The 57350-nt window shown below is 63.4% G+C and carries 49 protein-coding genes and 2 pseudogenes; 23 read left to right on the top strand and 28 right to left on the bottom strand.

Annotated features, from left to right (window positions below; genetic code table 11):
- Positions 1 to 54: 54 nt before the first annotated feature.
- Genes BM222_RS32895 through rfaD form a run of 3 tightly spaced genes read right to left on the bottom strand, consistent with a single transcriptional unit; the run spans position 55 to position 3814 of the window.
- Complete coding sequence (locus BM222_RS32895; RefSeq protein WP_177243600.1) at positions 55 to 1308, bottom strand: O-antigen ligase family protein; 1254 nt, start codon at positions 1306 to 1308, stop codon at positions 55 to 57.
- A gap of 29 nt (positions 1309 to 1337) precedes the next feature.
- Entirely contained in the window at positions 1338 to 2822 is a 1485-nt protein-coding gene (rfaE1, locus tag BM222_RS32890; protein ID WP_092237904.1) for a D-glycero-beta-D-manno-heptose-7-phosphate kinase, read from the bottom strand.
- A gap of 11 nt (positions 2823 to 2833) precedes the next feature.
- A complete protein-coding gene (gene rfaD / locus BM222_RS32885; protein ID WP_092237902.1) occupies positions 2834 to 3814 on the bottom strand; it encodes an ADP-glyceromanno-heptose 6-epimerase in 981 nt (326 codons plus the stop codon).
- Positions 3815 to 3985: 171 nt separating this feature from the next.
- Between rfaD and waaF the strand changes: the two genes are divergently transcribed.
- The gene (gene waaF / locus BM222_RS32880; RefSeq protein ID WP_092237899.1) at positions 3986 to 5056 is read left to right on the top strand and encodes a lipopolysaccharide heptosyltransferase II; all 1071 of its coding nucleotides are present in this window, start codon (positions 3986 to 3988) and stop codon (positions 5054 to 5056) included.
- A 176-nt stretch (positions 5057 to 5232) separates the two neighbouring features.
- Here waaF and BM222_RS32875 read toward each other — a convergent pair whose 3' ends face one another.
- On the bottom strand, positions 5233 to 6270 hold the full coding sequence (locus tag BM222_RS32875) for a glycosyltransferase family 4 protein (RefSeq protein WP_092237898.1): 1038 nt from the start codon (positions 6268 to 6270) through the stop codon (positions 5233 to 5235).
- Between the two features lie 125 nt (positions 6271 to 6395).
- Here BM222_RS32875 and galE point away from each other — a divergent pair, with 125 nt between their 5' ends.
- From galE to BM222_RS32860, 3 genes are all read left to right on the top strand, one after another.
- Positions 6396 to 7409: a UDP-glucose 4-epimerase GalE gene (galE, locus tag BM222_RS32870; RefSeq protein ID WP_092237895.1), complete on the top strand. Its 1014-nt coding sequence runs from the start codon at positions 6396 to 6398 to the stop codon at positions 7407 to 7409.
- Between the two features lie 119 nt (positions 7410 to 7528).
- A complete protein-coding gene (locus BM222_RS32865) occupies positions 7529 to 9331 on the top strand; it encodes an ABC transporter ATP-binding protein (RefSeq protein ID WP_092237892.1) in 1803 nt (600 codons plus the stop codon).
- Between the two features lie 35 nt (positions 9332 to 9366).
- Positions 9367 to 10068, top strand: coding sequence for a fumarylacetoacetate hydrolase family protein (locus BM222_RS32860; RefSeq protein WP_092237890.1), 702 nt, complete (start codon positions 9367 to 9369; stop codon positions 10066 to 10068).
- Positions 10069 to 10131: 63 nt separating this feature from the next.
- Here BM222_RS32860 and BM222_RS32855 read toward each other — a convergent pair whose 3' ends face one another.
- From BM222_RS32855 to BM222_RS32820, 9 genes are all read right to left on the bottom strand, one after another.
- Positions 10132 to 11472, bottom strand: a complete 1341-nt coding sequence (locus BM222_RS32855; RefSeq protein ID WP_092237886.1) for an MFS transporter — start codon at positions 11470 to 11472, stop codon at positions 10132 to 10134.
- A 138-nt stretch (positions 11473 to 11610) separates the two neighbouring features.
- On the bottom strand, positions 11611 to 12069 hold the full coding sequence (locus tag BM222_RS32850) for a YybH family protein (protein WP_092237932.1): 459 nt from the start codon (positions 12067 to 12069) through the stop codon (positions 11611 to 11613).
- A 78-nt stretch (positions 12070 to 12147) separates the two neighbouring features.
- Positions 12148 to 12303, bottom strand: a complete 156-nt coding sequence (locus BM222_RS41500; protein WP_177243599.1) for a hypothetical protein — start codon at positions 12301 to 12303, stop codon at positions 12148 to 12150.
- 325 nt (positions 12304 to 12628) lie between these two features.
- Positions 12629 to 13288 carry a hypothetical protein gene (locus BM222_RS32845; protein ID WP_092237883.1) on the bottom strand — a complete coding sequence of 220 codons (660 nt, stop codon included), beginning with the start codon at positions 13286 to 13288 and terminating at the stop codon, positions 12629 to 12631.
- On the bottom strand, positions 13251 to 13913 hold the full coding sequence (locus BM222_RS32840) for a nucleotide-binding protein (RefSeq protein WP_092237879.1): 663 nt from the start codon (positions 13911 to 13913) through the stop codon (positions 13251 to 13253). Before BM222_RS32840 ends, BM222_RS32845 begins: the two co-directional genes overlap by 38 nt.
- 119 nt (positions 13914 to 14032) lie before the next feature.
- Positions 14033 to 15493, bottom strand: coding sequence for a flavin-containing monooxygenase (locus tag BM222_RS32835; RefSeq protein WP_092237875.1), 1461 nt, complete (start codon positions 15491 to 15493; stop codon positions 14033 to 14035).
- Positions 15494 to 15638: 145 nt separating this feature from the next.
- Positions 15639 to 17060, bottom strand: a complete 1422-nt coding sequence (ahcY, locus tag BM222_RS32830) for an adenosylhomocysteinase (RefSeq protein WP_092237872.1) — start codon at positions 17058 to 17060, stop codon at positions 15639 to 15641.
- 150 nt (positions 17061 to 17210) lie between these two features.
- Positions 17211 to 18407 (bottom strand): methionine adenosyltransferase, encoded by a 1197-nt coding sequence (gene metK, locus BM222_RS32825; RefSeq protein WP_092237868.1) that lies wholly within the window; start codon positions 18405 to 18407, stop codon positions 17211 to 17213.
- A 61-nt stretch (positions 18408 to 18468) separates the two neighbouring features.
- Complete coding sequence (locus BM222_RS32820; RefSeq protein WP_092237865.1) at positions 18469 to 19824, bottom strand: hypothetical protein; 1356 nt, start codon at positions 19822 to 19824, stop codon at positions 18469 to 18471.
- Between the two features lie 164 nt (positions 19825 to 19988).
- On the opposite strand from BM222_RS32820, the gene BM222_RS32815 reads away from it, so the two are divergent.
- Together BM222_RS32815 and BM222_RS32810 are read left to right on the top strand one after the other, a co-directional pair.
- Positions 19989 to 21719 carry a caspase family protein gene (locus BM222_RS32815; RefSeq protein ID WP_092237858.1) on the top strand — a complete coding sequence of 577 codons (1731 nt, stop codon included), beginning with the start codon at positions 19989 to 19991 and terminating at the stop codon, positions 21717 to 21719.
- A gap of 274 nt (positions 21720 to 21993) precedes the next feature.
- Positions 21994 to 23460 carry a sodium:solute symporter family protein gene (locus BM222_RS32810; protein ID WP_092237855.1) on the top strand — a complete coding sequence of 489 codons (1467 nt, stop codon included), beginning with the start codon at positions 21994 to 21996 and terminating at the stop codon, positions 23458 to 23460.
- 178 nt (positions 23461 to 23638) lie between these two features.
- On the opposite strand, the gene BM222_RS32805 is transcribed toward BM222_RS32810, so the two are convergent.
- The 6 genes from BM222_RS32805 to BM222_RS32780 all read right to left on the bottom strand — a co-directional run bounded on the left by BM222_RS32805 (position 23639) and on the right by BM222_RS32780 (position 29453).
- Positions 23639 to 24757 carry a cobalamin-independent methionine synthase II family protein gene (locus BM222_RS32805; RefSeq protein ID WP_092237852.1) on the bottom strand — a complete coding sequence of 373 codons (1119 nt, stop codon included), beginning with the start codon at positions 24755 to 24757 and terminating at the stop codon, positions 23639 to 23641.
- A 22-nt stretch (positions 24758 to 24779) separates the two neighbouring features.
- Positions 24780 to 25496, bottom strand: coding sequence for an ABC transporter ATP-binding protein (locus tag BM222_RS32800; protein WP_092237849.1), 717 nt, complete (start codon positions 25494 to 25496; stop codon positions 24780 to 24782).
- Entirely contained in the window at positions 25489 to 26244 is a 756-nt protein-coding gene (locus tag BM222_RS32795; RefSeq protein ID WP_092237846.1) for an ABC transporter ATP-binding protein, read from the bottom strand. Before BM222_RS32795 ends, BM222_RS32800 begins: the two co-directional genes overlap by 8 nt.
- The gene (locus tag BM222_RS32790) at positions 26241 to 27269 is read right to left on the bottom strand and encodes a branched-chain amino acid ABC transporter permease (protein WP_092237843.1); all 1029 of its coding nucleotides are present in this window, start codon (positions 27267 to 27269) and stop codon (positions 26241 to 26243) included. Before BM222_RS32790 ends, BM222_RS32795 begins: the two co-directional genes overlap by 4 nt.
- An 8-nt stretch (positions 27270 to 27277) precedes the next feature.
- The gene (locus BM222_RS32785; RefSeq protein WP_092237840.1) at positions 27278 to 28147 is read right to left on the bottom strand and encodes a branched-chain amino acid ABC transporter permease; all 870 of its coding nucleotides are present in this window, start codon (positions 28145 to 28147) and stop codon (positions 27278 to 27280) included.
- A gap of 127 nt (positions 28148 to 28274) precedes the next feature.
- Entirely contained in the window at positions 28275 to 29453 is a 1179-nt protein-coding gene (locus tag BM222_RS32780) for an ABC transporter substrate-binding protein (RefSeq protein ID WP_092237837.1), read from the bottom strand.
- 616 nt (positions 29454 to 30069) lie between these two features.
- Between BM222_RS32780 and BM222_RS32775 the strand changes: the two genes are divergently transcribed.
- Positions 30070 to 30363 (top strand): hypothetical protein, encoded by a 294-nt coding sequence (locus BM222_RS32775; RefSeq protein WP_092237929.1) that lies wholly within the window; start codon positions 30070 to 30072, stop codon positions 30361 to 30363.
- A 73-nt stretch (positions 30364 to 30436) separates the two neighbouring features.
- Here the strand turns inward: BM222_RS32775 and purU are convergent, their stop codons facing one another.
- A complete protein-coding gene (gene purU / locus BM222_RS32770; protein WP_092237833.1) occupies positions 30437 to 31300 on the bottom strand; it encodes a formyltetrahydrofolate deformylase in 864 nt (287 codons plus the stop codon).
- Positions 31301 to 31463: 163 nt separating this feature from the next.
- On the opposite strand from purU, the gene BM222_RS32765 reads away from it, so the two are divergent.
- Positions 31464 to 32300, top strand: a complete 837-nt coding sequence (locus tag BM222_RS32765; RefSeq protein ID WP_092237831.1) for a uroporphyrinogen-III synthase — start codon at positions 31464 to 31466, stop codon at positions 32298 to 32300.
- Between the two features lie 206 nt (positions 32301 to 32506).
- Here the strand turns inward: BM222_RS32765 and BM222_RS32760 are convergent, their stop codons facing one another.
- Together BM222_RS32760 and BM222_RS32755 are read right to left on the bottom strand one after the other, a co-directional pair.
- Complete coding sequence (locus tag BM222_RS32760) at positions 32507 to 33187, bottom strand: peroxiredoxin-like family protein (protein WP_092237828.1); 681 nt, start codon at positions 33185 to 33187, stop codon at positions 32507 to 32509.
- Between the two features lie 21 nt (positions 33188 to 33208).
- A complete protein-coding gene (locus tag BM222_RS32755; protein ID WP_092237825.1) occupies positions 33209 to 36532 on the bottom strand; it encodes an adenylate/guanylate cyclase domain-containing protein in 3324 nt (1107 codons plus the stop codon).
- A gap of 284 nt (positions 36533 to 36816) precedes the next feature.
- Here BM222_RS32755 and BM222_RS32750 point away from each other — a divergent pair, with 284 nt between their 5' ends.
- Entirely contained in the window at positions 36817 to 38073 is a 1257-nt protein-coding gene (locus BM222_RS32750; RefSeq protein ID WP_092237823.1) for an MFS transporter, read from the top strand.
- Here the strand turns inward: BM222_RS32750 and BM222_RS32745 are convergent.
- On the bottom strand, positions 38070 to 38744 hold the full coding sequence (locus BM222_RS32745) for a Crp/Fnr family transcriptional regulator (protein ID WP_092237821.1): 675 nt from the start codon (positions 38742 to 38744) through the stop codon (positions 38070 to 38072). The two genes, BM222_RS32750 and BM222_RS32745, sit on opposite strands and share 4 nt — an antisense overlap.
- Before the next feature lie 335 nt (positions 38745 to 39079).
- Between BM222_RS32745 and BM222_RS32740 the strand changes: the two genes are divergently transcribed.
- From BM222_RS32740 to BM222_RS32715, 6 genes are all read left to right on the top strand, one after another.
- Positions 39080 to 39901, top strand: a complete 822-nt coding sequence (locus BM222_RS32740) for an ABC transporter ATP-binding protein (RefSeq protein ID WP_092237926.1) — start codon at positions 39080 to 39082, stop codon at positions 39899 to 39901.
- Positions 39898 to 41829: a long-chain fatty acid--CoA ligase gene (locus BM222_RS32735; RefSeq protein ID WP_092237818.1), complete on the top strand. Its 1932-nt coding sequence runs from the start codon at positions 39898 to 39900 to the stop codon at positions 41827 to 41829. The genes BM222_RS32740 and BM222_RS32735 overlap by 4 nt, the downstream gene beginning before the upstream one ends.
- A gap of 178 nt (positions 41830 to 42007) precedes the next feature.
- Positions 42008 to 42901 carry a branched-chain amino acid ABC transporter permease gene (locus BM222_RS32730; protein WP_092237815.1) on the top strand — a complete coding sequence of 298 codons (894 nt, stop codon included), beginning with the start codon at positions 42008 to 42010 and terminating at the stop codon, positions 42899 to 42901.
- A gap of 3 nt (positions 42902 to 42904) precedes the next feature.
- Entirely contained in the window at positions 42905 to 43978 is a 1074-nt protein-coding gene (locus tag BM222_RS32725; RefSeq protein ID WP_092237812.1) for a branched-chain amino acid ABC transporter permease, read from the top strand.
- Positions 43979 to 44024: 46 nt separating this feature from the next.
- Positions 44025 to 45308 carry an ABC transporter substrate-binding protein gene (locus BM222_RS32720; protein WP_092237809.1) on the top strand — a complete coding sequence of 428 codons (1284 nt, stop codon included), beginning with the start codon at positions 44025 to 44027 and terminating at the stop codon, positions 45306 to 45308.
- A 145-nt stretch (positions 45309 to 45453) separates the two neighbouring features.
- A complete protein-coding gene (locus BM222_RS32715) occupies positions 45454 to 46290 on the top strand; it encodes an ABC transporter ATP-binding protein (protein ID WP_092237806.1) in 837 nt (278 codons plus the stop codon).
- Between the two features lie 65 nt (positions 46291 to 46355).
- On the opposite strand, the gene BM222_RS32710 is transcribed toward BM222_RS32715, so the two are convergent.
- The gene (locus BM222_RS32710) at positions 46356 to 47507 is read right to left on the bottom strand and encodes an AGE family epimerase/isomerase (RefSeq protein WP_177243598.1); all 1152 of its coding nucleotides are present in this window, start codon (positions 47505 to 47507) and stop codon (positions 46356 to 46358) included.
- Between the two features lie 86 nt (positions 47508 to 47593).
- On the opposite strand from BM222_RS32710, the gene BM222_RS32705 reads away from it, so the two are divergent.
- Positions 47594 to 48817: a phenylacetate--CoA ligase family protein gene (locus BM222_RS32705; RefSeq protein ID WP_092237800.1), complete on the top strand. Its 1224-nt coding sequence runs from the start codon at positions 47594 to 47596 to the stop codon at positions 48815 to 48817.
- A 272-nt stretch (positions 48818 to 49089) separates the two neighbouring features.
- On the opposite strand, the gene BM222_RS32700 is transcribed toward BM222_RS32705, so the two are convergent.
- The 3 genes from BM222_RS32700 to BM222_RS32695 all read right to left on the bottom strand — a co-directional run bounded on the left by BM222_RS32700 (position 49090) and on the right by BM222_RS32695 (position 50415).
- Positions 49090 to 49530 carry a DUF5681 domain-containing protein gene (locus tag BM222_RS32700; protein WP_143106136.1) on the bottom strand — a complete coding sequence of 147 codons (441 nt, stop codon included), beginning with the start codon at positions 49528 to 49530 and terminating at the stop codon, positions 49090 to 49092.
- On the bottom strand, positions 49514 to 49891 hold the full coding sequence (locus BM222_RS40525; protein WP_143106135.1) for a hypothetical protein: 378 nt from the start codon (positions 49889 to 49891) through the stop codon (positions 49514 to 49516). Before BM222_RS40525 ends, BM222_RS32700 begins: the two co-directional genes overlap by 17 nt.
- 248 nt (positions 49892 to 50139) lie before the next feature.
- On the bottom strand, positions 50140 to 50415 hold the full coding sequence (locus tag BM222_RS32695) for a helix-turn-helix domain-containing protein (RefSeq protein WP_092237796.1): 276 nt from the start codon (positions 50413 to 50415) through the stop codon (positions 50140 to 50142).
- Positions 50416 to 50470: 55 nt separating this feature from the next.
- Here BM222_RS32695 and BM222_RS32690 point away from each other — a divergent pair, with 55 nt between their 5' ends.
- The 5 genes and pseudogenes from BM222_RS32690 (at position 50471) to BM222_RS32665 (ending at position 54298) form a co-directional block, all read left to right on the top strand.
- On the top strand, positions 50471 to 51277 hold the full coding sequence (locus BM222_RS32690; RefSeq protein WP_092237793.1) for a YqaJ viral recombinase family protein: 807 nt from the start codon (positions 50471 to 50473) through the stop codon (positions 51275 to 51277).
- A gap of 317 nt (positions 51278 to 51594) precedes the next feature.
- Positions 51595 to 52551 carry an ERF family protein gene (locus tag BM222_RS32680; RefSeq protein WP_349509893.1) on the top strand — a complete coding sequence of 319 codons (957 nt, stop codon included), beginning with the start codon at positions 51595 to 51597 and terminating at the stop codon, positions 52549 to 52551.
- Positions 52448 to 52726 carry a DUF968 domain-containing protein gene (locus BM222_RS43515; protein ID WP_502690975.1) on the top strand — a complete coding sequence of 93 codons (279 nt, stop codon included), beginning with the start codon at positions 52448 to 52450 and terminating at the stop codon, positions 52724 to 52726. Before BM222_RS32680 ends, BM222_RS43515 begins: the two co-directional genes overlap by 104 nt.
- Positions 52727 to 53271: 545 nt before the next feature.
- Positions 53272 to 53681 (top strand): annotated as a pseudogene (locus tag BM222_RS32670) (YqaJ viral recombinase family protein); the annotation flags it as partial.
- Between the two features lie 119 nt (positions 53682 to 53800).
- Positions 53801 to 54298 (top strand): hypothetical protein, encoded by a 498-nt coding sequence (locus tag BM222_RS32665; RefSeq protein ID WP_244547353.1) that lies wholly within the window; start codon positions 53801 to 53803, stop codon positions 54296 to 54298.
- A 346-nt stretch (positions 54299 to 54644) separates the two neighbouring features.
- Here BM222_RS32665 and BM222_RS32660 read toward each other — a convergent pair whose 3' ends face one another.
- The gene (locus BM222_RS32660) at positions 54645 to 55427 is read right to left on the bottom strand and encodes an outer membrane protein (RefSeq protein ID WP_092237787.1); all 783 of its coding nucleotides are present in this window, start codon (positions 55425 to 55427) and stop codon (positions 54645 to 54647) included.
- Between the two features lie 102 nt (positions 55428 to 55529).
- On the opposite strand from BM222_RS32660, the gene BM222_RS32655 reads away from it, so the two are divergent.
- Entirely contained in the window at positions 55530 to 56156 is a 627-nt protein-coding gene (locus BM222_RS32655; RefSeq protein ID WP_092237784.1) for a helix-turn-helix domain-containing transcriptional regulator, read from the top strand.
- Between the two features lie 737 nt (positions 56157 to 56893).
- Positions 56894 to 57350: pseudogene (locus BM222_RS32645) on the top strand (phosphomannomutase/phosphoglucomutase); the annotation flags it as partial.

The raw sequence follows: 57350 nt of genomic DNA, 5'->3' as shown, positions 1-57350 counted from the left end.
GATAGCCCATCTCGGCAAGAGTTGCCAGTCGGAGGTTGCCAGCCGCGCGACCGTTCAGGAACCGGCTTGCCCCACCTTCGCCGCCTTCCCTTGTGCCCGGATCACCATGCCGCCGGCGACGCCGACGCCGATGACGTACATCCAGCCCTCGTGGAAATCGAACAGATGGGAGTTGAACAGCGAGGTGAAGATGTTCTGCACCACGACCAGCAGCCCGATCCAATAGGCCAGCCCGTCGCCGCGGAACAACAACAAATGCAGGATCCAGATCGCGTAGAGAACGACGATGCCGATCACGCCCCATTGCACGGCGACGTTCAGCGTCTGGTTATGCGGATTCCCGATCACCTCGGCGGACGCCAGGTATTGGCCGCTCGGCGTGGCGACCTGCTCGAACAGGCCGCGCGTCGACCCGGTCCCGTGCCCCTTGATCGGGGCCTCCGCGAAGAAGCCGAGGGATTTTCGCCAGAATTCGAGCCTCAGGCCCATCGAGGTCGGCTCGCCCTTCTCCTTGTAGCGGGTGTAGTCGCTGACAAAGGTGTCGGCGGTCTTGCGCAATTGCGGCGAGGCCTGCCAGGCGACCGCCGCCCCGGCGACCAGGGCGACCGAGATCAGCGCGATGCTGCGCGACCTCAAATGAAGCAGCGCGAACACGCCGAACATGATCGGAATGGTGACCAGTGCGGTGCGCGATACCACCACGAAGGCCATGTTGACGAAGAAGCTCAGGGCCAGCGCCGTCAGCAATCCGGCCAGCCAGTGGCGCTTCTCACGCAGCAGCAGCACGATCGGATAAGCAAGCGCGACCGCGCAAAGCGTGAATTCCTGGCTCTGGTCGATGTAGTTCTTGACGAAGATGCCGCGCTCGAGCTGGTCGTGCCTGAGCGTCAAATTGGGATAGAAGGCGACCAGCCACGACATCACCGACAGCAGGGCACAGGAGACCAGGAAGGCGATGAAGATCCAGCGCCCGCGCGGCGAACGCTCGAAATGATAGAGCAGCACCGGCAGCACCAGCAGCTTGACCGTCGGATTGACCGCATAGAGACGCGCCCCCCAGGCCGCGTCCGACCACAGCGTTCCCACCAGCGCCAGCAGAACCAGCGCGATCGGCGCCGCGCAGATCGGGCGCGTCAGCGATCGCAGGAATGCCTTCCAGTCGAGGAACGGCACCAGGCACAGCAGGAACAGGACGTTGAAGATCGCCGTGAGCGACGTCGACCACGGCAGCGAGACCACCGTGAGAATCGCGAACAGGTCGGCCGTCTCGCTCCACGCGGCCGGACTGCGCAGACGCCGCCACAGCATGGGGGCGCTCGTCTTTTCCGCCAGCGTGATCACTTGGCGCCTCCACGCGCACGATGCACCAGCGCGGTGGTGCTGAAACCCTGGAGGATGTCGACCAGCACGACCATTCCGCCGGCGGCCTCGACCACGTCGTGGCCGACCACCTGCTCGCGGGTGTAGTCGCCGCCCTTCACCAGCACGCTTGGTGTGATCCGCCTGATCAGGTCGATCGGCGTGTCCTCTTCGAAGATGACCACGAGATCGACCGCTTCGAGCGCGGCCAGCACCTCCGCGCGCGCCCGTTCGTCCTGCACCGGACGCTCCTCGCCCTTGAGCCGCCGCACCGAGGCGTCGCTGTTCAGCCCGACGATCAGGCGGTCGCAGGCGGCGCGCGCCGCCGTCAGCACCTTGACGTGGCCGGGATGCAGGATGTCGAAGCAGCCATTGGTGAAACCGACGCGCAGCCCCTGCCCCTTCCATTCGGCGAGCCGGGCCTCGAGCGTGTCGGGCGCGCTCACCACCTTCTCCTCGGCTGCGAGCGTGGCATGCGGCAGGATCTTTCGGCGCAGCTCGTCGGCGCTCACGCTGGCGGTGCCCTGCTTGCCGACCGCGACCGCGGCCGCCGCACTCGCCATGCGCAGCGCCGTGTCCCAGTCCGCATCCGCCGCGAGCGAAACCGCGAGCGCGGCGGCCACGGTGTCTCCGGCGCCGGAGACGTCGCGCACCTTCACGGGGAAAGCCGGCACGTGAACGGCCTCGCGGCTGCGCGGCACCAAAGTCATGCCGTGCTCGCCCTGCGTCACCAGGATCGCCTCGCAATCGGCAAGCCGCATCACGTCCTCGCTGGCATCGACGATGCTCTGCGGCGTGTCGGCGCGGCTGCGGGTGGCCTCCGAGAATTCCTTGCGGTTGGGCGTGAGCAGCGTGGCCCCGCGATAGATCGCCCAGTTCAGGCTCTTGGGATCGACAATCACGCGCTTGCCGAGTTTGCGCGCGGCGTCGATGGTGTGGCGGATCACGCGTGCGGTGAGCACGCCCTTGGCATAGTCGGAGAGCAGCACGATATCGGCGCGCGCGATCCGCGGCAGGATCGCTTCGATCAGCCTGGTCTCGACCTCTTCGGATGCGGCGACCGCCTGCTCCCAATCCGCGCGCAGCATATGCGTGGAAAAATGCTCGGAGACGAAACGGACTTTTCGCGTGGTCGGCCGCGACGGATCGCACACCAGCGCGCTTTCGATGCCGGCATGGTCTGCCAGCGCGGAGGCGAGCCGCTTGCCGGCCTCATCCTCGCCGACGAGGCCGACGAAGATACAGCGCGCGCCAAGCGCAGCGACATTGCGCGCGACATTGCCGGCGCCGCCGATATGGATCTCGCTGCGCTGGGCGGCGATGACGGGTGTCGGCGCTTCCGGCGAGATCCGCGACACCTCGCCATAGACGAACTCGTCCAGCATGATGTCGCCGATGCACAGCACCGTGCGGCGCGCGATGTCGTGCGAGAGAGCATCAAAATCGAGGATGGGCGTCGGCATGGCGATGGGCCTCAGCGGAAACGGTCGGGCCGGTCGAGATAATCCCCGACATAGGCCTTCACCGCGTCTTCGAGCGGCGTGAAGCCGCCGTTATAGCCGGCACGGCAGAGCCGATCGACCTTGCTCTCGGTGAAATACTGGTAGCTGCCGCGAATCTGCTCGGGCATGTCGACATATTCGATGTTCGGCCTGGTCCCGAGCGCAGCGTAGGCCGCGAGCATCAGATCCCTGAAGCTGCGCGCTTTGCCGGTGCCGACGTTGAACAGCCCCGACACCGCGGGCGTCGCGAGCAGCCACATGATGACGCGCACGACATCGTCGACATAGATGAAATCGCGGCGCTGATCGCCGTCGGCGATGCCGTCGCGATGCGACTTGAACAGCTGCACGACGCGGCCCGCCTTGACGTCATCGAAGCGGCGCGCCAGCACGCTCATCATCGTGCCCTTGTGGTATTCGTTCGGGCCGAACACGTTGAAGAATTTCAGCCCGGCCCATTGCGGCGGCAGGGAAACGCCGTGCGCGACGCGCTCCGCGACCGCGAGATCGAACAGCTGCTTGCTCCAGCCGTACAGATTCATCGGCCGCAGCCTCTTCAGCGCCGGTAGCGATGCATCGTCGTCGAACCCCTCGGTGCCGTCGCCATAAGTCGCAGCCGACGAGGCGTAGATCAGCGGCACACCATTCGCCGTGCACCAGTCGAGCAGGCGCGTCGAAAAGCGAAAATTGGTCTCGATCACGAGATCGCCGTCGGTCGCGGTGGTCTCGGAAATCGCCCCGAGATGGACAACGGCGTCGAGCTTGCGGCCTTTCAACCAGTCCGGCAGTTCCGCCGGCGGCACGATATCCACAAGCTGGCGCTTGGCGAGATTGCGCCATTTGCCGTCGCTGCCCAGGAGATCGCAGACCACGACATCGCTGCGCCCCGCCTGGTTCAGCGCGGCGACGACATTCGATCCGATAAAACCGGCCCCGCCGGTCACCAGCAACATTCCAACATCCCTGCCTGATTTTGACGGCGCGATACCTGCCGTAGCGCATCATCCGCCAAAGTGTAAGCATTTTGGGCAGGCGCTTTGGGACCCGCCTCTGCCGGCTTTACCTGCCGGCCCGGAGCGGCTAACCGAACCACCACATCAGCCAGTTTTCGGCCCCATTAACAAATGAATGAAGATTCGCAATTCATCGGATATGAAGATCGGAGCGACACCCGCCCGATTCTGATCGTCCCCTATATGTGGATCGGCGATTTCGTCCGGAATCACACCGTCGTCCGGGTCCTGAAGCAGCGCTGGCCCAACCGCCCGGTCGATCTCCTCACCACCACCCTTTGCGCGCCGCTGGTCGACTACATGCCCGGCGTGCGCGCCGGGATCGTGTGGGACCTGCCGCGCAGCCGCCTGGCGGTACGCCGCCAGTTCGGCTTGGCAAAGCTCCTGCGCGAGCGGCACTATGGTACAGCCCTGGTGCTGCCCCGCACCTGGAAGGCAGCCATCGCGCCGACGCTTGCCGGTATCCCTGAACGGGTCGGCTGGGTCGGCGAGATCAGGTTCGGGCTGATCAACCAATGGCGCTGGGGCGAGAGCAAGCTTCCTCGATTCATCGACGAGAATGCCGCCTTGGCCCTGCCGGATGGCGCCCCGCTGCCGCCGGAATGGCCGGTGCCGCAATTGCGGGTCTCGCCCGAGGAGGTCACCCGCTGGCGCCATGCCAACGGCCTCAATGCGGGCGCCGCCGTGGCGCTGGCCCCCGGCTCGGTCGGGGTCTCCAAACGCTGGACTTCGTATCCGGAGGCCGCCCGCCTGCTGATCGAGCGCGGACTGGAGGTCTGGGTGGTCGGCGGCCCCGCCGAAAAGGGCCTCGCGCAGGAAATCGTCGCAACCGGCGGCCCTCAGGTGCGGGACCTCACCGGCAATGATTTGCGCAACGGCGTGCTGGCCATGGCCGCGGCCGGCGTCGCGATCTCGAACGACTCAGGCCTGATGCACATCGCGGCCGCGCTGGGCACGCCCACCATGGGCATCTTCGGCCCGACCAGCCCCTACCTCTGGGCCCCCCTCAACGGCCTCGCCGCGACCGTGGTGCAGGACAAGAGCGTGCTCTCCTGCCAGCCCTGTCAGAGCACGACCTGCAAAATGAACGACCACCGCTGCATGCGCGATATCGCGGCGAGCGAGGTGGTGGCGATTGCGGAAAGGGTGCTGGGTGAGGTTGGAAAGCGGGTTGAGACCTGAGCCGCCAATCCGTGCCGATGATGACATCGTGCCAGTGTTTTGCCCGACGCGTCAAGAAAAATTCGTAAAATCCGCAGGCGCGTCAGGTGCGCGTCATCGAACGATCGATTCCGCGGCCACCGCTACTGTGCATGGGGTTGTTTTCGAGATTCGTGTTTGCGATCGGCACGCGCCGCTCAGAGCAGCGGGCGATAGACCTCCCCGATCCGCGCCGCCTCGGCATCGAGGCTGAACTTCGCGAGCACGCGCGCCCGCCCGCGCTCACCCATCGCGGTCGCGGCAGCCACGTCACGCATCAGCGGCTCCAGGGCGGCGACGAGCGCATCGGCGTCGCCGGTCGGGATCAGCACGCCGCTCACGCCCTCCTCGACCACGAGCTCGGCAGCACCGGCACGCGCAGCGACCAGCGCGCTGCCGGCCGCCATCGCCTCGATCAAGGTCAGGCCAAATCCTTCGTTGCGCGAGGTGAAGGCGTAGATCGTCAGCCGCTGATACCAGCGCTGCACGTCTTCGATCGCAAGCTCGCCGGTGATGACGATGCGCGATTGCAGGCCAGCCGCTTCGATGCGCTTCTTCAGGTCGTTCGCAAAGGGCGTCTGTTCGGCCGTGACCTGGCCGACGATCACGGCGGTGAAATCAGGATGGCGCGGCAGGAGGCGGCACATCGCCTCGACGAACACATCGGTGCCCTTCTGGGCGCGCACGCGGCCGAAACAGCCGATGGCGTAACGGCCGGGCAAGCCGCTTTCCGCGAAGGCGGCTGCGCGATCGGGCGGCGGCGCATAGACGTCGGTGTCGACGCCATGCGGGATCACCGTCGCTGCGACTTTGAGGAACGAGGCCGAGACGTCCGATGTCGCAATGATCGCGTCCATGCGGCGGATCAGCCAGCGCGTGATCCAGGTGTGATGCCGCTGCCCTGCCGAGGTGAAGACCAGTTTCAGCGGCCAGCCCAGGGTGCGCAGCAGGACGCCCGCGATCATCTCGTTGTTGCGGCGCGCGTGCCAGATCAACGGCATCTTGCGGCCCCATAGTTTCAGGACATCGGCGACGCTCAATCGCGCAATCCCCTCCGGAGCGTCCGAGCCAAACCAGGCCGAGCGGTAGAGTTTCGCCAGCCGCGGCGCCACCATCCGGTTGGTCGCAGTGACCCCGGAATAGCGCCTGTGCAGATTTGGCACGATCACTTGCAGATCGGCTGGGAAATTCGCCACGTCATGCTCCGTTCGGTGAGCCCCTATACGCAACATTAAGCATAGTGACCAGTTCAGCGGCGCCGAAACCCCCTCTTCACCGCGCAAACGTTAACTTGGCGCGTTGATCGACGACGGGTGAGATCATGACTGTGCTAGTCACCGGCGGCGCCGGCTATATCGGAAGTCACACGGTCCTTGCGCTGGCGGAAGCCGGCGAGGACGTCGTCGTGATCGACGATCTCTCCACGGGTTTCTCCGCGTATTTGCCGGAAGGCGTGCCGCTGTTCATCGGCGATGCCGGCGACGAGAACCTGGTCGAAGGGGTGATCGCCCAGCACAACATCGAGAGCATCATTCATTTCGCCGGCTCCGTGGTCGTGCCGGATTCGATGCGCAATCCGCTCGGCTACTACCACAACAATTTCACGACCGCGCGCAACCTGCTCAACGTCGCCGTCAAGCGCGGCATCAGCCGCTTCATCTTCTCCTCGACCGCCGCCGTCTACGGCAATCCGGACCAGGTGCCGGTGCCCGAGCACGCGCCGACCCGGCCGCTCTCGCCCTATGGTTCGTCCAAGCTGATGACCGAGATCATGCTGCACGACGTCGCCGCCGCCTACGGCATGCAGTACGTGACGCTGCGCTATTTCAACGTCGCAGGTGCCGACCCGCAGGCGCGTATAGGCCTCGCCACCGTCGGCGCCACGCATCTGCTCAAGATCGCAGTGGAGGCCGCGACCGGCCAGCGCGCCAAGATCGACGTGTTCGGCACCGACTATCCGACCCTGGATGGCAGCTGCATTCGCGACTTCATCCACGTCACGGACCTGTCGCAGGCGCATCGCTCGGCGCTGGCTTATTTGCGCAATGGCGGCGCCTCGACCACGCTGAATTGCGGCTATGGCCGCGGCTATTCCGTGCTCGAAACCATCGACGCCGTCCGCAGGGTGTCCGGCCGCAGCTTCGCCGTGCAATACGCCCCGCGCCGGCCCGGCGACATCATGACCATGATCGCCGACACCAGCCGCATCCGCGGCCTGCTCGACTGGAGGCCGCAATACGAGGACCTCGAGACCATCGCGGCCCACGCCCTGGCCTGGGAGGACAAGCTGTTCCGCGAGCGCCACGGCGAGCTCCGCCACGCCGCCTCCGCCTAGAATCGCCCCAAGCGCAAGCCCTTAATTGGGCTTGAAAACCGGAGCTTTAGCGGGCACAGAGGCCCTTCGATCCCTGACGCGCGGGCAGGCTTTTCGCCCTGGCCGTCAATGGACCCCGGATGGCCCAGTTTCCAAAGAAGATCACCGACGATCCCTATGCGGCAGCGATTCTGATTCGCCGCCTGGTCATGGAACAGGGGGTCGTCTACTGGCGGCGCTACCTCGTTGCCTTTGCGCTGATGGCGGCTGCCGCAGGCTCAACCGCCGGCGCGACCTACGTGCTCGGCCAGGTCATCAACCAGGCCTATGTCGACAAGAACATCCCGGGGATCGCGATGTTCTCGGGCATCACGGTGATCCTGCTCTTCATCAAGGGCGTGGCGACCTACGGCCACATGGTGATCATGACCAAGATCAGCAACGCCATCCTCGCCACCAACCAGCGCCAGCTGTTCGCCAAGCTGATGCGCGAGAGCGTCGGCTTCTTCTCCGAGCGGCATTCGTCCGAATTTCTGGCGCGGCTGACTGCTGGTGCGAAATCCATCACCGACGTCCTCAATATGCTGGTCAACGCCGTCGGGCGCGACCTCATGATGCTGCTCGCCATGATCGGCGTCATGGTGTGGCAGGATCCGCTGATGTCGCTGATCGGCCTCGTCGCGGTGCCGCCGGCGATGCTGGTGCTGCGCAAGCTGGTCAAGCGCATCAAGGGTCTCGCCCACAATCAGTTCACCGGTACCGCCGACATCCTGGAGACGATGCAGGAATCCCTGCAGGGTATCCGTACGGTGAAGGCGTTCACGCTCGAAGACGCCATGCAGAGCCGCATCGACGAGAACATCGCGATCGTCGAGCGCAACGCCAACAAGATGGCCCGTGTCGCCAACCGCTCCAACCCGCTGATGGAGATGCTCGGCGGCTTCGCCGTTGCCGGCTGCCTGCTCTATGGCGGCTACAGCGTTGTCGCGCTCAACGCCACGCCCGGCGCGTTCTTCTCCTTCATGACCGCCTTCCTGATGGCGACCGAGCCGGCCAAGCGGCTGGCGCGGCTCAACATCGATCTCAACAGCCAGCTGGTCGGCGCGCGCATGCTGCTCGAAGTCGTCGACAGCCCCGCGAGCGAGCGATCCGACGACGACAGGCCCGCACTGAAGCTGTCCGACGCGCGGATCGAGTTCCGCGACGTGAGCTTCGCCTACCGCACCAACGAGACCGTGCTCAACCGCATGAGCTTCGTTGCCGAACCCGGCAAGGTCACGGCGCTGGTCGGCCCCTCCGGCGGCGGCAAGTCGACCGTGCTGGCGCTGCTCTTGCGCTTCTACGAGCTGACGCAAGGCGACATCGTGATCGACGGCCAGTCGATCGGCACGATCTCGCGCAAATCGCTGCGGGCACAGACCGCCTATGTCGGCCAGGACGTCTATCTGTTCCGCGACACCATCCGCAACAACATCGCCTTCGGCAAGCCGGGCGCGAGTGAGGGCGAGATCATCGAGGCGGCGAAGGCCGCTTGCGCGCATGATTTCATCATGGGCTTCCCGCTCGGCTACGATACGCCGGTCGGCGAGCACGGCACGCAGCTCTCCGGCGGCCAGCGCCAGCGCATTGCTGTCGCCCGCGCGCTGATCAAGAACGCACCCATCATCCTGCTGGACGAAGCCACCGCCGCGCTCGACTCGGAGTCCGAGCGGCAGGTGCAGGAGGCGATCGAGCATCTCTGCCACAACCGCACAACCCTCGTGATCGCGCACCGCCTGCACACCATCATGCACGCCGACGCTATCGTGGTGGTCGAGGGCGGCGAGATTGTCGAGCAGGGTCGGCACGACGAGTTGCTGCGCCGCGGCGGCCGCTACGCGTCGTTCTTCCGCCTGCAGCATTACGATGCCGGGGCGCTGGCGCCGATCAGCGCAACCGCATAGAATTCCCTCCACCCCAAGAGCAGCGAGACTTCTTCATGAACGCCGCCTCCTACGTCATCCCGCTTCCCCCTCAGGCTTCGCTCCCCGTCGTCGGCGAGAGTGGCCGTTATCCGGTACGCCGCATCTGGTGCGTCGGTCGCAATTATCTCGAACATATCCGCGAGATGGGCAATGACGAGCGCGCGCCGCCGTTCTTCTTCGCCAAGCACGCCGACATGCTGGTGCCTGACGGCGCGACCATCCCCTATCCGCCGCTGACCAAGGATCTGCATCATGAGGTCGAGCTGATCGTGGCGATGAAGAGCGGCGGGCTGAACATCCCCGCCGACAAGGCGCTCGACCACGTCTACGGCTATGCCGTCGGCATCGACCTGACCCGCCGCGACCTCCAGATCGCCTCGCGCAAGAAGGAGCGTCCCTGGGAGGTCGGCAAGTCGTTCGACGGCTCAGCGCCCTGCTCTGCCGTGCAGCCCGCTTCGAAGATCGGCCATCCCGCCAAGGGCAAGATCTGGCTCACGGTCAACGGCAAGGAAGCTCAGAAGGGCGATCTGACGGAGCTGATCTGGAACGTGCCCGAGATCATCTGGCAGCTCTCGCAACAGGTGAAGCTTGCCGCCGGCGACATCATCATGACGGGCACGCCGGCTGGCGTGTCGCAGCTCCAGCCCGGCGACCAGCTCGAATGCGGCGTCGACGGCGTCGGCACGCTGAAGGTCTCGATCGGGCAGCCGGAGTAAGGCTGATCTCGAGATCACGGGACAAGCAAAGCCCCGGACATCGCGTCCGGGGCTTTTGTGCTCTCAACTTCGCCGCTCGTGCGCGCCCGCTGTGTTGATGTCCTTCCCGGTGTAGTCGGTCATCATGGCGGTCGCGACCAGCGTCATGACTGCGCAAATCGCGATGTAGACGGCAATGGCGGTCGCCGACTGGAACTTGCCGAACAGCCAGGTGGCGATCAGCGGCGCGGGACCGCCGGCGATCACCGATGCGAGTTGATAGCCGAGCGAGGAGCCGCTGTAGCGAAGGCGTCCGGTAAAGCTCTCGGCGATCAAGGCGGCTTGCGGCCCGTACTGCATGTCGTGCGGAATCAGCGACAGAACGATTGCCAGGAAGATGATGCTCAGCGAGCCGGTATTGAGCATCGCGAAATAGATGAAGCCGAAGATGCCCGTCGCGGCAGCGCCGAGCATATACATGTTCTTGCGGCCGATCTGATCGGAGATGTGCCCGCACAGCGGGATCGATACGAACGACAGTACCGAGGCCGAGAGCACCGCGGTCAGCAGGAAGTCGCGCGAAACGTGCAGGGTACCGATGCCATAGGAGAACACGAAGGCGGTGAAGATGTAGAACGGCGCCTGCTCAGACATGCGGGCGAAGGCCGACAGAAGAATCTCCTTCGGGTATTCCCGGATCACGGTCAGCATCGGCGTGCGGTCGACCTGACGTTCAGCCACGAGCTTTGAGAACACAGGCGTTTCGAGAATGCCGAGCCGGATGTACAGGCCGACACCGACCAGGATGATGCTGAGCGCAAACGGAATGCGCCAGCCCCACGCCAGGAACTGATCGCCCGCCATCTGGCTGAACGCCAGCACGGCGAGATTGGCCAGAAACAGGCCGCAGGGCACGCCGAATTGCGGCCATGATGCGACCAATCCTCGGGATTGGTCGTTGCGGGCCCATTCCATCGACATCAGCACCGAGCCACCCCACTCGCCGCCGACGCCGACGCCCTGAATGAATCGGAGCACGGTCAGGATCACCGCGCCCCAGATGCCGATGCTGGCATAGGTCGGCACCACGGCCACTGCGGCGGTTGCCAGTCCCATCAGGAGCAGCGTCGCGATCAGCGTCGATTTCCGTCCGATGCGGTCGCCATAGTGCCCAAAGATTGCCGCGCCGATTGGGCGCGCGACGAAGCCGACCGCATAGATCGCAAACGCCTCTAGCGTGCCGACCCAGGGATCGGAGTGCGGAAAGAACAGCTTTGCGAAAACCAGGCCCGTGACGGTGCTATAGAGAAAAAAATCGTACCACTCGATCGCAGTCCCGATCGTGGAGGCGATCACGGCGCGACGAAGCTGGAGCTGATGCTCGGATGCCGTGAGTCGGGTGACGTCGAAGCCGAGTGTTGCCATGGGAATGTCTCCCGGACAGGCCCCCGGTTGCGCGTTTTTCATCGGTTATTCGTTGCGGAACCAACGATATCGGGTTCCAAGGGTTCCAGGGAGCGGCTAACACTTTAGTCGGCCGGCAGAGCCGGCGTGGCCGCAGTACTACCGGGCCTTCACCGGCCGATTGGCGTGGCTCGCCTGCGGCACACCGCGATTGAGCGACATGTGCGAGTGCACGCACAGCCAACCAACGGCATTCCTCGAAAAGATCATGGTCGCCCGGCCCGGGCGAGGAAATGCGCTGCCGTCGGGGTGATAGCCAGTGCTCGTCCAGGGGGCGATCACGGCCGCCATCGCGCCGTCAGGCGATCCCAGAACCGAGATCTGATCAAGCAGGAAGCGGAAGTCGGTCGTCTTGGGCCAGACGTTGTCCCATTGCGTGGTGACCCATTGGTCCAGGCCCGGGATGACGTCGTTATGCGTGCCGAAGGCCAGCACATCCGGATGGAAGAGCGGCCGCGCCGAAGCATAATCGACCTCGCGGACATAGCCAGCAAAGGCATCCAACCACTCGCGGAAGAATTGGACAATCTCGGTGTTCGCAATTGGCAACGGGCCCATTGCCTGCTCCAGGTTTGGCGGCTGGTGTGTGTCGCTCACTTCAGCGCCGAAAACACGATAACACCCGCGTGTGTTCAGTCAGGCCCGGGACAGTGCCTGGAGACCCTTGAAAGTCAGGCGCTTGGGGTCCGTAACGCCAGCGAGATAGAGTTGGCGAATGAAGGCTATGACGGCGTCGCGATCGCAATCGGTCAGCGCGACGACGGCGTCGACCGCAATCTTCTGGGCTTCCATTGGGCTCACCTCGGCCTTGCGAGTAACCCGGCCGAAACAGGCTAGGACACATCCGTTAATCAGGCGTTAACCGTTCCGCGAGGATGTCCGATTCAGCCCGGTGGCCGTATACGCAAAACAGCGCATTGGCGGTCGCGACACCGCCGCGACGTTCAGCGCACTCCGAGACCCGGCTTCTCCAGGATTCACGCGCAGACCGGCGGCGACTATCTCGTCTTGTTCGCCCTCGGTGGCGGCGCCGTGGTGCTGGCGCTCGCGATCGATCTTGGCCTCGCCCTGGTTGTCCCGCGCAGATCCCGAGCGCGATGACGGCAGTGGCGCGGTGCTATCTGGTCCCGGGCTTCGTCATGTTCTGAGCAACCGATTTCAGCAACTCGGTTTGCTTCAGGACCAACTCACATTGCTTTCGCGCATGCGTACTCGACAGCTCGACCAACTCCGCCAGCGTTCTCGCACGGCCCAATTCCCAGGCATATTCCAAGGTGGCGCCCGCATTGATTTTCATCAGTTCGAGCACGACTATGCGACACTCAGCTGCCGTTCCCATCGCCCCTATCAGGTGGCTTTCCGTGGCGCTGGGTCCACTGGCATCCGATGTCGTACCATCAAGCCGCCGCTTGGCGAGGTCCTTCGCGAGGTCATTGGCGAAATCCAGCGCAGCGTGAGCACCAGTTTTCATGCCATCCAGAGCGCGGGCCTGGCACTCCTTGGCCAAGTTCACGATGAGATCAGTGGTGGTGCTGTCCGGAGGTTCCGATCCTGCAGCGATAACGCTGGCCGCTTCTTGTGCCGGAACAGGCATCGGAGCGGGGATTACCTGCGCGATCCGCGGCGCATCTTGAAGGGTGGCGTTGATCGAGCCCGGCGTCATGGCCAAGGCCTCGTCGACGGCGCGGCTCACTTCGGCCGCCAGCTCCAGCAGTGAGCGGCGTCCGGCGCGTGCAATGTCAGCAGGCTGTCTTGAGCGCGGCTTGCCCATGATCATTCGACTCCACGATAAGACGCTCCGAGATCCACCCCCACAGCGCCAGAATTTCCTCCGAGGCTTTTCCCTCCGGCGCGAACTCGGTCACGCCCAGCCCAGCCCCGAGCGCATCCTGGTGGTCGTTACGCTGCCCGATGAAAGGGAGCGCAAGCACGCCGAGCGAGCTGAGCGAGGCAGCCGCTTCGCTCAGCCGAGCCCCCCGTGTGGGCGTTTGATTGAGGACGAAGGCAAACCGGCGATCGAGCCTGCGAATTGCGATTAGCGTAGGTATTGCGGCTTCGATATCGGCCGCACTCGGACGCGCCGGGATGAGACAAAGATCGGCACAGGCGATGGCGCGCGTCGCCAAGACATTGTTCGTGGCAGCGGTGTCGATGATTGCGAGCCAAATCCCGTCACCCTGGAGACGAGATATCACCAGCTCGATATCGGCGGGATCCGCAACGCGCTCGACGCGAGGATAGGGATTCTCGCGGCGTTCTCTCCATTTCGAGATCGTACCTTGCGCGTCCGCCTCGATGAGAGCGACGCGCTCAGAGCGCTGCATCGCTGCCATCGCCAGACCAACGGACAGCGTACTCTTACCGCTTCCGCCTTTTTGCGTGACCACAGCAACGACGTGCATGCCGCGCGCTCTCCCTAAGACGGCAACGACGCGGAACTCATGCGTTGTCGGAAATAAATTGCATTGCGACGCAGCAATACTACCGGAGGTCGCGATTCGTCTCAAGAGATCGGGCGAGATCAGGAATACTGCATCACGCCGTCGTCGATCCGGCCGAAGCGCAAGGAGACGATGTCGAGGGCGTAGTTCTGGTACAGCCGCCACGGCTGCTTCGAGCCCTGCTTCGGCATCTTCGCGACCGAACGCTGCACATAGCCCGAGGTAAAATCGAGCGACGGCTGCGCGGTGATATCTGGGTCGGCATTGTGCGGCATGCACTGGCGGAAATTATGCCGGTCCATGTAGTTGATGAGCCGGCAGACATATTCGCAGGTGAGATCGCATTTCAGCGTCCAGGAGGCGTTGGTGTAGCCGAAGGCGGACGCGATGTTCGGCACGTCGGCATACATCATGCCCTTGTAGGTCAGTGTGTTGGCGAAATCGACGGCGCGGCCGTCGACGCTCACCTCGAGGCCGCCGACGACCTGAAGCACCAGGCCCGTCGCCGTCACGATGATGTCGGCGGGGAGCTCGCTGCCGTCCTTCAGACGGATGCCGTCGTGCGTAAAAGTGTCGATCTCGCTGGTGACGACGGCGGCGCGCTTTTCTCGGATCGCCTTGAACAGGTCGCCGTCGGGCACGAGACAGAGCCGCTGGTCCCAGGGGTTGTAGCGCGGCGTGAAATGCGTGGCGATGTCGTAATCCGGCCCGAGCGCAGCGCGCACCCCGCCGAGGATCAGGTTCTTCACCTTGTCCGGTCGCCGCCGGCTGAGCTGGAAGAAGAACATCCCCCACATGACGTTGCGCCAGCGGATGACATGATAGGCAAGCCGCATCGGCAGGTTGCGGCGCAATTTGTTGGCGAGCGGATCCTGCGCGGGGCGCGACACGACGTAAGTGGGCGAACGCTGGAGCATGGTGACCTGCGCGGCTTTCTTGGCGAGCTCCGGCACCAGCGTCACCGCGGTCGCACCCGAGCCGATCACGACGACGCGCTTTCCGGCGTAGTCGATATCCTCCGTCCATTTCTGCGGATGCACGATGCGGCCGGCGAAATCCGCAACGCCCGCGAACTCCGGTGTGTAACCTGCCTCGTATTTGTAGTAGCCCGCACACAGAAATAAGAAATTGCAGGTGAAGCGCACGAGCTCTATCGCTCCCTCGCCTGCCGTGCGCTCGACCTCGACGGTCCATCGCGCCTCAGGCGTGGACCATGCCGCACGCTTCACGCGATGGCGGAAGCGAACGTGCTGCTCGATGCCGTTCTCCACTGCCGTCTCGCGGACATAGTTCAGGATCTGCGGTCCGTCGGCGATCGCCTTCGGATCGGTCCACGGCTTGAAGGAATAGCCGAGCGTGAACATGTCGCTGTCGGAGCGGATGCCGGGATAGCGAAACAGGTCCCACGTGCCGCCGATGCAGTCGCGCCCCTCCAGGATGAGGTAACTCTTGCCCGGGCACCTGGTCTGGAGATGATAGCCCGCGCCGATACCTGATAGCCCGGCACCGACGATGAGCACGTCGAAATGTTCTTGCTGCATGGTCTCCTCCGCCGGAGGTGGATTGTCAGACCATCACTGGCGCCCGTCAATCGGCAATCGGCCGCCGGCACAACCGGGGGGCAGCCCCCACAAACAGAAAAGCCCCGGATCGCTCCGGGGCTTCTGATGTCCTGAGGCAATCGGCTCAGTAGCGATAGTGATCGCTCTTGTAGGGGCCTTCCTGCTTGACGCCGATGTAGTCGGCCTGGTCCTTGCGCAGCTCGGTCAGCTTGACGCCGATCTTGGCGAGATGCAGGCGCGCGACCTTCTCGTCCAGCGTCTTCGGCAGCACATAGACTTCCTTCTTGTACTTGCCGTCCTTGTTGTTTGCGAACAGCTCGATCTGCGCCAGAGTCTGGTTGGTGAAGGAGGCCGACATCACGAAGGACGGATGGCCCATCGCATTGCCGAGGTTCACGAGACGGCCCTCCGACAGCAGGATGATGCGGTGCTTGTCGGGGAATTCGATCTCGTCGACCTGCGGCTTGATGTTGGTCCACTTCAGATTGCGCAGACCCGCGATCTGGATCTCGTTGTCGAAGTGACCGATGTTGCAGACTATGGCGCGATCCTTCATCGCGCGCATGTGCTCGATGGTGATGATGTCCTTGTTGCCGGTGGCGGTGACGAAGATGTCGGCGCGGGGCGCGGCGTCTTCCATGGTCGTGACCTCATAGCCTTCCATCGCGGCCTGCAGCGCGCAGATCGGATCGACTTCCGACACCATGACGCGGCAGCCGGCCTGGCGCAGCGAAGCCGCCGAGCCCTTGCCGACGTCGCCGAAGCCCGCGACCATCGCGACCTTGCCCGACATCATCACGTCGGTGCCGCGGCGGATGCCGTCGACAAGCGACTCACGGCAGCCATAGAGATTGTCGAACTTCGACTTGGTGACGCTGTCGTTGACGTTGATCGCCGGCCACAGCAGCGTCCCGGCCTTCTGCATGTCATAGAGCCGATGCACGCCCGTGGTGGTCTCTTCGGAAACGCCCTTGATGCTCTCGGCGATTCCCGCGAAGTAGCCCTTCGGCTTTTCCTTGAGCTGCTTCTTCAGCAGCGCGAAGAAGACTTCCTCTTCTTCCGAGCCCGGCTTGTCCAGGAACGCGGTGTCGCCTTTCTCGGCGCGCAGACCGAGATGGACGTACATGGTGGCGTCGCCGCCGTCGTCGAGGATCATGTTCGGGTGACCGCCGCCGTGCCAGTCGAACAGCTTGGCGGTGTAGTCCCAGTAATCCTTCAGCGTCTCACCCTTGACGGCGAACACCGGAATGCCGGCGGCCGCGATCGCGGCAGCAGCGTGGTCCTGTGTCGAATAGATGTTGCAGGAGACCCAGCGGATGTCGGCGCCGAGCGCTGCCAGGGTCTCGATCAGCACGCCGGTCTGAATCGTCATGTGCAGGGAGCCTGCGATACGCGCGCCCTTCAGCGGCTGCTTCGGACCGTACTCCTCGCGGGTGGCCATCAGGCCGGGCATCTCGGTCTCGGCAAGCGAGAGTTCCTTGCGGCCGAAATCGGCGAGCGTAATGTCCTTGACGATGTAATCGGTAAAGCCGGGCTTCGCGTTCATTGCGAGTGTCCTGTTGTTGTATTGGTCATTCCGGGCGCCTCGACGAGGCGAACTATGGTACGCAGTTGCGCACCTGAGAATCTCGATTTGGTGGGTGGGAATCCCGGGTTCGGCTGCTTGTCGCGAGCGAACCCGGGATGACGCACAAAATCAGACAGCGCGCTTGAGCGCTTCGACGAGATCAGTCTTCTCCCAGGAGAAGCCACCCTCGTTGTCGGGCGTGCGGCCGAAATGGCCATAAGCCGACGTGCGCGCGTAGATCGGGCGGTTGAGATCGAGATGGCTGCGGATGCCGCGCGGGGTGAGGTCCATCGCCTTCGCAGCGGCCTTCTCGAGCTGATCCTCGGACACTTTACCGGTGCCGTGGGTGTCGATGTAGATCGACAGCGGACGCGCCACGCCGATGGCATAAGCCAGCTGCAGCGTGCAGCGGTCGGCGAGACCAGCCGCGACGATGTTCTTGGCGACGTAGCGCGCAGCATAGGCCGCCGAACGGTCGACCTTGGTCGGATCCTTGCCGGAGAACGCGCCGCCGCCGTGCGGAGCCGCGCCACCGTAAGTGTCGACGATGATCTTGCGGCCGGTCAGGCCGGAGTCGCCGTCGGGGCCGCCGATGAAGAACTTGCCGGTCGGGTTGATGTGCCAGATGGTCTTCGGCGTGATCCAGTCCTTCGGCAGCGCCTCCCGCACATAGGGCTCGACGATGTCGCGGATCTGCTTGGACGAGATGTCCTCGACCAGATGCTGGTGCGACACCACGATCTCGCGCACGCCGACCGGCTTGCCGTTCTCGTACTGCACGGTGACCTGGCTCTTGGAATCTGGACCGAGCACCTTCTCCCTGCCGGAGTGACGGGCTTCGGAGATGAGGCGGAGGATCTTGTGGGCGTAGAAGATCGGCGCCGGCATCAGATCGGGTGTCTCGTTGGTGGCGTAACCGAACATGATGCCCTGGTCGCCAGCGCCCTCTTCCTTGACTTCGCCCGGCTGGAGCGCGTCGACGCCCTGGGCAATATCAGCTGACTGCGGATGCAGCAGGATTTCGATGTCGGCCTTTTCCCAGTGGAAGCCGTCCTGCTCGTAGCCGATGTCCTTGATGGCGTCGCGCACGACGCTCTCGATCTGCTCATTGGTGACCGACTTCGGGCCACGGGTCTCGCCAGCGATCACGACCTTGTTGGTGGTCGCCAGCGTCTCGCAGGCGGCGCGGATCTGCCACGGGTCGATGCCGGCTTTCGGCCCTTCGCGGTAGAACAGGTCGACGATTTCGTCGGAAATCCGGTCGCAGACCTTGTCCGGATGGCCCTCGGACACGGACTCGCTGGTGAAGAGATAGGACGCGCGCATCAGTAACCCCTTGTCCCGCCGCTCTCGGCGGTTCGTTTGCGATGTTTACCGTTGGATTATGTCAATCACGCCGGCGCGAGATGACGTAGGATTCGTCGAGAAACCAGAGCCCGTTGTACTTTCGCAGCACATCCCTGGCGGCATCCAGAGTGCGGCCGTTTTGAGTCATATCTGTCAACCGGTCGTCCTCTATCTGAGCGACATACACCGCCGCATTCCACGCTGCAAAGGCTGTCGAGGTCCCGATAGTACCCGTTACCTCGTTGGGCAGCGCTTCCATATCATACCTGAAGATCGAACGGTTATCCGCGTAGGCATTAAAATTTAAGTCGCGGCCCAACGACCCAAGCTCATACTTAACGGCGCGCAATAGCTCATGGCGGCTCACCGAGAAAGGATTTTCTCCGGGCCAGATCGCCTGGATCATTTCCATTCCGGGATCGTGACCATGGGAGTGAATACCGATCAGGCGGCCACCAGGCCGCAACGCCTTGGCGAGTGGTGCAATGATCCGCTTGGCCCGGAAATTGACGGATGAAAGAGCCCGGTATGGCTGGGATGCGATGACCAGGTCGAAATTGGCCTCGGTCTGGCCCGGCCGCGGAATCGTCGAATCGAGCAGGAATCTGTGGTCGTCGCGGTAGAGCACGAGGACGACCGGCCGCTCATAGAGCGGCATGGCCGTGCGCGGGCTGATGGCTGCGCGCCAGTTCTGCTCCAGGAACGGCCTGAGCTCGGCGATCTGCTGCTCGAATTCGCCCGATGAAGCGCCGCGCAGCGGGACCTCGTGCCAGACGGTGGCAGCAGCTGCTGCCGGCGATGCCGGCGTCAGCCAGGGCGCCTCCGAGTAGAACATGTTCGTGAAGACGAAAACCGACGCCGGATGCTCGAAAATGCGGTCCGGGACCTTCTCCAGCGTCAGGCGCAAATCCTCGAGACTGAGCTCCTTGCCGGCGACATAGAACGGCATGTGCGGGTAACGCTGATGCGTGGCGCGCAGCACCCGCGCCAGCACCGTGCCGTCTCCGACGCCCGCGTCGAAAATGCGCAGCGCCGGCGGGCGCGGATGGATGGTGGCCAGCTCGAGTGCCACCCGGTCGGCGATCACCCGCTTTTCGCTGCAGGTGTGGACGAACAGCAGGTATTTCTGTCGGTTCTCGAAGAAGCGGAAATTGCCACGTGGATCGCGCTTTTCCGGGGGCACCTGCAGTCCTCGCGGCGGCGGCATGCCGCCGGTCATGGATGCCGCCATATAGGCCTGGATCCGCTCCAGCGTATCGATCGTGATGCGCTTGCCCTCCCGCAGCCGGTGCACGAGCTTCCCATCGTTCACCGCACGCCGGCCAAACGTCGATTCCGCCATGTCCGCCTTGCGGCAGAACTCGGTGATTTGGCTCAGGATTTCGTCATTCTTCATGGATGGGACAGGAGTGGGCAGAAGAGTTGGGACCCGCTTTCTAGCAGCTTCTGCCCACCCAGGAAATACCGCTGCCTGCTTTACCCCAAGTCCGATGATGCGGGCGTGAACCCTCGTGGGTCACCGGGCAACAAACATGCACTTCTCCTCGGGAATCACCGCCCATGCGCCGCCTGCTCATCGCGCTCGCCCTGCTCGCCGCAACCCTTTGGTCCGCACCCGCATCAGCTCAATCGCGAGGCCAGCTGGGCCCGCTCTGCACCACCGAGACCACGCCAGCCGACCAGATGGTTCATGCCTGCAGCAAAATCATCGCGCTGAAGGTCTTCAAGGGCGCGCAGCTCGCGACCGTCTATTTCTGGCGCGCCGTGGCCTGGAACAAGAAAGGCGACTACGCCAAGGTCATTGCCGACACCACGGAAGCGATCCGGCTTCAGCCGGGCCAGGCGGTCTACAATCTCAGGGGCTCGGCCTATTACGACAAGGGCGACTACGACATCGCGATCGCGGATTTCGACGATGCGCTGAAGATCGGGCCGCCAAGCGGCATCATCTTCCACAACCGCGGTAATGCCTGGCGCGGCAAGGGCGACTACGCCAAGGCGATCGCCGATTACGATATGTCGATCAAATCAGATCCGAGATCGGCGTTCTCGTTCCAGAACCGTGGCATCGCAAAGGAGGCGCTCGGCGACCTGGACGGAGCGCTCACCGACATCAACCAGGCGATCCGGCTCGATCCGACGCTGCCGCAGCCGCTGATCAACCGTACTGCGATCTGGCGCGCCAGAGGCGATCTCGATCGCGCCATTGCCGACGGCAGCGCTGCGATCCGGCTCGCCAAGGACAAGCCGCCGGTCAACGTCATGACGCCGCCGAACAGCGTGCTGATCTCCGCCCTAACAAATCGCGCCCTGGCCTACGAAGCCAAGGGCGACTACGCGCATGCAAAAGACGACTACAACGCCACGCTTGCGATCGCGGCCTCCGACGCCGGCAGCAAGGCTAACCAGGCCACCGCAAAAGTGAGACTGTCGCTGGTGACCGACGCCGCCGCGCCCATCCCGCACGAGGCGCCCTCGCCGACGGCGGCTCCTCCCCCACGGCAGACGGAGGCAACGCCTCCACCCTCTCCTGCACCCTCTCCTGCGCCCTCGCCTTCACCTGCCGCTCGCGGCATCCGCATGGCACTTGTCATCGGCAACGGCGCCTACGCCCATGTGAAGGCGTTGCACAATCCGCCCAACGACGCACGCGCTGTTGCGAAAAGCCTGCGCGAGGTCGGCTTCACCGTCTCGGAGGGCATCGACCTCGACCGCGCAGCGATGCAGAAGATGACGCGCGACTTCTTGCGAGAGGCGTCGCGGGCGCAAATAGCCCTGGTCTATTATGCCGGCCATGGCGTGCAGGTCGATGCCCGCAACTATCTCATTCCCGTCGACGTCGAGCTGAAGCCCGGCACGAGCATGACGGATGCGATGATCGACATGGACACGATCCTGGCCGGCCTCGACGATCAGGTCCGCACCAACATCCTGATCTTCGATGCCTGCCGCAACAATCCAATGGCGCAGCAGAGGGCAAGCGCCGGCAGCAGCCGCGGCCTCGAAGGCGCACCTGGCCTTGCCGCGCCGTCGAGCCTCGGCTCCGGCGCGACGTTGGGGGCCGGCACGCTGATCGCATTCGCAACGGCGCCAGGCCAGGTGGCGCTCGACGGCGAAGGCGCGAATTCACCGTTCTCCGCGGCGCTCTCCCGCCATCTCGGCACGCCCGGCCTCGAAGTCCAGCAGATGCTGACGCGGGTGCGGGCGGAGGTGGTTTCGGCCACGAAGAGCAAGCAGGTGCCGTGGTCGAATTCGTCGCTGCTGGGAGAGGTCTATCTGGCGGAGAAGTGAGCGTGCACGTAGCGTCTACTTTCCTGGTCAGGGCAACCAAGGAGGCACTAGCAATTCGGCGCGATACTGGTCGAGAGCCGCCCGGTCGCTTTCTTAGCCATTGGTAGCGGGCAGGAACTTTCACAAAAGGCATCTGTTCTCACCCGGAACAAGAGTCTTTTGTCCATGCGCAACATCCGCTGGAGCTGGCCTGGATCGTGGTGTGGATCCTGATCACGTCAGCCATCATGGCCGTGATCTACGCCGCTGATCCCGCCAACCGCGGGGATGAGACGTGAACGGCGCGCTACCCTTCATCGCCGCCGCCGCGCTGTTGGCGCTCGCGCTGGGCTTTCTCGCCCGTCGCGGCAAGAACATGAACCTGGAACAGTGGACCGTGGGCGGGCGCGGCTTCGGCGCGATTTTCGTGTTCCTGCTGCTCGCCGGAGAGATCTACACCACCTTCACCTTCCTCGGGGGCAGCGGCTATGCCTATGGCAAGGGTGCGCCAGCCTATTACATTCTCGCTTACGGCACGCTGGCCTACGTGCTGTCCTATTTCATGCTGCCGCCGATCTGGCGCTATGCAAAGGAGCACCGGCTCTACTCCCAGTCGGACTTCTTCGTGCGCAAATATGATAGCCCGACTCTGGGTGTCATCGTCGCGATCGTCGATATCGTGGCGCTGATCCCCTACCTTGTTCTTCAGTTCAAGGGGCTCGGTATCATCGTCGAGGTCGCGGGCTATGGGGCGATCTCCTCCACCGTCGCAATCTGGACCGGCGCGATAGTCGTGGCCGCCTATGTGATGGTCTCGGGCGTGCACGGATCGGCCTGGACTGCCGTCGCCAAGGATCTCTTGATCCTCGTCGTCGTCATCTTCCTTGGGATTTACCTGCCTCATCACTACTACGGCGGGCTCGCGTCGATGTTCTCGGCGATCGAGCAGGCGAAGCCAGGATTCACCGTGCTGCCGCCGCACGGCGAAAGCCTGTGGTGGTTCTCCTCGACCGTGCTGCTCACGGCGCTCGGGTTCTACATGTGGCCGCACAGCTTCGGCTCGATCTATACGGCGAGGAGCGCCAGGGTCATTCGCAAGAACGCGATCGTGCTGCCGCTCTATCAGCTCATCCTGCTGTTCGTGTTCTTCGTCGGTTTCGCAGCGATCCTTCAGGTTCCGGGGCTCACTGGCCCGAACATCGATTTGGCGCTGTTCAAGCTCTCGGTGAAGACCTTCGATCCCTGGTTTGTCGGGTTGATCGGCGCGACCGGTGTGCTCACTGCGCTGGTACCTGGATCGATGATCCTGATGACTGCAGCGACCTTGATCGCCAACAATCTTTACCGCGCCGTCGACCCGTCGGCTGACGATCGAAGAGTGTCTCTGCTCGCAAAACTCCTGGTTCCGGTGATGGCGCTGGTTGCGGTGTTCTTCACGTTGAAGGGCGGAGAGACCATCGTGGCGTTGCTGCTGATGGGCTACAGCCTGGTCTCCCAGCTCTTTCCATCGCTGGTGCTCAGCCTCGCGCAACGCAACGTCGCGACGCGCGAAGGCGCGATGGCGGGCATCATCGCCGGCGTTGCCACGGTCGCCATCGTCAGCTTGACTGGCGTGAACTTCCACAAGCTGCCGTGGCTGCCGCCGGAGATCCAGGACCTCAACATCGGCATTGTCGCGCTGATCGTGAATTTCTTCGTGCTGATCGTGGTGAGCGCCGTGACCCGACATGTCGCCGAGCCCGCGCGCGCTGCCGCGGAATAACGCGACGCGGCGGCCTACCAATCAATGGTGGAGAATGACCGCCATCAGCTGTTCGCACCGAATTGTGCTGCCGCACGGCAATAGAGCAAAGCGGGCGTCGTTCGCATCACGCCGCCCGTATAGGTGCACGGCGGTGATGCCCCGCCTTTCGCGGGACATGACGGCCGCACGAGGCAGCTTAATTGCCCCAAACTTCCTTCGCGATTTCGACCGCGAGGCTTAGCTTGGCCCACTGCTCTTCCTCGGAGAGGATATTGCCCTCTTCCGTCGAGGCAAAGCCGCACTGTGGCGACAGCGCGAGCTGCTCCAGGGGCGCGAACTTGGAAGCTTCTTCGAGACGACGCTTGATGTCGTCCTTCTTCTCGAGCTCGCCGAATTTCGAGGTAATGACGCCGACCACGACGACCTTGTTGCCCTTGGGCAGGAAGCGCAGCGGCTCGAAGCCGCCGGCGCGGTCGCTGTCGTATTCGAGGAAGTAGCCGTCGTAATTGGTGCCGGCGAGCATGGTCTCAGCCACCGGCTCGTAGCCGCCCGAGGAAATCCAGGTCGAACGGAAATTGCCGCGGCAGACATGCGTCGTCACCACCATGTCGGCGGGCTTCTCGGCCAGCGCGTAATTGATGATGCGGGCGTAGATCTGCTGGAGACCGTCCGGATTGTCGCCGCGCTCGCGCGCCTTCTGCAACTCGTCCGGCGAGCACAGATATGCCCATACGGTGTCGTCGAACTGCAGATAGCGGCAGCCGGCGTCGTAGAACGCCTTGACCGCCTTGCGGTAGGTCTTGCCGAGGTCTTCGTAAAAGGCCTCGAGATCCGGATAGACATCCTTGGAGATCGACTTGCGGCCGCCACGGAAGTGCAGCACCGCCGGCGACGGGATCGTCATCTTGGCGGTGACGTGGGCCTGGTCGGCGACCTTCTTCAAGAAGCGGAAGTGGTCGAGCATCGGGTGATTGTCGGGGAAATCGAGCTTGTCGATCACCCGCACCGCGTCGTGACGCGTCTGCACGCCCGCGAACTGGATGCCCGTGTCGGGATGGAATAGCTCGCAGCCGGTGAGCTTGGCCAGGAAGTCGAAATGCCACCAGGAGCGGCGGAATTCGCCGTCGGTCGCGAGCTTCAGGCCCACCGAGGCCTGCTTGTGCACGACCTTCTCGATCTCCATGTCCTCGATCTTGCGCAGATCGTCGGCCGAGATCTCGCCCTTCTCGAGCCGGCTACGGGCTTCCTTGATCTTGGCGGGACGCAGCAGGCTGCCGACTTCGTCGGCGCGGAAGGGGGCTTTGGTTCGCAGCATTTCTTAACTCCCAAGATGCTTCTTAATGGGCCGCCGCTCCTGCAACGCCGAGATGGCGCTCCAGGACCGACGGGTCGGTTTTCAGCGCGGCGCTCGGGGCGTCGTGGACGATCGTTCCGCGCTCCAATATCACAACACGGTCGGCGAGCCCCAGAATCTTTTGCGCGTTCTGCTCGACGATGATCGAGCAAATGCCGCCCGCCCGTGTGATGCTCCCGATCGCCTTCAGTAGCTCCTCGACGATGATGGGGGCGAGGCCCTCGGTCGGCTCGTCCAGCAGCAGGACCTTCGGATTGAGGGTGAGCGCGCGGCCGATCGCCAGCATCTGCTGCTCGCCGCCGGAGAGCTGGTTGCCGAAATTGCTGCGGCGTTCCTTCAGCCGAGGGAACATCTCATAAACCTTTTCGACGGTCCAGGGACCGGGCTGCGCGACCGCGGTCATGTTCTCTTCTACCGTCAGCGACCTGAAAATGTTGCGCTCCTGCGGGACCCAGCCGATGCCGGCACGCGCCCGCTGGTCGGGCCGCAAGCTCGTGACGTCAGTGCCGGCGAGCGTGACCGAGCCCGAGAAACGGCGGGTGACGCCGACGATGGAGTTGATCAGCGTGGTCTTGCCGGTGCCGTTGCGTCCCAGCAGCGCCAGTACCTGTCCTTGGGCAAGGCGCAAGGACATGTTGGGCAGCACCACGGCCTCTCCGTAGCCGGCACGCAGGGAATCGATCGCGAGCAAGTCAGACATTCACTGCCTCCTCGCCGAGATAGACCGCCTTCACTTGCGGATCACGCGCGACCTGGTCGGGCGGCCCCTCCGTCAGCAGGGCGCCGGAGACCAGTACCGAAATGCGATCGGCAAACGAGAACACGAGATCCATGTCGTGCTCGATCAGCAACACCGTGACGTCGCGCGGCAGGCTGCCCACCACCGCGAGAATGTCGTGGCGCTCGCTCTCGGGCACGCCGGCGGCGGGCTCGTCGAGCAGCAGCACGCGCGGCTTGGCGGCGATCGCGACCGCGATCTCGAGCAGGCGCTGCTTGCCGTAGGGCAACGTCACGGTCTGCTCGTTCATGACGTCGAGCAGGTGGAAGCGCGTCAGGAGGTCGGCGATCTCGCCGTTGACATCGCTGCGCGTTCCCATCCGCCGCCACCAGTCGCCGCCGTGACCCAGGCGTTCGGAGACGGCAAGACCGATGGTCTCGAGCGGGGTCAAATCAGCATAGAGCTGGTTGATCTGGAAGGTGCGGGACAGACCGCGCAGCACGCGCCTGTGCACAGGCAGATCGGTGATGTCCTGGCCTTCGAGCAGGATGCGGCCCGAATTAGGCTTGAGTACGCCGGTGAGCTGGTTGATGACGGTGGTCTTGCCGGCGCCGTTCGGTCCGATCAGCGCATGGCGGGCGCCCTGCGCGATCCTGAGCGACAAGTCACGGGTGACGCGCAGGCCGCCAAAGGTCTTTTCAAGATTTCGGGTTTCGAGCGCAATCGTCATGCGTCGCTCTCCGGCACGGTCACGATCGCCTTGCGGCCCCCAATCTGCTTGATCAGGAGATTAGGCAGGTACAACACGCCATAATGCAGGCGCTGGCGACCGACCAGCACGATCACGACCAGCACGAGGCCGATCCAGAATTGCCAATATTGCGGGGTGATGGTGGAGAACACCTCCTGAAGGATGCGGAAGATCACCGCGCCGATCAGCCCGCCATAGAGATAGCCGGTGCCGCCGATGACGAGCACCAGCATCAGATCAGCCGAGCGCTCGAAGGCGAACACGTCGAGCGAGGCGATGGCCGTGGTCTGGGTGAACAGCGCGCCCGCGATGCCGGCATAGAACGCGGCCACCGTATAGATCGCGATCAGGCGGCGGTTGACGGGGATGCCGATGGCGGCGGCACGCAGCGGATTGTTCTTGATCGCGCGCAGCGACAGGCCGAACGGCGAGTGCACGATGCGGCGGGCGAGCAGGAACAGCACGAACAGCACCGCGAGCGAATAGAAGAAGCCCGCCTTGCCGAACATGTCGAACGGAATCTGGCCGAGGATCGGCTGCATGTCGATGCCCTGCAGGCCATCGGTGCCGCCGGTGATGTTGGAGAACCGTTCAGCGAGCGCCTCCAGCAGCAGCGCGATACCGAGCGTCACCATCAGCCGGGTCAGGTCCACGCCGCGAATCACCAGGAAGCTGGCCGCGAATCCGAGCACCATTGCGGCGAGGCCCGCGGCGATCAGCGCCAGCACAGGCTCATTGATGATGCCGTGCAACGCCAGCAATCCCGCCGCATAGGCGCCGACGCCGAAGAAGGCGGCGTGCCCGAGCGAAACGATGCCGGCATAGCCGAGGATGAGATCGAGCGACATCGCAAACAGCGCCAGCCGGAGGATGTCGGTCATGATCAGATAGCGCGAGGGAAACAGAAAACCGCAGGCGAGCACGACAAGCCAGAAGGCGGCCTCGCCATAGTGCCAGCGCGCCTGCCGCTGGGCGTGGAAACCGACGTCGGACGAAGCGCTCATCGGCGGACTCAACGCGCGGCCGTGCGGCCGAACAGGCCGTTCGGGCGCCAGATCAGGATCACGATCATCATGGTGTAGATCACGAAGGGCCCCATCTTGGGCACGTAATATTTGCCGGCGACGTCGCCGATGCCGAGCAGGAGCGAGGCCAAAAATGGTCCAGTGATCGAGGAAGAGCCGCCGACCGTGACCACGATCAGGAAGTAGATCATGAACTTCAGCGGGAAATACGGATCGAGGCCGAGGATTTCGGCGCTGAGCGCCCCGCCGAGACCAGCAAGGCCGCAGCCGAAAGCAAAGGTGAAAGCGAACACCTGCGGCACGTTGATGCCGAGGCCGCTCGCGGCACGGGGATCATCGACCGCGGCGCGAAGGCGGCTGCCGAAGCGGGTCTTGGCCAGTACCATCTGGAGGCCGACGGTGAGCAGGCCGCAGATCACGATGATCATCAGCCTGTAGCGACCGATGCCGACGCCGAACACGTCGAACTGCCCCTGCAGCGCGTCCGGCAGGTTGATGAACACGCGCGATGAACCCTGGATGTAGTCCACGGCCGCGACCGACATGAACGTCAACCCGATGGTGAACAGCACCTGGTCGAGATGGCTGCGCGCGTAGAGGTGCCGGTAGAGCGTGCGCTCGAGCACGATCCCGATCGCCGCGGCCGAGACGAAGGCAAGCGGCAAGGCCGCGAAGAACGGCCAGCCGTGCTGATTCACCAGCAGCATGCAGACATACCCCCCGGCCATGGCGAAGGCGCCGTGGGCGAGATTGACGAAGTTCATCAGGCCGAGCGTGACCGCAAGCCCGCAAGCGAGCACGAACAGCAGCATGCCGTAGGCAACGCCATCGAACAGGTTGGTGAGGATTGAGGTCATCGGTAGCGGGTGAACCCTGATAATCGCTCGTCATTCCGGGGCCGCGCTGAACCCGGAATTCATTTCAATCATTTCGAGATCCTGGGTTCGCGCAAATGCGCGCCCCGGGATGACGCGCTTTCGCGCGTCACTTCTTGGTCTTGCCGAGATCCTTGACGGCTTCGAAGGTCTGGAACTCGACATTGTAGAGTTCGCCGTCGACCTTCTCGACCTTGCGGATGTAGACGTTCTGGACGATGTCGCGCGTCTCCGGATCGATCGAGATCGGACCGCGCGGGCTCTCCCACTTCTGACCCTTCATGGCTTCGACCAGCTTGGTGCCGTCCGTGTCGCCATTGGTCTTTTTCAGCGCCGCGTAGATCAGGTGGATGCCGTCATAGCCGCTCACCGCCATGAAGCCCGGACGGCTGCCGAACGCCTTCTTGTAGGCGGCGACGAAGTCCTTGTTCATCTGCGAGGGATGCGCGGCCGAGTAGATATGGGCGGTCACGGTGCCGAGCACGGCATCGCCCATGTTGTTGAGCAGGTCGTCGTCGGTGACGTCGCCGGGGCCAATCACCTTGATGCCGGCCTTGTCGAGGCCACGCTCAGCATATTGCTTCATGAAGTTGCCGCCCTGGCCCGCCGGCACGAACACGAAGATCGCGTCAGGCTTGGCATCCTTCATGCGCTGCAGGAACGGCGCGAAGTCGGGATTGGCAAGCGGCGTCTTGACCTCTTCGACCACTTCGCCGCCACCGGCGGTGAAATGCTCCTTGAAGAAGTTGAGCGCGTCGTTACCCGGCGCGTAGTCCGAGGTCAGCGTCGCCACCTTCTTGATGCCGTTCTTCACTGCCCAGTCGCCGATGATGGTCGAGGACTGCGCCAGCGTGAAACTCGTGCGAACGATATAGGGCGAGCGCTCGGTGATGATGGAGGTACCGGCCGCCATCACGACTTCCGGAATCTTGGCCTGCGTCGCGAGGGGCGCGGCGGCGAGCGCCGCGGGCGTCACGCCGAAACCGCCGATGAAATTGACCTTGTCGTTGACGATCAGTTCCTGCGCCGCGGTCTTGGTCTTGTCCGGGATCGCCGCATCGTCCTTGACGATGATCTCGATCTTCTTGCCGGCGACGGTGTCGCCGTTCTGCTGCATGTAAAGCTTGATCGCGTTCTCGATCTGCTTGCCGGTCGAGGCCTGACCGCCGGTCATCGGCAGGATCATGCCGACCTTGACGGTGTCTTCCGCCTTGGCCGGCGCGACGGCCGCGAGGCTCGCGATGGCGGCCGCTGCTGCGGTCCGTGAGAAAATCCTGCGTTCGAACATCAGATGTCCCTCCCCTTTTTCTTTCGCCTCGAACCGAGTGCCCGGCTCTTGCCTCACCCTAGCTCACAACCAAGCCATGTAGCGCGGCCACATGGCGTCCTCTGCAACCCCGCTGTCAATCGGACGTTCGGCGAGCATTCGGCGCAAGCGCGTCGCTGGACCGACGACAGCAGAGGGGAGAGGATTTGCGGTATTGAGCTACCGATCTTTATTCTCTCGCAGAGATTTGTACGCTTGTACAAATGAGATGGACCTGTCAACGAAAAACCATTTGCGTGCGCAAACCGGCCGATCAAAAAGTATTGGCACCCTGGGAATTCCCATGGCAGTGGATGGTGAATCCAGCCTCTCCCTTCGAGAATTTGAACACGCAAGAGACTTGGGCGCTCCTGCGTCCGAGAGACCACCTCCCCAATTCCGGACCTGAATACGAAATGTATACTAGACTCCGTTCATAGAGGGTCTCAAGGGCAAAATATCCTATTATAATACCTCTGCTGTATACACGTGAACACATCTCGAAATAAGCCAATTTTACCCCTTGAACGGCTACAGTCCGCGCCGCGGGCTCTGTCCCGCGTCTCATCACCTGCGCCCGACCGGCGAACTCCAGAAAATGCTCATGCGCTTCCGTCTGTTTTCGATAGCTGCCACGGTCGTCCTGCTGGGCCTGAGCCTCGCGGGCTGTGGCACCGTCAACGAGAAGCTCTCGGCCGGCATGGGCGACTACGTCCCGCAATGGGCGGGCGGCCTGCCGGCGGACGCCCCGCCGCGCCCGGGCACGCCGCAATACGATGCCTACATGAAGGAACGCGAGCGCAAGCGGCTGATGCCCGCGGCGGATCGCGAAAAGGAAGAGCAGGCGCAGAAGGGGACCACGAGCACCACTTCGAAAGACGCGGTGCGCTGAGCTGGCGAATGGCGAATAGCGAGTGGCGAAAATCCCTCGCTTGTCTATTCGCTACTCGCCACTTCCCTATTCGCTAATCCACGAACACCACAGTCTTGCGGCCGTTGAGGATGACGCGGTCGTCGAGGTGATAGCGGATCGCACGCGCCAGCACTCGGCGCTCGATGTCGCGGCCCTTGCGGACGAGGTCTTCCGGCGTGTCGCGATGGCTGATGCGCTCGACGTCCTGGTCGATGATCGGGCCCTCGTCGAGATCGCGGGTCACGTAATGGGCTGTCGCGCCGATCAGCTTCACGCCGCGCTCATGAGCCTGGTGATAGGGCTTTGCGCCCTTGAAGCCCGGCAGGAACGAGTGATGGATGTTGATGCAGCGGCCGGACAGATGGGCCGACAGATCATCCGACAGGATCTGCATGTAGCGGGCGAGCACGACGAGATCGGTCCCGGTGCTGGTGACGAGATCGAGGATCTGCGCCTCCTGGTCGCGCTTGGTCTCCTTCGTGACAGGCAGATAATGGAACGGGATACCGCCGAAATCGAGCCCTTCATAGACTTCGCGCGGATGGTTGGAGACGATCGCGGCCAATGTCATCGGCAATTCGCCGGTGCGCCAGCGATAGAGGATGTCGACCAGGCAGTGGTCGGACTTCGACACCAGCAGCATCACCTTGCGATGCGCGGCACGGTCACGCATCTGCCACTCCATGCCGAAGCGTTCGGCGATCGCAGCGAAGCCGGTCTGCAGCGCGGACAATTCCACCGCGAGATCGGCCGCGGTGAACACCACGCGCATGAAGAACTTCCCGGTCTCGATGTCGTCGAACTGCTGGGCATCGAGAATGTTCTGTCCGGAATTCGCCAGGAAGGTCGACACCGCCGAGACGATGCCGGGACGATCCGGACAGGACAGGGTCAGAACGTATTGATGATCGGTCATGACTGTTGAAGAAGCGGCTCGTGATGACGGTTTGGGCAGACTTCGCGGAACAACCCGCGATTTGCGCCCTGCTCTAGCACCGGGGCGACCCTTGCGCCAATCCCGAAGACGGAGTCAGGATGAATCGACGATTGCAATTTGTTTGACTGACCGGAGCACGCCCATGGCCGACCGTTTGAACGGCACCCGCATCCTGATCCTGGAAAGCCGAGAGGAGGCGCAGTTCTCAAAGCTCCTGGCCGAGCAAGGCGCCGAGGTCGTGCAATGTCCGATGTTCACCATCCGGGATGCGCCGGACCCGGCTCCGGTCGAAGCCTGGATTCGCCGCGCCATCGATAAGCCATTCGACGACCTCGTGCTGATGACCGGCGAAGGCCTGCGGCGGATCATGAAGCTCGCGCGCGCCCGCGCCCTCGACCAGGCCTTGATCGCGGCGCTCGCCAAGTCGCGAAAATTCACCCGCGGCCCGAAACCTGGAAAGGCGCTGCGCGAAGTCGGTCTCGATGCGCAGCAGACCACGGAGAAGCCGACCACCGAAGGCGTGATCGAGATGCTGGGCAAGCTCGATCTCAACGGGCGTCGGCTCGGCCTGCAGCTTTATCCCGACAAGGACCACAGCGCGCTGACCGGCGCGATCGCCGCGCAAGGTGCAGAAGTCGATACCGTGTTGCCTTATGCCTATGACTCCAAGGCTGCGGACGCCAACATCATCACGGCCATCGACGAGATGGCGGAGGGACGGATCGATTGCATCGCTCTGACCAATCTCGGCCAGGTCCGCCGCCTGATCGATGCCGCGAAGGGGGGTGGCAGCGAGGCGAAGTTGCGCACCGGCTTCGAGCGGACGCTGGTCGCGTCGGTGGGACCCGCAGTTTCGGGCGAGCTCGCCGCGCACGGCCTGCGCACGGACGTCTCGCCGGTGGAAGACCACTACTTCATGCGCCCGTTGATCTCGGCGATGGCGGCCGCGCTCGCGAAGAAGCAGGTCGAAGGGACGTAAGTGCCCTACCGGCGCGTGACGCGATACACGCTGGCGTTTCCTTCAACGCCGCGGAGAGGCGCATCGAACAGCGCGATTGCGTGCCCGGCAAGGAGATCGCTGGGACATTCGACATCTGCAGTCCTGGTCGGGACAACGGCGGCTCAGCTCAAGCGAAAAGGCTCGAGCCTTCTGTAGCCAAGGGCAGCGCGCCAACCAGGCGACGCCTAGCCTGCCACCTGCGAAGCAGCCGACATCAATTCCTGCGGGTTCGGCATCCCGAACATGCGCTGGCCGCCTTCGGGTACCTCGGTAAAGGTCCAGCGCACGACTCCTTCCCGATCGAGCAGGAACTGGCCGAACAGCTGGCCGTGGCCGGTCGCCAGCATGCGCTGATCAGCCTCCGTTATTTCGTAGCCGTCCTTGTTGTTGAGGACGTCAGACGCCGCAACCGGATTCATCGGCTCCGGCAATTCGCCCGGCAGCTCCATCCGCATGCCCATCACGACGTTCATGCCCACCTTGCGCGGCCATTCAGTCTCGCTCTCGGTAAACTCGAGATTGGGCAGTCCGAACGTTCGGTGCGACACCCGCTCGGGATCGGACGCAGCGAGCAGATTGGGCAATGGATGATATCTGAAGTAGAGCCGCGCGCGCTCGATCGGCGTATTGACCACAGTGAGACTTTCAACGCCCTTGTCGCGCAAGGCCGTGTCAAGCTGCGCCTGTGCCGCGATATGGCGGCGGCAGAACGGGCAATGCAGGCCTCGAAACAGGCCGACCAATATCGGACTTTGCCCGCGGAAATCATCAAGCGCGATTTTTCCTTCGCGCGTAATTGCGTCCAGCACGATGTTGGGTGCGCGATCGCCCGGTTGAAGCGGTCCATCGAAACGACGTTCTGACATTGCTGAACTCCCTCACATGACCTAGTCTAGAAATGGCAGTACAATCAGTCCGGCGGGATCAAGCCCGTGCCTGGTGCAGACATCATCGGCCAGCGCGAAATAGCGCTCGGCTTCGGGCATGTCGCCGCGATCAAGGTTCAGTGTCGCAAGACCATCATAGCATGGAAAGAGCTGCTGCGGCTCGCCGGTTTCGCTCGCGACCTCGATCGCTTCATTGTAGCAGCGGGCAGCCTGATCGGGCCGGAAATGGCACTGATGGATTTGCCCGAGTACGATCAGAGGTACGGGAAGATGCTCGCGTTGATCGAGCGCCCGGTCGATCTCGATCGCCTTTTCGGCAGCCGGCACACCTTCATCGGTGCACTTATCCGTAAAAGTGCAACAGGCGACGGCAAAATTGGCAAGAAGGCGCGCCTGGAACCCGAGATCGCCAATGCGATGCGCGACATCGAGCCCGCGCCGACAAACCTTCATGGCCTGCGCCGGGTCGACAATCGTGTAGAGCACCGCGAGATTGGTGTAGCCGCGGCAGGCCACGTTGAGAAGGCCGGCGGCCTCGGCTGCTGCGACACTTTGCTCCACCTCGCGCACCGCATCCTGGTGTCGCCCAAGCCGCGCCAGCGCAACCGCCTTGGTGTTGAGGGCCTCGGCAACGGCGCGCGCCGCCTCGAGTCCACCCTGTTCGTCCGCGGCCGCAGGCGCGGATCGAGCGTAGCCAAGCGCCTCGTCCGCCCATCTCGCGGCGGCCACATGATCGCCCATACGAAAGGCGAGACGGCCGCGCTCTTGGGACAGGTGTGCCCATTCGATGGGCGCTTCTGTTCCGCCAAGCCGTTCAGCCGCCTCGGCGTAATGCGACTCTGCCTTGATCCGCTTGCCGGCGTCCCACAGCAGCCGGCCAAGCTTGCGAAGAATGCGGGCTTCGCCGATGCGATCCGCTGCAGCGCGGTTCCCTTCCAGCGCCCGCTGGTAGTGCTCCTCGGCCGTGCTGCGACGACCGGTCGCGCCACAGAGATCCGCGATCCGCTCGTACAGGACAACCCGCTCCGGATCGCATTCGCCGTTGCTCAACAGCACTGACAAGGCCTGTTGGTAGAGACGGATGGCATCGTCATTGGCGTAGGTTGCACGTGCTCGATCGCCGGCAGCGCGCAAATAACGCGCGCCTTTTGCCTTGCGCGCGCTGAGGCTGAAGTGATGTCCGAGCAGAATGAGGTCTTCGAGCCGCTCGGGTTCGTCGCCGTAGAGCTGCTCCAGCGCGGCACCAATGCGTCCATGAAGCTCGATCCGCCGCTGCAACAACAGGTTTTGATAGATCACGTCCTGAAGCATGGTCTGCGTGAAACGGTAGCACCGCAGCGAAATCGAATTGGCGCCCGCGACTTCCTCGACAATCTCGGCGTCGCACAGAAGCTCTACTCCCATTTCGACCTTCGCCTGCCCTGTCGCTACTGCGTCGAGCAGAGTCACATCGAAGCGCGGGCCGATCACCGCAGCCTCCTGCGCCAGCCGGCGCACCTCATGCGGCAGCCGATCGAGCCGCGCCAATAACAGTGCCTGAATGCTCGCCGGAATATCGGCGGCGGCTTCATCCGACTTGATCCGCCACTGCGAACCCTCGCGTTCCAGCGCGCCGGCTTCGATAAGACCGCGGATGATCTCCTCGAGGAAAAGCGGATTGCCGCTCGCGCGCTCCAGGATGCGACCAAACAGATTTCCCGGCGGCTCCCGCCAACCGTGACTGAAAAAAGCCGCGAGTAGCTTTTGTCCGTCGGCATCACCGAGCGGAGGCAATCGGATGGTTGTTTGGCTGATCCGGCCCGAACTGAACTGATCCAGCTCCGGCATTGGCCGATGCGTAAACAACAGCATCAGCCGCGTGCGCTCCAACCGGTCCATCAGGAACCGGAGCGCTTCGAGCGACACGGCATCGGCCCAGTGCAGATCCTCGACAATGATCAGAAGCGGCGACAACGCCAGACGCCGCTCGAAGACGGTCCGGATCGCGAAGAATATCTGCCGCCGGAGCTGTTCGGGCTCGACATGCTGCAATACGATGTCGGCACCACCGAGACCGAGAACATGGACATAGAGCGGCATCAATCGCTCTGCTTCCGCAGGCGCAAGGCCAAGCTCGGACAGCGCTTCGGCCAGCCTCGCCTCAGCCTCGGCGGCGCTGGCCTTCTGCGCGATGCCGTAGGCGCTGCGGAGCACGGCTGCGAGGGTACCGTAGGACTGCTCGCCGAGCGGCGAGCAGACGGCCTGCCGGATCGCCACAGCCTCGAAGCGCTCTTCGTCGCGAATACGGGCGACGAACTCGTTCACGAGGCGCGTTTTGCCGATGCCCGCTTCGCCGACCAACCGCACCAGTTGCGCCGCCCCGCCGCAGGCGCGATCGAGGCTGCCGATCACGCGCGCAAGCTCGGCATCGCGGCCGATCAAGGGCGCACTGAGACCCAGCATGTCCAGGCCTCGTGCCGCGCGCGGCATCTCGAGCAGCCCCTTGAGACGATGCACGAGGACGCTGCCCATCTTGCCCTTGAGCGAGACCTCGCCGAGCGATTCATACGCAAATGCATGCCGGGTCAGACGATAGGTCAACGGCCCGACCAGCACCTGGTCCGGCGGCGCCATCGACTGTAATCGCTGAGCGGTATTCACGGTGTCCCCGGTCACCGAGTAGGATTTGGCAACGCCAACACCCAATCCACCCGCAACCACGTGTCCGGTATTGATACCGACATGAAGCAACAGCGGTGAACCGGCGAACGCCCTCACCCGTTCGCTGAGCCGCTCGGTCCGTTTGATCATGTCGATGGCAGCCCGGACCGCCCGCTCCGGATCGTCCTCGTGCGCGGCCGGCGCACCGAACAGCGCCAACAGCGCATCGCCGATGAACTTGTCCACGAAGCCGCCAAAGTCTTGCACGGCCGCCGTCAGCTCCGCGAACAATTCGTTCTGAAGCGTCTGCATGACCTCGGGGTCGAGGCGTTCGCTCATCGCAGTGAAGCCGCTAAGGTCGGCAAACAGCACGGTGATGGTGCGGCGATTGGCTTCGCTGTCGATCCGGTCCGGCTGCGGTCGAAATAGCTGTTGAGGGTCTGTTGCCCGCACCAGCGGCGGTGAGGACGCCCTGATCGGCGCTATCGGCCGGTTCGCCCCCGCGTGGCCCCCGCCCCCCGATTGAAGGGCCTCGCTGACGAGGGCGCCACATTTCGGGCAATACGCGAAATCCGGTGCGCAGTCATAGCCGCAGCCGGGACATGCCTTCGGCTGCTTCGTGCCGCACTTTGGGCAGAAGGCAAAGCCGCTCTGAACCTCAGAACCGCAACCCGCGCACGCCATGCCCAAGACCTTTCGTGGCCCGAGACCGGATCAGCATGGGCTTGAGGCGCCAGAAGAGCAAGCGCGCGTCCGGCGTAACCCCTCCCCGACCCGGGCTCGGCGGGCAGCAATGCTGCGGGTGCACTGACGACTCATGGACGGCCGCGGCGCGCCGACCCGCACGCAAGCCGCCGCATATCGGCATGCGACAGCGTCAATTGACACGAGCACCATCACCGCTACGCTGCCGAACAGAAGAATAAAGAATAAGGGCCGGGAGTCGTCGTGAAACCCGTCAACGCATCTTGAGCATACCCACGAGACCTTCCGCGCTCGCGCCGTTCCGCATCCGCAATTACCGTTTCCAATGGCCCTCGGACCTGCTCACCTCCTGGGCGTTCGAGATCGAGACTCTGGTGCTCGGTTGGTACATCCTGGTCCAGACCGGCTCGGTGCTGCTGCTCACAATTCTCGCGTCGCTGCAATATATCGGGACGCTGATCGCTCCGGTGCTCGGGATGGTCGGCGATCGCATGGGGCACCGCGATCTTCTCGTCGTGCTGCGCCTCGCCTATACGGTGCTCGCCTCGACCATCATGGTGCTGGCGCTGACCGGTCACCTGGCGCCGCTCAAGGTGATGATCATCGTGACGATCATGGGCCTGATCCGCTCCTCGGATCTCGGCCTTCGCAGCGCTCTTCTCGCCGACATCATGCCGGCCGAGTTGCTGGTCGGTGCGATCAGCCTGTCACGCACGACCCAGGACAGCGCGCGCATCGCCGGGGCGCTCACGGGAGCCGGACTGTTCGCGACTTTCGGCATGGGCAAAGTCTATATGGTGATCGCCTGCCTGTATTTCGTCGCCGCGATCTTGATGCTGTGTCTGGCCCGACCGGCGAAGCCCGCCGAGCATCGCGCGGTCAAGAGCCATTCGGGCTCGCGGCTGCTGCGCGATCTCAAGGAAGGCATCGTCTATTCCTGGAACGGGCCGGCCATGCTGGCCGCGCTTTGCGTCGCCTTCCTTGTCAATCTCACCGCGTTTCCGCTGACGAATGGATTGCTGCCCTACATCGCACGCGACATCTTTCATACCGACCAGACCGGTCTCGGCTATCTCTCGGCGAGCTTCGCCTTGGGTTCGCTGATTGGCTCCGTCACGCTCAGTCTGGTCAGCGGCCTGCGCATCGCCCGGCTCCTGATCGGCGCCACGCTGGCCTGGTACACGCTGCTGCTGGTGTTCGTCGAAATCAGGACCATGCCGGTCGCCATGGCTTGCCTCGTGCTTGCGGGCATCGCCCAGAGCATCTCGATGATTTCTGCCGCCGTGATACTGATGCGGACGGCCAGCGCGCATCTGCGCGGTCGTGTGATGGGGGTGCGGATGATGGTGATCTACGGCCTGCCGATCGGATTGCTCGCGGCCGGCAGCCTGATCGACATCATCGGCTATTCCGCGACGGGATCGCTCTACGCCGCCGCCGGCTTCATCGCAATGCTGACCATCGCCGTGCGCTGGCGCGCCGACCTGTGGCCGGTGCACGCCCCCGCCAACGCGCGCTAGTCGCCATATCCGCGCAGCCGCTCGACATTGAGGATGGTGACGCCGCCGTACTCCAGCCGCAGCAGCCCCTCCTTCTCCAGCCGGTTCAGCGCCCGGTTGGCGTTCTGCCTGGACATGCCGGAGAGCGCCCCGATCTCCTCCTGGGTGATCTCCAGATGTGCGGTCGAGTCCGGATAGAGGATCGGATTGAACAGCGAGGCGATGCTCCGGGCAAGCCGCGAGGTCGCATCGAGCGTGCGGTTGACCTCGAGCATGCCGATGAACTGGCCGAGCCGCTCGTTGAGCTGGCGCACCAGGAAGCGGTTGAAGCCGACGCTGTTCTCGAACAGCCACATGAAGGCGGGGCGCTCCATCAGGGCGACACGGCTGACGCGCAGCGCGACCACGTCGTAGCGGCGCGGCTCGTTCTTGAGCACGCTCCCCTCGCCGAACCAGGCGCCCGCCGTCAGCCCCGCAAGGCTGGTCTCCTTGCCGTCTCGTGAAACGCCGCCCATGCGGGCCAAGCCGCTCACCATACCGGCCCAATAGTCGAATTTATCGCCGCGCATGAACACGGTCTCGCCGGTGCCGTAGGATCGCTCCGTCATGCCGGCGCGGGCCACCTCGATCTCCGCCGGCGTCAGTTCGCGCGACCAGGCGGCGACGCGCTTCAGTTGATCCTCTGAAATCATGATCGAGAGGCCAGCCGCACCGTTTCGTCACTCCATCCATTATTGCATTGCAGCATGATCGCCCCCGGCCACCATCGGACGAAAGATGGGCCGCGGCCGCCCGAAAAAACTTTGTCGCAGAATTGTCAGGCCGGAGACATTTCAAAATAGCGCTTTCCCCTATTGAGAGCCATCTCGGGTGATGCGGCTTTTGATCCCAAACGGGGACAAAAGTGGCGCGGCTCCGGCCGGGACCATGTGCTGCATGGCCTCAGCGGCACGGCCGTACTAGGATCGCCCGGGAGCAACGGACGAAGAGCGCCGCTGAACGCGCCATCACCGGAGGGATTTGCTTGGTGGCTACCAGTCTCGAAGTGCGCGGCGTGTCCTTGCGATTCGGCGGCGTTCGCGCGCTGACCGACGTCAGCTTCGCCATCAACGAGGGCGAGCTGTTCTCGATCATCGGCCCTAACGGTGCCGGCAAGACCTCGATCGTCAACTGTATTTCCGGCCGCTACAAGCCGACCGAAGGCCAGCTGTTCTATCAGGGCCGGGACATCACGGGCCTGACGCCGAATGCGCGTCCCAAGCTCGGCATCGGCCGCACCTTCCAGAACCTGGCGCTGTTCCACCATATGAGCGTGCTCGACAACATCATGGTGGGCCGCCATCACCTGCTGAAGAACAACTTCCTCACCGGCTCGCTGTACTGGCTCACCGGCGCACGCAAGGAAGAACTCGTGCACCGCCGCAAGGTCGAGGAGATCATCGACTTCCTCGATCTCCAGTCGGTGCGCAAAGCGCAAGCCGGCACCCTGTCCTACGGCCTGCGCAAGCGTGTCGAACTCGCCCGCGCCATGGCGCTGGAGCCGCGCCTCATTCTCCTCGACGAGCCGATGGCCGGCATGAATTTCGAAGAGAAGGAGGACATGGCCCGCTACATCGTCGACCTCAACGAGGAGTTCGGCATGACGGTCGTCATGATCGAGCACGACATGGGCGTGGTGATGGACATCTCCCACCGCGTCATGGTGCTGGATTTTGGCCGCAAGATCGCCGATGGCGATCCCGCCGCCGTGCTCGCCGATCCCCACGTCCGACGCGCTTATCTCGGCGAGGAGGACGAGGCGCTGGTCGATCCTGATGATGCGCCCTCGGTGCAGGAGAGCGCCGCATGATGGATTACGCTGCCCGCGTCGCCCGGGCCGACACCTATCCGAAGATGCTCCGGCTCAATGCCAAAGAGCATGGCAACGAGATCGCGCTGCGCGAAAAGGACCTCGGCCTCTGGCGTCCCTTCACATGGAATGATTACCAGACCCGTGTGCGCGATTTCGCGCTCGGCCTGATCGAGCTCGGCCTCGGTCGCGGCGACGTCATCGGCATCATCGGCGACAACAGGCCCGACTGGGTCGCTGCGGAAATCGCCAGCCATGCGATCGGCGGACTGAGCCTCGGGCTCTATCGCGACGTGCTGGACGAAGAGGCCTCCTATCTGCTCAATTACGGCGAAGCCCAGCTCGTCTTCGCCGAGGACGAGGAGCAGGTCGATAAGCTGCTGGCGCTGGCCGGGCGCGTGCCGAAGCTCAAGCAGATCGTCTATTCCGATCCGCGCGGCATGCGGAAATATGACGACCCCAGACTGATGTCGGCGGAGACACTCGCCGCGCTCGGCCGCGCCCGCGCCGCCCGCGAGGGGGAGCTCTACGACCGCCTCGTCGACGCAACCAAGGGCGAGGACGTCGCGATCCTCTGCACCACGTCGGGCACCACCTCGCATCCAAAGCTTGCGATGCTCGCCGCCGGCCGCGTGCTCGGCCATTGCGCGACCTACCTCGCTTTCGACCCCAAAGGTCCTGATGACGAGTACGTCTCGGTGCTGCCGCTGCCGTGGATCATGGAGCAGGTCTACGTCCTGGGCAAAGGCCTGCTCTGCCGGATGAAGATCAACTTCGTCGAAGAGCCCGACACGATGATGAACGATCTGCGCGAGATCGCGCCGACCTTCGTGCTCTTTGCCCCACGCGTCTGGGAATCGATCGCCGCCGACGTCCGCGCCAAGGTGATGGACGCAACGCCATTGAAGCAGCGCCTGTTCGACGTCGGCATGAAGTCGGGGCTTGCTGCACTCGACCAAGGCAAGCGCTCCGGCTTTGCCGATGCGATCCTGTTCCGCGCGTTGCGCGACCGTCTCGGCTTCACCCGGCTGCGATCGGCCGCCACCGGCGGTGCGGCGCTCGGGCCTGACACCTTCAAGTTCTTTCAGGCCATGGGCGTGCCGCTGCGCACACTCTATGGCCAGACGGAGCTGTTGGGCGCCTACACGCTGCATCCCGAGGGCAAGGTCGATCCTGATACGACAGGCGTGCCGATGGCCGACAGCGTCGAGATCCGCATCGACAATGCCGACGTCCACGGCGTCGGCGAGATCGTGGTGCGACACCCCAACATGTTCCTCGGCTATTACAAGAACCCGGAGGCGAGCGTCGCCGATATCAGGGACGGCTGGATGCTGTCGGGCGACGCCGGCTATTTCAACGCCGACCGCCAGCTCGTCGTCATCGACCGCATCAAGGATCTCGCCGAGACCTCGCGCGGCGAACGCTTCTCGCCGCAATTCATCGAGAACAAGCTGAAATTCTCGCCCTATATCGCCGAAGCCGTGGTTCTCGGCGCGGGCCGCGACGCGCTCGCGGCGATGATCTGCATCCGCTACTCCATCATCTCGAAATGGGCGGAGAAGAACCGGCTCTCGTTCACGACCTACAGCGATCTCGCCTCGCGGCCCGAGGTCTACGCGCTGCTCCGGAAAGAAGTCGAGACCGTCAACGCCACGCTGCCGCCGGCCCAGCGCATCTCGCGCTTCCTGCTGCTCTACAAGGAGTTGGATGCCGACGACGGCGAGCTCACCCGCACGCGAAAAGTGCGCCGCGGCGTCATCAACGAGAAGTACGCTGAAATCATCGACGCCATCTACCGGGGCGCCGCCGCCATCCCCGTCGACACCGTGATCCGCTTCCAGGACGGCACCACGCAACGGGTGCGCACGACGCTGCGCGTGGTAGATCTGGGTGGGCATGGCGCCATCGCGGAGGCTGCGGAGTGATCCAGGTATTCGTCGCGGATGACGCTGCCCTTCGCCTCTCCCCGCCTGCGGCAGCCGTATCTCATACGCACTCCGTCATTGCGAGCGGAGCGAAGCAATCCAGACCGTCTCCGCGGAAAGATGCTGGATTGCTTCGCTCCGCTCGCAATGACCCTACGGGTGCATCAGGAAACCATACATGAACACCGCCTTCCTCATCCAGCTCCTGGTCAACGGCCTCGTGGTCGGCACGCTCTACGGCGTGGTCGCGATGTCGTTCGTGCTGATCTACAAGGCGACGCAGGTCGTCAATTTCGCGCAAGGTGAGTTGCTGCTGGTCGGCGCCTGGGTGTGCTGGGCCTTGCTCGCGAAGTACCAGGTGCCGTTCTGGATCGGCATGCCGATGACGCTGGTGTTCATGTTCGTGTTCGGCATCGCGATCCAGGTCCTGATCCTCAGGCCGATGATCGGCGAGCCCATCATCTCTGTCATCATGGTGACGATCGGCCTCTCCACCGTGCTGCAGGCCACGCTGAAATGGATGTTCGGCGTCAACCCTCAGCCGTTCCCGCGCGTGTTCGAGAGCCAGTCGGTCGGCCTGTTCGGGCTTCAGATCCAGACCGTTTACGTCATGAGCCTGGTCGTGTCGGTCGCAATGATGATCGGCATGGCCTGGTTCTTCCGTGCCTCGAAGTATGGCCTTGCGATGCGCGCCACCGCGTTCAACCAGCAGGTGGCGCAGTCACTCGGCATTTCCGTGAAGAGCGTGTTCGCGATGGCCTGGGCGATCTCGGCGACCGTGTCGGCGGTCGCAGGTGTCGTCGTCGCCGTGGTCAACGGCGTATCCTCGGGCCTTGCCGCCTACGGCATCAAGGTGTTTCCCGCGGCAATTCTCGGCGGACTCGATTCGGTCGGCGGCGCCGTGCTCGGCGGCATCATCATCGGCCTGCTCGAGAACGTCGCGCAATATGTCGACAGCCAATACCTGCACTGGGGCAATCTCTACGAGATCGCGCCGTTCTACGTCCTCATCATCGTGCTGATGATCAAGCCCTACGGCCTGTTCGGCACCCACGACATCGAGCGGATCTGATCCATGGCCGGCCCTGCCCTCATCCCCGCTGGTGATTTCCGCACCTCCTACGCGGCCGACACCACGATCTTCCCGACCAAGACCAGCCGCAACTTTGCGATTGCCGGCGTGCTGCTGCTCTGCCTCGTACCGCAATTCCTCGGCGGATACTGGCTCAGCATGCTGATCCAGATCGGCATCTTCTCGATCGCCGCGCTGGGGCTGAACATCCTGGTCGGATTCACCGGGCAGATCTCGATCGGGCACGCGGCCTTCTTCCTGCTCGGCGCGTTCACGTCCGCCTATATATCCAACAATGCGCCGGTCCCGGTGTTCTTCGCGATCCCAGTCGCCGGCGTGGTCACCGCGCTGGTGGGACTGATCTTCGGCATTCCGGCGGCGCGGCTGAAGGGCCTCTATCTCGTCATCGCGACGCTTGCGGCGCAATACATCCTGCTCGACTTCTTCTCTCGCGCCGAGTGGTTTTCGGGCGGCTCCGTGCCGGCAAGCGCCGAGCCGTTCTCGATCTTCGGCTACACATTGCGCGGCGACCGGCAATATTTCTACGTAGTGCTGGCCTATGTGCTGGCAAGCTACGTCCTCGTCACCAATCTGATGCGAACGCGCGACGGCCGCGCGCTGGTGGCGATACGCGACCATTATCTCTCCGCCGAGATCATGGGCATCAACCTCACCAAATACCGCACCCTGTCGTTCGGCCTCGCCGCTTTTTTCGCCGGCATCGCCGGCGCGCTCTATGCGCACTACCAGCTCGTGGTGTCGCAGGAGGGTTTCGGCATCGAGCGCTCGATCCTGTTCCTGGCCATGATCATCATCGGAGGCACCGGATCGATCATGGGCACGCTGATGGGCACCGCCTTCGTGGTGCTTCTGCCCGAGACGATGGAGCTGATCAGCCTTTATCTGAAGGGCGGAGCGATCGACAAGGCGCTGTCACTCAACAACAACATCACCTTCCTGCGCGAGATCGCGATCGGTGTGATCATCATCGTGTTCCTGATGTTCGAGCCCGACGGCCTCGCGCATCGCTGGCGGCAGATCAAGGCATACTGGAAACTCTACCCGTTCTCGCATTGAGCTCGGGCAACGCTCTAACCAACGAATAAACAGGAGGAGGCGACCAATGAAGACAAAATCCCTTTTGAGCACCGCATCGCTCGCGCTGGTGATCGCGGCTTTCTCGGCCGGCGCACAGGCGCAGATCGCGATCGGCCATCTCGCCGATTACTCCGGCGGCACCTCCGACGTCGGCACGCCCTATGGCCAGGCCGTCGCCGACACCTTCGCCTGGGTCAACAAGAACGGCGGCGTCGCCGGCAAGCAGCTCACCGTCGACACCAACGATTACGGCTACCAGGTGCCGAAGGCGATCGCGCTCTACAAGAAGTGGTCGGCGCCGGACAGCAAGGTCGCCGCGATCATGGGCTGGGGCACCGCGGACACCGAAGCGCTGACCGGCTTCCTCGCCCAGGACAAGATTCCAGACCTCTCCGGCTCCTACGCCGCCGCTCTCACCGACCCCGAAGGCACCAGCGGCAAGGCCAAGCCCGCTCCTTACAATTTCTTCTACGGCCCGAGCTATTCGGATTCGCTCCGCGCGATGCTGATCTGGGCGGCCGAGGACTGGAAGGCCAGGGGAAAACCAGGCAAGCCGAAATTCGTGCACATGGGCGCCAATCACCCCTACCCGAACGCGCCGAAGGCGGCCGGCGAAGCCATGGCGCAGGAGCTCGGCTTCGAGGTGCTGCCGCCGCTGGTGTTCGCGCTGGCGCCGGGTGACTACAGCGCACAGTGCCTGAGCCTGAAATCCTCGGGCGCCAACTACGCCTATCTCGGCAACACTGCGGCCTCCAACATCTCGGTGATGAAGGCGTGCAAGACCGCCGGCGTCGAGATCCAGTTCCTCGGCAATGTCTGGGGCATGGACGAGAACGCCGCCAAGACGGCCGGAGATGCCGCCAACGGCGTGATCTTCCCGCTGCGCACCGCGGTGAGCTGGGGCGGCGATGCGCCCGGCATGAAGACGGTGATGGAGATCTCCAAAATGTCCGACCCGTCAGGCAAGGTTTATCGTCCGGTCCATTACATCGCCGCCGTCTGCTCGGCGCTGTACATGAAGGAGGCGCTCGACTGGGCCGCCAAGAACGGCGGCGCCACCGGCGACAACGTCGCGAAGGGCTTTTACCAGAAGAAGGACTGGGTCCCGGCAGGCATGGAAGGCGTCTGCAATCCCTCGACCTGGACCGACAAGGACCATCGCGGCACGCTGAAGGTCGATCTCTATCGCACCAGCATCACAGGCGCGACCGATGGCGATCTCAACGACCTCATGGCCAAGGGCACGATCAAGCTCGAGAAGGTCAAGACCGTCGAGCTGCCGCGCAAGCCTGAACTGCTAGGCTGGTGAGCGCGGCTTTGTCCATACCCACAAATGTCATCCCCCGCGAAGGCGGGGGATCCAGCACGCCGCGGCTTCTCCGTGAATCTCAGGCGTCTCTGGAATACTGGATCGCCCGGTCAAGCCGGGCGATGACGGCGGAGAATGACGACGCATGACCCAGACCGCAGAAGCTGTTCGCCCGTCCCCCGCTGTGGCCCCCGCTCCCCTCCTCGCCGTGCGCAACATCGAGGTCGTCTATGACGACGTCATCCTGGTGCTGCGCGGTCTCAGCCTCGACGTGCCCAAGGGCGCGATCGTGGCGCTGCTGGGCGCCAACGGTGCCGGCAAGTCGACGACGCTGAAGGCGATCTCGGGGCTGCTCAAGACCGAGGACGGCGAGGTCACCCGCGGCGAGATCCTGTTTCAGGGCGAGCCGATCGCCGGAATCGATCCCGACAAGATCGTCCGCCGCGGCATCTTCCAGGTGATGGAGGGTCGGCGCATCGTCGCCGACATGACGTCGCTAGAAAATCTCAAGCTCGGCGCTTTCACCCGCAACGATCGCGAGATCGACGCCGATCTCGACATGGTCTTCAACTATTTCCCGCGCCTGAAGGAGCGCACGGGCCTCGCCGGCTATCTCTCGGGTGGCGAGCAACAAATGCTCGCGATCGGTCGGGCACTGATGGCGCGTCCGAAGATGATCCTGATGGACGAGCCGTCGATGGGCCTGTCGCCGCTGCTGGTGAAAGAGGTGTTCGCAATCATCCAGAAGATCAACCGCGACCTCGGCGTCACCATCCTGCTGGTCGAGCAGAACGCGCGCGCCGCGCTGTCGGTGGCGAGCCACGGCTACATCATGGAGCAGGGCAAGGTCGTGCTCGACGGCAGCGCCGACGAGCTGCGCGACAACGAGGACGTCAAGGAGTTCTACCTCGGCGGCGCCGGCGACCAGCGCAAGAGCTTCAAGAACCTCAAGAGTTTCAAGCGGCGCAAAAGGTGGCTTTGACAAAGCGCTTTCAAGCGAAGTGGCAACCGGTTCGCGTGAAGAAAACGCGTCAAAACACAAGCGTCCTATTCAAGCACCTGCTCCGCTTCCGCGACGGCGCAGAGAACATGATAGAAGGAGGACGCAGGAATGGTGTCGATCAGAGATGTGCCGTCGCTGTCGAACTGGTCGTACCAGCCGCCTCGCACGGGATGGCTGAGGTAATGCCGTTCGAGCCGCACCAGCGCCGCACGCGCTTGCTCAGCCGCACCCGCCTCGCCGGACTCGGCCTGCGCCATCCAGGCCTTCGCGATCTCGGTCTGCGGCCACAGCCGGCGCGTCGAGCGGCGGATGTTGCCGGCGTCGTCGCCCTCGTCGACGAGACAGCCGGTGGCCGCGTCGCGATAGCGCTGCGCGGTCGCAAGCAGCTCGGCGCGCCGCTGGGCGGTCGGACAGCCCGTGATGCGTTCAAATCCCTTCAGCAGCCAGACCCATTCCGCCTGGTGGCCGGCCTCGACGCTGACAGGCTCGATTTTCGACCAATCCTCCTCGAAATACTCCCCGAGCGCACATGTCCGCTTGTCGTAGAGATTGGCGAGGAACAGCGCGAAGAACTCGCCGGCGCGATTCTGGAACGACAGATCGTGGGTCGCGTCGAAACACGCGATCATCGCCTCGAACAAATGCATCTGCGGGTTCTGCCGGCGCGGCAGCGACAGCGGCAGGCCTTCATGGACGCCGCCATGGGGCGAGCGCAGATGGCCGTCGAGAAAGGCGAGCAGCGCATCGATCTCGGCGCGGATTTGTGCGTCCTGGTCGAGCGAGTAGACGGTGGCGAGCGCAAACAGGATGAACGCATGGTCGTAGGCGTCGCGCCGCGCATCCAGCACGGCGCCATCAGGCGTCAGCCGGTGCACATAGCCGGGCTTGCCGTCCGGCGCCTTCGCTTTGGCCAGCATGTGCTCGAGCCCCTTCAGCGCAATGGCGCGACCTTGCGGATACCAGCCCAACTGCGCCGCCTTGGCGTAGCAATAGATTTGCCGCGCCTGCACGAACACGCGCCGGGGCGCAGCCACGTCGGCCGTCCCATCGCGGTGCAGCCGGTCGATGAAGCCGCCTGTCGCCTGGTCCCAGCCGACGGTCGACCACAGCGGGATCGCATCCTCGATCATGCGGCGCTTCAGGCGCGCGACGACCTCAGCCGTCTCGTCCGCTGGAATGATGCTTTCGTCCGCCATCGTGTCCTCTCCACGCCCTGCCAAAGGCCGTCTGATACCCATGCAGGCGGCGGCACGCAACGGATGCCAACCCGGAAAGACCCGCCATGACCGCCTATTACGACGCCATCGAGACGCGCGATCATGCGGCGCGCGAGGCCGACCTGTTCGCCCGCCTGCCGGACGTGCTGCGCGGCGCCATGGCCGCGCCTGCCTATGCCGAGCGGCTCAAGGGCATCGATCCCGCCTCGGTGACCTCGAGGGCCGCGCTGGCGGCCCTGCCGGTGCTGCGCAAGTCGGAACTGCCCGCCCGGCACAAGGCCTCCCAGCCCTTCGGCGGCTTCGTGGCGGCGGCGACGGGGTCGTTCGCCCGCCTATTCACCTCACCGGGGCCGATCTTCGAGCCGGAGGGACGGCAGGCCGATCCCTGGCGCGGCGCACGGGCGCTGTTCGCGGCCGGGTTCCGCCCGGAGGACATCGTGCTCAACACCTTCAGCTACCACCTCACCCCCGGTGGGTTCATTTTTGACTCGTCGGCACGCGCGCTCGGCTGCGCCGTGATCCCCGCCGGTCCGGGCAACACCGAGCAGCAATTCGAGCTGATCGAGGCCTATCGTCCGGTCGGCTACAGCGGCACGCCCGACTTCCTGAAGATCCTGCTCGACGCAGCAGCCACCGCGGGCCGCGACGTTTCCTCGATCAAGCGCGCGCTGGTCTCGGGCGCGGCCTTCCCGCCCTCGCTCCAGGCCGAGATCAAGGCGCGCGGCATCGACGCCTACCAGGCCTTCGGCACCGCCGATCTCGGCCTTGTCGCGTTCGAGACCGCGGCGCGCGACGGCATGGTCGTGAACGAGGACCTGATCATGGAGATCGTCAAGCCCGGCACCGGTGATCCCGTGACGCCGGGCGACGTCGGCGAGATCGTGGTGACCTCGCTCGATCCGCACCATCCCTGGATCCGGCTGGCGCTAGGCGACCTCACCGCAGAGCTGCCGGGCCCAAGCAAATGCGGCCGGACCAATATGCGCATCAAGGGCTGGATGGGCCGCGCCGACCAGACCACCAAGGTCAAGGGCATGTTCATCCGCCCCGAGCAAGTGGCCGAGATTGGCAAGCGCCATCCCGCGCTCGGGCGGCTGCGGCTCGTCGTCGTCCGCCAGGGCGAGGCCGACGCGATGACGCTGAAGGCGGAATGCGCCGAGACAAGCGATGCTCTGCGGGAGGAAATTGCCGGCACCTTGCGCGCGGTGACGAAGCTCGGCGGCGGCGTCGAGCTGGTCAGCCCGGGCGCGCTGCCGAACGACGGCAAGATGATCGCGGACGAGCGCTGAGACCTCTCAAATCCCAATTCCCTGCGAGCAGGGAATTTTGCAGGGAAAAACCGCTAATGTAAGTCCTTTCTAGCGGCGAACAGCGGCAGAAGCGCCTGCAAAATAAGGATTCCCAGCAGGTAGCCTCAAAATTGCTCTGGGAATTCGTTACGATCGGGCAGGGAATTCAGCGCGACTAGCGCCAGTTGCCGTGCTTGCAGCTGCCGAAACTTGCCTTCTGGCGACCCGCTGCACTTGTCCCATTTGGGCGGCCAATCAGTTTCTTGAATGAGTTAGTCGTTCCCCGATGCTCGCATCTGCAGCCGACGCGAAAGCGCTTCCAACTTTTCCGTGACTCGCTCCCGTGCATCGGCACGCTCCCGATCCCTAGCGTCAGTCGCTTTGAGGGATGAATCAAGCACAGGCTCGATTCCCTGCACAAGCTTGAGGGGCCGTATATCTCCTTTCATCGCCTGGTTCACGGCTCCCTTCACCAGAGCTTCCATCTTCGTAATTTTGTATTTTTTTCCGTTCTCGCGCACCGTGACCTCCTGTTGGAGCTCTTCGTATAGTACGTCGGCGATTGTTTTGATGGGCCTGCTGTCGGCGATGGGTTTCCTGGGCTTGCGACCGCCGCTCGGATTACCCGACTGCCCTTTTTTGAATTGCCCATGCCGGGGCGGTCGCCGATATCCAACCTTGTAGTCATTCCCGCCGTCATTGTCCCCGGACATGATGTGCAGCCTCCACATGGCGATCAGAACATTCTCCCGCCAGAATGTGCGCCGCGAAGCCGGCACTGAACGCTTGCCAAACGCGAGATGATGAGACCGATGTCCACGAGGCACGAGATCTCGCTGCACCAACGCCTCCCGTTTCCGCAGCAAGCAACGACGTCTCCTTGCCCAGAAACGGAAGGGAGTGCGTCTCTTCTGCGCGAGGATCGGTGAATATTGGCGCGTTGAAATCGGGATCCGAAATGAGGCGGTCGAAGATCCGATGAATTTGGCGCCCACCGTAAATTCGCGGCGCGCTCCTGCCGTCCAAGATCGGTTGATCGAAGTCACCATAGACGATTTTCAATTGGTTGCTCATGCAGCCCCTTTCTTTTGTTAGAGCGAACATCAACATCGACGCCTGAGTACACAGACATCTTTGCTCCGCTTCAAAATCAGGGAAACGCCGCCTGAACTCCTCCTCCTAGCGGGCCCACACCAATACCCGGTGGCGCTCGGAGACGATGGCCCAGCTAGTGGGCCAGAGCTTGTCTGAAACTCGTTAGCGAATCGTTACCTAGCCCGCTGACGATTGCCGCTCGATAAAGTCGGCTCGCTTGACGTGCTTTAGTTCGTCGGCCTGCTCGGTTTGCGGAGCCGTACGCCTTGTCCACTTCCATTCTCCGATAGGAAGTCGACCCCGGCAGACACAACTGCGGTTACGATCTTCTGAACGGTTTGATCACGCCCCCCCAGCAATCCATCCGATGCCTCGAGCCGCTTGATAGTTGGAACCGACAATTCAGCGGCTCTCGCCAAGTCGTCTTGGGACCAGCCCAATAGCGCGCGAGCGGCTTTGATCTGGCGGATTGATACTTTTAGTATTGACTTTGATTGGACCATGATTGATACTTTTAGTATCGTTCCAATACTTCCGAATCGAATAAGGAGAATTGCAATGATCCCTGACTTTGCCAATGCAATCGCTACGCGGCGCGCGTTTATCGGCGGCTCCGATGCTCGGGTTATTATGGGCGACGAGGCTGGGGCGCTGCTGCGGCTCTGGGCGTTAAAACGCGGCGAGTGCGAGCCAGAGGACTTTTCGGGCGATTTGCTCGTCCAGCTCGGCACCGCGACCGAGCCCCTTAACCGCGCCTGGTACGAACGCCAAAGCGGGAATGCGGTCGAGCACATTCAGCGAAGGGTGCTACACCCGGTCCATCGGTGGATGGGCGCGACCTTGGATGGCCGAGTACACCAAACCGGTGACGTCTTTGAATCCAAATTCATGCTGCCTTGGAATTTTTCCGAGGAAGCGGCGGCGGAAAAGCACATGGCACAACTGCAGCATAACATGTGGGTCGTCGCCGCCCGCGCCGCGGTGCTGTCGATCATCACCGGTGGTGGCAAATGGGTGGAGATCAAGATCCATGCCGATCCGCTGTACCAGCATCTTCTGCTCACCGCAGAGAAGAAGTTTTGGCGCTGCGTGCAAACCGGCGAGGCACCCCAGCTGTTTGGCATCGAAGCGCCGCGACCGCGACTGGCGGCAGTGCGGGTGGTCGACATGACAGGCTCGAATGCTTGGGCGGAATTTGCCGCGATCTATCGCAAAACCCGTGCCGCGGCGGTGGAGCACGAACGGGCGAAAACCGAGCTAAAGGCGCTGGTGCCAGAAGACGCCAAGGAGGCGAGCGGCAACGGCTTGCGCGCAAAGCGTTCCAAGGCGGGCGCGATCAGCTTCGAAGTGGTCGGCGCAACCTAAGCGGTCGCTGAGCTCTGCGTCAAAGGCCGCAGCTTGCGACCAGCTCCATTTCTCACCGTCCCTGGTGGTCTGCCGATGCAGTCGCCCCTTGAATTTGTCCATCTCGATCCGTCCCGCGATCCACCAGAGTCTTACCAAGCGGCTTTCGAGTTGTTCGGTGAACTCTGGGCCAAACTGCGCAGCTTTAAATCGAGCTGCTCGCAGGACCACGTCCTTCTTACCTTGATCGGTCATTTGGAGCACCAACTGGTCGTCATCGGACTCGTCCTGGGGATCCAAGTTAATTTGATGACCGATAACCTCGAGTGGAGACCGCGATGCAGCGATCCAGCGAGACCATCAGCCAAATCGCCGGGGCGTTCGCCAAGGCGCAGGCCGAGCTTGAAAACCCGGAAAAGCTATTGACTGCAACGATCGTATCGCGGTTCCCCGGCGAAGAGAGCCGCAGCTTCCGCTATGCCTCGCTCGCCAGCGGACTAGAGGTCGTGCGCAAGTGCCTCACCAAATACGAGATCGCAACCATCCAGGCTACCGCAATTGAATCGGAGAGCGGGCTGATCAAGCTGACAACCACCCTGCTCCACGCCTCGGGCGAATGGATTGCTTCTGACTGGCCGGTGTGCCCGGCCGCGGAAACCGCCGCCCCACATCGAATGGGCGCGGCGCTGACCTACGCCCGACGCTACGCGCTGTTCACGCTGGTCGGGATTGCCGGCGAGGATGACCTCGACGCCCCGCCGAGCGCAGAGGCGCGAACGCCTCTGAGCACCAAACCAAAGCCCGGCAAGGGCATCCGCAACCGGCGGCCCGTTTTGGGGCCGCCGCAGTCTGTTCAGCTTCGCGAGCAGCTGTTGCGCGAACTGGCGGACCTGTCCCCCGAGCAGGATCTGCTGGCCTGGGCCATGGCGACCATTCCGCTCAAGAACATCCTTCTGGAGCCGGACGCCCGAATCGTTGAGGCCGCCTATCGCAGCAAAACCGAGGAAGCTACCGGTCCGACGACCGATCTAGTCGGGGAAGCACCCACCTCGGAGCCAGTGCATGGAATGTGGCCGGAGCCGCTTTCGCCAGGTGCCGAGGGCCTCGAGGCGAAGCCGCTGCCGTCTGCACCTGAGGCCAGGGGTCGCCCGTCCCAAAGAGGCGCCCCGCAAGCGCAGCAAAGCGCATCTGTTGTTTGTCGGCCAACAGCCCTGCCTCGTGTGCCAGCACACCCCGTGCGATGCCCATCATCTGAAATTCGCACAGCCCCGTGCACTCGGCCGCAAGGTCAGTGATGAGTTTGCCGTGCCGTTGTGCCGCGCGCATCACGAAGAGCTGCATCGGCACGGCAACGAGCGGGCGTGGTGGGCGAACCTGCAAATCGCGCCATTGTCCGTCGCGCAGGAGCTATGGGCAGCAAGCCCAGTCCACGATCCCGCCGGGGCCGCTACACCGAGCCGCTTGCCGTAAATCTGGGTTCGCAGGCTGCCCGATGAATGGCCCGGCACTCCGGCAGGCGATCTTCGCGGATCGCGCGCCACAGTGTGCCATGGAGTGGCTGCGCGCGATCCATGTCGCCGAGCTATGTTACGCAATCCAGCGCTACCGCATGTTGCGGCACCGATTGCTCGGGACTTGTCGCCAAAAGGCGATTGAAGGGTGCGGATTCCGACGAAGTAGTCCGGGTGTACCGCGACGACGAGGACGGCTTGCTCGACGTTGGCCTTGTCGCGCGGTTTGCGCCGCGCCGTAATGCGCCGCCATCTCCACATAGGTGCCCTTGATTTGCGGGTCGTACAAGCTCGCCTTGATGACTGCGACCTTGGTATTGTCGGGACCAGCGGCGCCGGGACGAGGCCCGCTCGCCGCGAAGGCCCAACATGGGCGCTGATCCAGTCGGCGAGCCCTGCGTCCACGTCGCCTCCACGTAGGTGAAGCTCGAGGCGCCGAGCATGGCGACGAAGATCTGCGCCGTCCTCCGTTCGCCGGTGAAGCGGTCGACCATCGATGTGCTGCAGAGCCGCGGCGAAATCGCCCCGCAAGATCTGTCCCGCAATCTGATTGTCCAACTCGGCACCATCGGCCGAAGACCTCAACCGAAGCTGGTACCAAGGCAGCACTGGCCAAGCGATCATCGACATTCAGAAGCGCGTGCCTCATCCCGTCATTCCTGGATGGCAGCAACGCTGGATGGCATCGTCGCGCTGACCGGCGCGGTGTTCGAAACCAAATTCATGCTGCCCTGGGCCTGCAGCGAAGAGGTGGCGGCCAGCACAACATGTGGGTGGTCGCGGCGCGGTCGGCCGTGCTCTCGATCATCACCGGCGGCGGCAAATGGATCGAACTCACTTTGCATGCCGACCCGCTCTATCAACACCTGCTGCTGACCGCAAAGAAGAAATTCTGGCGCTGCGTGGAGAGCGGCGCGGCACGGCGCGCACATCTTGGTCCGGCGGCCTCGCCGTGATGAACAGGCCATTCCACCCTCGCACCAGGTCACCGCGACCGCGCTGCCGGACGAGCTCAAGCATTAGCGCGCCGCCCTTGCTGCTGCCGGGCAAGAGCGTCCAGCACTCACAAGGCGCTGCGGCACAGATCTTTGCCGACCTCGCGCCACGATCCGCGATCGAATGGCTGCTCGCCATCGACGTCGCCGAATCGTCGTGGGAGATCCAACGCTATCGGCTGCTGCGCCACAAACTGCTTGATATCTATCGCCAAAAGGCAATTGAGGCCGCGTTACGGCGAATCGACTTGGTTGGAATTGGATCCGAATGCCAAGACGAGGCCGAGTACTACACGCTTCAAAACGCTCTGAGCTGGCGGATTGATCCAATTGCGACAAGCGAAATCGAGACGCGTCTTGCTGCTTACGGCTTCGATCAACACGCCATCAGCACCGAGGTCTACGTGCAGGCGCGCGAGGTCCTGGTGCTGTTCGAGGGTCTGCTTAACGCGGCACAAACCAAGCGCATGCTGCTGCTTCGCGAGATCAGGAACCAGCGATTCCTAAGTGGACCGATCAGCCGATCACGCCTCTGAAGGTGACCGAGCTAGGTCGCCAACGCGACTGACACCTGAGCAGGTAAGCCCCTGGAAGATGCGGCTGCTCTGTTTGGCCGCTGATTGCGGCGGAGTTTCCGGTGACGAAAAGCTGTGCCCTACCAGCCATGCCAGCGCCGCCGAGCACACAGCAGAAAGGAAAGCGGCCCAAAACCACGAGCGGCCGCGCGCGGCGCTGATCGAACCCAAGGTACAGAAATGCGCCAGCCCAGCCGGATGCTGTAGCTTGCTTGCCTACTCCCCAGATCCCCTAAGGAGAAATGCACGCGAGCAACGAAAAACCCCGGCCAGGGCCGGGGCTTTAATCCTTGATCGCGAGATCAAATCAGTACTTCGCGACGACGGGGCCCGTCCAGTTGAAGCGGTAGACCAGCGAGGTCGAGATCGTCTGGTTCCAGCTGTTGGCGCGGATGCTGTTGCCAACGGGGAGGTTGGTACCGTCGAACAGCTCGTCAGAGGTCTTGGCGTTATAGAAGGCCGAACGATACTCGGTCTTCATGAACCAGCCAGGCGAAGAGATGCCGAAGAAATTCAGGCTGTTCTCGACACCACCGCCAACGAACCAGCCGTTGCGGTTGTAACCATTGAGATGGATACCCGCGGGAACGCCAGCCAGGTCGGTGAAGTTCGTGCTGCCGAAGTGGGCGCCGGAATAACCGCCGTTTACGTAGGTGAGAACGTTCGGAGCGACCAGCCAGCCGAGACGCACACCAGCGGCCCAGGAGTCTTCCAGCTTCTGCCGGCCGGTGATCCCAAGGGTCGGATCCTGGATGGTGGCGCGGATGCTACCGAACTGACCGTCAGCGAAGACGCCGGCAACCCAGGTGCCGCTGAACTGCCAGTCATAGCCGAGGCCGACGGTGCCGAACCAGCCCGAGCCACCCTGACGCTGATCGATCGTCAGCGGAACTGCACCGACAGTGGTCTGGACGTGCTGGTCGGCATTCGAGAGACCACCGCCGCCACCACCGAAGATGTAGAAGCCGGTCCAGTTCGCGACGGGAGCCGCCATCGGCGCCTTCACATAGGGACGGGCCGCAAGGTCGGCCGCCGAAGCCGAACCGGTCATCGCCGCAACCGCGGTCAGAGCGAGCAAAAGCTTCTTCATCTAAAATCCCCAAGCAGAGTGCGTCGATGTCTTGGACAATGTACTTGGACGAGCCCAAAATGCTGTAACCAAAGGGCCACAGTGACGGGCAATCGAAGAGCCATGCTGACTAGCAACAAGGCAATTCTGGGGGAACTATTCCGCGACAACCCAGCGGCAATAGCGAGCTATCTGACTGAAAAGATGAGTGAAAACGACCTTGATGCCGCGCGGACGGGTCTCAGCCTCGTTATGCAGGCTCAAAACGTGCAGATGTTAGCACGCGACGCCGGTTTAAGGCGAGATACCCTTTATAAAACCTTCGGTGGCCGAATCGACCCTCACCTCAGCCGAATCTTGAAGCTCTACGACGCGTTGAACGTCCGGGCCGGAGTCGTGCCTGCAAATCCTTCTGACGGGCTGACCCGACCCAGCTCGATGATAGCGGATGCATCAAATTCGTTCGCCGAGCAACTAACCAAAGCCTTGGCCGGCAATTGCTTCAACGAGGCAGTCCTTGCATTGAGGGAGGTCGCCTTTTCTCAGAATGTCTCGGCTTTGGCGCGGGCCTCAGCTATTCAGCGCAGAACGATCTACAAGACTTTCGGCGGCACCGTCGATCCGCAGCTCAGTCGTATTTTGAAGCTTTTCAAAGCAATGCAACTTCGGTTCGTCGTCGTGCCGCTTCTACCGAGATCGAGGCCACCCCGACCCAAACTTGGTCGACCCTTAAAAGCGTCCGGCACCTGAGCCGTGAATCGCCTAGGTAGCATTGCGAAAATTGGTGCAGCAATCTGTGCGCGCTCCGCAACAACCTGCGCCTAGGCCGACAACTAGCGCGCCCAGACTAGCCGCAATTTATTGGACAATCTAAGGCGATCTTGGCACTGGGCGACCCGTTTCCCTCTTTCGGGTAATCACCGGGCACCAGCAAGCGACGTCATCTCCGGGGTCTCCGGTTATGCTCGTCGCGCACAAAGATCTCCAACATCTTGCATATTCGAGGTTTTCCAGCTCGCTACTGATCGAAGGCGTGTACAAGCGGCCCCGGGATCTCACCTCGGAGCTGCGGGGCTTGTTGGCAGTGCAGCCAGCGGCTGCACGCGCCATACCGGTGGCCTTTGTTGAGAGCAATTGGCGCTGAAGCGCCAGATTGAAGGCGGATGACCAGCGGGATCGAGAACCGGACCTGCGGGCGAACTCAGCGATGATAATGCCCGCGCCGCACTGGAGTAGGTTTCATCAGGTGCACGAAGGGATTGACCATATTGTAGGCGCAGAGGAACTCGCGGCGTGGTGCCCCGTCCCTCAAGAGTGCCCCTCTCAACATGATCAGAACAGTATGATCAGAGGGGCCAGTTTTGCCGAGCAGTCGGATCACGGCACAATCAAGACGGGTCGCGTTTTCGGGCTTTATGTATTCGCCTTGAATACGCATCCACCATGCTTACGATTGCGTTCTCTCTTCCCTTCACGAGATCGTCTCGATGTTTCCCAAGCCGAAATCCGTGTTGTTGCCCAACACCTACGCCTTCGAATCCGAGCCGATGGTGAAGCCCACCGGCTTTCGCGAATACGACGCGCGCTGGCTGTTCCAGAAGGAAATCAACCTGATGGGGGTCCAGGCGCTCGGCATGGGGCTGGGCGCGCTGATCGCCGAACTCGGTGTCCCTCGAGAGATCGTCACCGGCCATGATTTCCGCGGCTATTCTGCCTCGATCAAATATGCGCTGATTTCCGGCCTGATGGCTGCGGGCTGCAAGGTCCATGACATCGGGCTTGCGGTGACGCCGATGGCCTATTTCGCGCAATTCGATCTCGACGTGCCTGCTGTCGCGATGGTGACCGCCTCGCACAACGACAACGGCTGGACCGGCGTGAAGATGGGCGCCAATCGCCCGCTGACCTTCGGCCCCGACGAGATGACGCGGCTCAAGGAGATCG

The sequence above is a fragment of the Bradyrhizobium sp. Gha genome (genome assembly GCF_900113735.1).
Classification (GTDB): domain Bacteria; phylum Pseudomonadota; class Alphaproteobacteria; order Rhizobiales; family Xanthobacteraceae; genus Bradyrhizobium.
This window is presented reverse-complemented; position numbering and strand designations above follow the sequence as displayed.

What these genes read in the sequence shown, in the direction of transcription:
- BM222_RS32815 (WP_092237858.1), top strand. Translation starts at nt 19,989, where the DNA reads ATGCGCCGCCTGCTCATCGCGCTCGCCCTGCTCGCCGCAACCCTTTGG.
- BM222_RS32725 (WP_092237812.1), top strand. Translation starts at nt 42,905, where the DNA reads ATGGCCGGCCCTGCCCTCATCCCCGCTGGTGATTTCCGCACCTCCTAC.
- BM222_RS32845 (WP_092237883.1), bottom strand. Translation starts at nt 13,288, where the DNA reads ATGATCATGGGCAAGCCGCGCTCAAGACAGCCTGCTGACATTGCACGC.
- BM222_RS32690 (WP_092237793.1), top strand. Translation starts at nt 50,471, where the DNA reads ATGATCCCTGACTTTGCCAATGCAATCGCTACGCGGCGCGCGTTTATC.
- BM222_RS32720 (WP_092237809.1), top strand. Translation starts at nt 44,025, where the DNA reads ATGAAGACAAAATCCCTTTTGAGCACCGCATCGCTCGCGCTGGTGATC.
- purU (WP_092237833.1), bottom strand. Translation starts at nt 31,300, where the DNA reads ATGACCGATCATCAATACGTTCTGACCCTGTCCTGTCCGGATCGTCCC.
- BM222_RS32835 (WP_092237875.1), bottom strand. Translation starts at nt 15,493, where the DNA reads ATGCAGCAAGAACATTTCGACGTGCTCATCGTCGGTGCCGGGCTATCA.
- BM222_RS32745 (WP_092237821.1), bottom strand. Translation starts at nt 38,744, where the DNA reads ATGATTTCAGAGGATCAACTGAAGCGCGTCGCCGCCTGGTCGCGCGAA.
- ahcY (WP_092237872.1), bottom strand. Translation starts at nt 17,060, where the DNA reads ATGAACGCGAAGCCCGGCTTTACCGATTACATCGTCAAGGACATTACG.
- BM222_RS32760 (WP_092237828.1), bottom strand. Translation starts at nt 33,187, where the DNA reads ATGTCAGAACGTCGTTTCGATGGACCGCTTCAACCGGGCGATCGCGCA.
- BM222_RS32735 (WP_092237818.1), top strand. Translation starts at nt 39,898, where the DNA reads ATGATGGATTACGCTGCCCGCGTCGCCCGGGCCGACACCTATCCGAAG.
- BM222_RS32855 (WP_092237886.1), bottom strand. Translation starts at nt 11,472, where the DNA reads ATGGCAACACTCGGCTTCGACGTCACCCGACTCACGGCATCCGAGCAT.
- BM222_RS32765 (WP_092237831.1), top strand. Translation starts at nt 31,464, where the DNA reads ATGGCCGACCGTTTGAACGGCACCCGCATCCTGATCCTGGAAAGCCGA.
- BM222_RS32680 (WP_349509893.1), top strand. Translation starts at nt 51,595, where the DNA reads ATGCAGCGATCCAGCGAGACCATCAGCCAAATCGCCGGGGCGTTCGCC.
- BM222_RS40525 (WP_143106135.1), bottom strand. Translation starts at nt 49,891, where the DNA reads ATGAGCAACCAATTGAAAATCGTCTATGGTGACTTCGATCAACCGATC.
- waaF (WP_092237899.1), top strand. Translation starts at nt 3,986, where the DNA reads ATGAATGAAGATTCGCAATTCATCGGATATGAAGATCGGAGCGACACC.
- BM222_RS32755 (WP_092237825.1), bottom strand. Translation starts at nt 36,532, where the DNA reads ATGGCGTGCGCGGGTTGCGGTTCTGAGGTTCAGAGCGGCTTTGCCTTC.
- rfaD (WP_092237902.1), bottom strand. Translation starts at nt 3,814, where the DNA reads ATGTTGCTGGTGACCGGCGGGGCCGGTTTTATCGGATCGAATGTCGTC.
- BM222_RS32800 (WP_092237849.1), bottom strand. Translation starts at nt 25,496, where the DNA reads ATGTCTGACTTGCTCGCGATCGATTCCCTGCGTGCCGGCTACGGAGAG.
- BM222_RS32775 (WP_092237929.1), top strand. Translation starts at nt 30,070, where the DNA reads ATGCTCATGCGCTTCCGTCTGTTTTCGATAGCTGCCACGGTCGTCCTG.
- metK (WP_092237868.1), bottom strand. Translation starts at nt 18,407, where the DNA reads ATGCGCGCGTCCTATCTCTTCACCAGCGAGTCCGTGTCCGAGGGCCAT.
- BM222_RS32840 (WP_092237879.1), bottom strand. Translation starts at nt 13,913, where the DNA reads ATGCACGTCGTTGCTGTGGTCACGCAAAAAGGCGGAAGCGGTAAGAGT.
- BM222_RS32850 (WP_092237932.1), bottom strand. Translation starts at nt 12,069, where the DNA reads ATGGGCCCGTTGCCAATTGCGAACACCGAGATTGTCCAATTCTTCCGC.
- BM222_RS32715 (WP_092237806.1), top strand. Translation starts at nt 45,454, where the DNA reads ATGACCCAGACCGCAGAAGCTGTTCGCCCGTCCCCCGCTGTGGCCCCC.
- BM222_RS32865 (WP_092237892.1), top strand. Translation starts at nt 7,529, where the DNA reads ATGGCCCAGTTTCCAAAGAAGATCACCGACGATCCCTATGCGGCAGCG.
- BM222_RS32695 (WP_092237796.1), bottom strand. Translation starts at nt 50,415, where the DNA reads ATGGTCCAATCAAAGTCAATACTAAAAGTATCAATCCGCCAGATCAAA.
- galE (WP_092237895.1), top strand. Translation starts at nt 6,396, where the DNA reads ATGACTGTGCTAGTCACCGGCGGCGCCGGCTATATCGGAAGTCACACG.
- rfaE1 (WP_092237904.1), bottom strand. Translation starts at nt 2,822, where the DNA reads ATGCCGACGCCCATCCTCGATTTTGATGCTCTCTCGCACGACATCGCG.
- BM222_RS32655 (WP_092237784.1), top strand. Translation starts at nt 55,530, where the DNA reads ATGCTGACTAGCAACAAGGCAATTCTGGGGGAACTATTCCGCGACAAC.
- BM222_RS32820 (WP_092237865.1), bottom strand. Translation starts at nt 19,824, where the DNA reads ATGAAGAATGACGAAATCCTGAGCCAAATCACCGAGTTCTGCCGCAAG.
- BM222_RS32700 (WP_143106136.1), bottom strand. Translation starts at nt 49,530, where the DNA reads ATGTCCGGGGACAATGACGGCGGGAATGACTACAAGGTTGGATATCGG.
- BM222_RS32710 (WP_177243598.1), bottom strand. Translation starts at nt 47,507, where the DNA reads ATGGCGGACGAAAGCATCATTCCAGCGGACGAGACGGCTGAGGTCGTC.
- BM222_RS32805 (WP_092237852.1), bottom strand. Translation starts at nt 24,757, where the DNA reads ATGCTGCGAACCAAAGCCCCCTTCCGCGCCGACGAAGTCGGCAGCCTG.
- BM222_RS32860 (WP_092237890.1), top strand. Translation starts at nt 9,367, where the DNA reads ATGAACGCCGCCTCCTACGTCATCCCGCTTCCCCCTCAGGCTTCGCTC.
- BM222_RS32780 (WP_092237837.1), bottom strand. Translation starts at nt 29,453, where the DNA reads ATGTTCGAACGCAGGATTTTCTCACGGACCGCAGCAGCGGCCGCCATC.
- BM222_RS32730 (WP_092237815.1), top strand. Translation starts at nt 42,008, where the DNA reads ATGAACACCGCCTTCCTCATCCAGCTCCTGGTCAACGGCCTCGTGGTC.
- BM222_RS32705 (WP_092237800.1), top strand. Translation starts at nt 47,594, where the DNA reads ATGACCGCCTATTACGACGCCATCGAGACGCGCGATCATGCGGCGCGC.
- BM222_RS32790 (WP_092237843.1), bottom strand. Translation starts at nt 27,269, where the DNA reads ATGAGCGCTTCGTCCGACGTCGGTTTCCACGCCCAGCGGCAGGCGCGC.
- BM222_RS32895 (WP_177243600.1), bottom strand. Translation starts at nt 1,308, where the DNA reads ATGCTGTGGCGGCGTCTGCGCAGTCCGGCCGCGTGGAGCGAGACGGCC.
- BM222_RS32785 (WP_092237840.1), bottom strand. Translation starts at nt 28,147, where the DNA reads ATGACCTCAATCCTCACCAACCTGTTCGATGGCGTTGCCTACGGCATG.
- BM222_RS41500 (WP_177243599.1), bottom strand. Translation starts at nt 12,303, where the DNA reads ATGGAAGCCCAGAAGATTGCGGTCGACGCCGTCGTCGCGCTGACCGAT.
- BM222_RS32660 (WP_092237787.1), bottom strand. Translation starts at nt 55,427, where the DNA reads ATGAAGAAGCTTTTGCTCGCTCTGACCGCGGTTGCGGCGATGACCGGT.
- BM222_RS32795 (WP_092237846.1), bottom strand. Translation starts at nt 26,244, where the DNA reads ATGACGATTGCGCTCGAAACCCGAAATCTTGAAAAGACCTTTGGCGGC.